The 56,088-nt window shown below is 60.7% G+C and carries 53 protein-coding genes and 3 pseudogenes (1 of these 56 only partly in view); 24 read left to right on the top strand and 32 right to left on the bottom strand.

Annotated features, from left to right (window positions below; genetic code table 11):
- The 7 genes from BHD07_RS13300 to BHD07_RS13270 all read right to left on the bottom strand — a co-directional run.
- Positions 1-768, bottom strand: the 5' portion of a protein-coding gene (locus BHD07_RS13300) for a Gfo/Idh/MocA family protein (protein ID WP_338280665.1). 228 nt of this gene lie to the left of the window's left edge; the window shows 768 of its 996 coding nt (coding positions 1-768); its start codon is at positions 766-768; its stop codon lies beyond the left edge, outside the window.
- Positions 765-1,646 carry a sugar phosphate isomerase/epimerase family protein gene (locus BHD07_RS13295; protein ID WP_338280663.1) on the bottom strand — a complete coding sequence of 294 codons (882 nt, stop codon included), beginning with the start codon at positions 1,644-1,646 and terminating at the stop codon, positions 765-767. The genes BHD07_RS13300 and BHD07_RS13295 overlap by 4 nt, the downstream gene beginning before the upstream one ends.
- A 22-nt stretch (positions 1,647-1,668) precedes the next feature.
- Entirely contained in the window at positions 1,669-2,502 is an 834-nt protein-coding gene (locus BHD07_RS13290; protein WP_338280661.1) for a carbohydrate ABC transporter permease, read from the bottom strand.
- Positions 2,499-3,422 carry a carbohydrate ABC transporter permease gene (locus BHD07_RS13285; RefSeq protein WP_018098108.1) on the bottom strand — a complete coding sequence of 308 codons (924 nt, stop codon included), beginning with the start codon at positions 3,420-3,422 and terminating at the stop codon, positions 2,499-2,501. The genes BHD07_RS13290 and BHD07_RS13285 overlap by 4 nt, the downstream gene beginning before the upstream one ends.
- A gap of 100 nt (positions 3,423-3,522) precedes the next feature.
- Complete coding sequence (locus BHD07_RS13280) at positions 3,523-4,725, bottom strand: ABC transporter substrate-binding protein (protein WP_338280658.1); 1,203 nt, start codon at positions 4,723-4,725, stop codon at positions 3,523-3,525.
- A 24-nt stretch (positions 4,726-4,749) separates the two neighbouring features.
- Positions 4,750-5,730: an alpha/beta hydrolase gene (locus tag BHD07_RS13275; RefSeq protein ID WP_324765173.1), complete on the bottom strand. Its 981-nt coding sequence runs from the start codon at positions 5,728-5,730 to the stop codon at positions 4,750-4,752.
- Entirely contained in the window at positions 5,727-6,323 is a 597-nt protein-coding gene (locus BHD07_RS13270) for a GntR family transcriptional regulator (RefSeq protein ID WP_324765415.1), read from the bottom strand. Before BHD07_RS13270 ends, BHD07_RS13275 begins: the two co-directional genes overlap by 4 nt.
- A gap of 186 nt (positions 6,324-6,509) precedes the next feature.
- Here BHD07_RS13270 and BHD07_RS13265 point away from each other — a divergent pair, with 186 nt between their 5' ends.
- Positions 6,510-7,589, top strand: a complete 1,080-nt coding sequence (locus tag BHD07_RS13265; RefSeq protein ID WP_324765171.1) for an ABC transporter ATP-binding protein — start codon at positions 6,510-6,512, stop codon at positions 7,587-7,589.
- Between the two features lie 612 nt (positions 7,590-8,201).
- Here BHD07_RS13265 and BHD07_RS13260 read toward each other — a convergent pair.
- From BHD07_RS13260 to BHD07_RS31910, 3 genes and pseudogenes are all read right to left on the bottom strand, one after another.
- Entirely contained in the window at positions 8,202-9,026 is an 825-nt protein-coding gene (locus BHD07_RS13260) for an oxidoreductase (protein WP_324765169.1), read from the bottom strand.
- Positions 9,027-9,093: 67 nt separating this feature from the next.
- A complete protein-coding gene (locus tag BHD07_RS13255; protein WP_275598390.1) occupies positions 9,094-9,897 on the bottom strand; it encodes an SDR family oxidoreductase in 804 nt (267 codons plus the stop codon).
- 45 nt (positions 9,898-9,942) lie between these two features.
- A pseudogene (locus BHD07_RS31910) lies at positions 9,943-10,361 on the bottom strand (GlcG/HbpS family heme-binding protein).
- Between the two features lie 112 nt (positions 10,362-10,473).
- On the opposite strand from BHD07_RS31910, the gene BHD07_RS13245 reads away from it, so the two are divergent.
- The 6 genes from BHD07_RS13245 (at position 10,474) to BHD07_RS13220 (ending at position 15,495) form a co-directional block, all read left to right on the top strand.
- Complete coding sequence (locus BHD07_RS13245) at positions 10,474-11,370, top strand: LysR family transcriptional regulator (protein ID WP_324765167.1); 897 nt, start codon at positions 10,474-10,476, stop codon at positions 11,368-11,370.
- Positions 11,371-11,467: 97 nt separating this feature from the next.
- A complete protein-coding gene (locus BHD07_RS13240) occupies positions 11,468-12,079 on the top strand; it encodes a GNAT family N-acetyltransferase (RefSeq protein WP_324765166.1) in 612 nt (203 codons plus the stop codon).
- A gap of 108 nt (positions 12,080-12,187) precedes the next feature.
- Positions 12,188-12,700 carry a GrpB family protein gene (locus BHD07_RS13235; protein ID WP_324765165.1) on the top strand — a complete coding sequence of 171 codons (513 nt, stop codon included), beginning with the start codon at positions 12,188-12,190 and terminating at the stop codon, positions 12,698-12,700.
- 248 nt (positions 12,701-12,948) lie between these two features.
- Complete coding sequence (locus BHD07_RS13230; protein WP_324765164.1) at positions 12,949-13,938, top strand: carbon-nitrogen hydrolase family protein; 990 nt, start codon at positions 12,949-12,951, stop codon at positions 13,936-13,938.
- Positions 13,939-14,383: 445 nt separating this feature from the next.
- Positions 14,384-14,920, top strand: coding sequence for a dihydrofolate reductase family protein (locus tag BHD07_RS13225; RefSeq protein ID WP_338280650.1), 537 nt, complete (start codon positions 14,384-14,386; stop codon positions 14,918-14,920).
- Complete coding sequence (locus tag BHD07_RS13220) at positions 14,917-15,495, top strand: TetR/AcrR family transcriptional regulator (RefSeq protein WP_338280648.1); 579 nt, start codon at positions 14,917-14,919, stop codon at positions 15,493-15,495. The genes BHD07_RS13225 and BHD07_RS13220 overlap by 4 nt, the downstream gene beginning before the upstream one ends.
- 140 nt (positions 15,496-15,635) lie before the next feature.
- Here BHD07_RS13220 and BHD07_RS13215 read toward each other — a convergent pair whose 3' ends face one another.
- Positions 15,636-16,574, bottom strand: coding sequence for a hypothetical protein (locus BHD07_RS13215; protein ID WP_324765161.1), 939 nt, complete (start codon positions 16,572-16,574; stop codon positions 15,636-15,638).
- 388 nt (positions 16,575-16,962) lie between these two features.
- The gene (locus BHD07_RS13210) at positions 16,963-17,844 is read right to left on the bottom strand and encodes a LysR family transcriptional regulator (RefSeq protein ID WP_324765160.1); all 882 of its coding nucleotides are present in this window, start codon (positions 17,842-17,844) and stop codon (positions 16,963-16,965) included.
- A 146-nt stretch (positions 17,845-17,990) separates the two neighbouring features.
- Here BHD07_RS13210 and BHD07_RS13205 point away from each other — a divergent pair, with 146 nt between their 5' ends.
- The 8 genes from BHD07_RS13205 to BHD07_RS13170 all read left to right on the top strand — a co-directional run bounded on the left by BHD07_RS13205 (position 17,991) and on the right by BHD07_RS13170 (position 26,219).
- Positions 17,991-19,499, top strand: coding sequence for an ABC transporter substrate-binding protein (locus BHD07_RS13205; protein ID WP_324765159.1), 1,509 nt, complete (start codon positions 17,991-17,993; stop codon positions 19,497-19,499).
- Positions 19,500-19,563: 64 nt separating this feature from the next.
- Positions 19,564-20,499: an ABC transporter permease gene (locus BHD07_RS13200; RefSeq protein WP_275598401.1), complete on the top strand. Its 936-nt coding sequence runs from the start codon at positions 19,564-19,566 to the stop codon at positions 20,497-20,499.
- A gap of 3 nt (positions 20,500-20,502) precedes the next feature.
- Complete coding sequence (locus tag BHD07_RS13195; protein ID WP_338280643.1) at positions 20,503-21,324, top strand: ABC transporter permease; 822 nt, start codon at positions 20,503-20,505, stop codon at positions 21,322-21,324.
- A 4-nt stretch (positions 21,325-21,328) separates the two neighbouring features.
- Positions 21,329-22,324, top strand: a complete 996-nt coding sequence (locus BHD07_RS13190; RefSeq protein WP_324765157.1) for an ABC transporter ATP-binding protein — start codon at positions 21,329-21,331, stop codon at positions 22,322-22,324.
- Positions 22,311-23,276, top strand: coding sequence for an ABC transporter ATP-binding protein (locus tag BHD07_RS13185; RefSeq protein WP_324765156.1), 966 nt, complete (start codon positions 22,311-22,313; stop codon positions 23,274-23,276). Before BHD07_RS13190 ends, BHD07_RS13185 begins: the two co-directional genes overlap by 14 nt.
- 23 nt (positions 23,277-23,299) lie before the next feature.
- The gene (locus tag BHD07_RS13180) at positions 23,300-24,217 is read left to right on the top strand and encodes a serine hydrolase (protein WP_338280640.1); all 918 of its coding nucleotides are present in this window, start codon (positions 23,300-23,302) and stop codon (positions 24,215-24,217) included.
- Between the two features lie 37 nt (positions 24,218-24,254).
- Entirely contained in the window at positions 24,255-25,121 is an 867-nt protein-coding gene (locus BHD07_RS13175; protein ID WP_324765154.1) for a D-amino-acid transaminase, read from the top strand.
- A gap of 342 nt (positions 25,122-25,463) precedes the next feature.
- Positions 25,464-26,219, top strand: coding sequence for an alpha/beta hydrolase family protein (locus BHD07_RS13170; protein ID WP_338280637.1), 756 nt, complete (start codon positions 25,464-25,466; stop codon positions 26,217-26,219).
- Positions 26,220-26,271: 52 nt separating this feature from the next.
- Here the strand turns inward: BHD07_RS13170 and BHD07_RS13165 are convergent, their stop codons facing one another.
- Together BHD07_RS13165 and BHD07_RS13160 are read right to left on the bottom strand one after the other, a co-directional pair.
- Positions 26,272-27,132 (bottom strand): NmrA family NAD(P)-binding protein, encoded by an 861-nt coding sequence (locus BHD07_RS13165; RefSeq protein ID WP_324765152.1) that lies wholly within the window; start codon positions 27,130-27,132, stop codon positions 26,272-26,274.
- A 907-nt stretch (positions 27,133-28,039) separates the two neighbouring features.
- Positions 28,040-28,351, bottom strand: coding sequence for an ArsR/SmtB family transcription factor (locus BHD07_RS13160; RefSeq protein WP_324765151.1), 312 nt, complete (start codon positions 28,349-28,351; stop codon positions 28,040-28,042).
- A gap of 49 nt (positions 28,352-28,400) precedes the next feature.
- On the opposite strand from BHD07_RS13160, the gene BHD07_RS13155 reads away from it, so the two are divergent.
- On the top strand, positions 28,401-29,219 hold the full coding sequence (locus BHD07_RS13155) for an alpha/beta fold hydrolase (protein ID WP_324765150.1): 819 nt from the start codon (positions 28,401-28,403) through the stop codon (positions 29,217-29,219).
- A 365-nt stretch (positions 29,220-29,584) separates the two neighbouring features.
- Positions 29,585-30,178, top strand: a complete 594-nt coding sequence (locus tag BHD07_RS13150; protein WP_324765149.1) for a tyrosine-type recombinase/integrase — start codon at positions 29,585-29,587, stop codon at positions 30,176-30,178.
- 300 nt (positions 30,179-30,478) lie between these two features.
- On the opposite strand, the gene BHD07_RS13145 is transcribed toward BHD07_RS13150, so the two are convergent.
- From BHD07_RS13145 to BHD07_RS13125, 5 genes are all read right to left on the bottom strand, one after another.
- A complete protein-coding gene (locus BHD07_RS13145) occupies positions 30,479-30,991 on the bottom strand; it encodes a hypothetical protein (protein ID WP_324765148.1) in 513 nt (170 codons plus the stop codon).
- Positions 30,988-32,463 (bottom strand): alkaline phosphatase family protein, encoded by a 1,476-nt coding sequence (locus tag BHD07_RS13140; RefSeq protein ID WP_338280633.1) that lies wholly within the window; start codon positions 32,461-32,463, stop codon positions 30,988-30,990. The genes BHD07_RS13145 and BHD07_RS13140 overlap by 4 nt, the downstream gene beginning before the upstream one ends.
- A 4-nt stretch (positions 32,464-32,467) precedes the next feature.
- The gene (locus BHD07_RS13135) at positions 32,468-33,331 is read right to left on the bottom strand and encodes a DUF6895 family protein (RefSeq protein ID WP_445190486.1); all 864 of its coding nucleotides are present in this window, start codon (positions 33,329-33,331) and stop codon (positions 32,468-32,470) included.
- Positions 33,324-33,785 (bottom strand): hypothetical protein, encoded by a 462-nt coding sequence (locus BHD07_RS13130; protein ID WP_324765145.1) that lies wholly within the window; start codon positions 33,783-33,785, stop codon positions 33,324-33,326. Before BHD07_RS13130 ends, BHD07_RS13135 begins: the two co-directional genes overlap by 8 nt.
- 431 nt (positions 33,786-34,216) lie before the next feature.
- Positions 34,217-38,434 carry a putative Ig domain-containing protein gene (locus BHD07_RS13125; RefSeq protein WP_338280629.1) on the bottom strand — a complete coding sequence of 1,406 codons (4,218 nt, stop codon included), beginning with the start codon at positions 38,432-38,434 and terminating at the stop codon, positions 34,217-34,219.
- Between the two features lie 243 nt (positions 38,435-38,677).
- Between BHD07_RS13125 and BHD07_RS13120 the strand changes: the two genes are divergently transcribed.
- The 4 genes from BHD07_RS13120 to BHD07_RS13105 all read left to right on the top strand — a co-directional run bounded on the left by BHD07_RS13120 (position 38,678) and on the right by BHD07_RS13105 (position 41,009).
- Positions 38,678-39,208, top strand: coding sequence for a phage tail protein (locus BHD07_RS13120; RefSeq protein ID WP_324765143.1), 531 nt, complete (start codon positions 38,678-38,680; stop codon positions 39,206-39,208).
- Between the two features lie 119 nt (positions 39,209-39,327).
- Positions 39,328-39,858, top strand: coding sequence for a phage tail protein (locus tag BHD07_RS13115; RefSeq protein ID WP_338280627.1), 531 nt, complete (start codon positions 39,328-39,330; stop codon positions 39,856-39,858).
- Between the two features lie 51 nt (positions 39,859-39,909).
- Positions 39,910-40,446, top strand: a complete 537-nt coding sequence (locus BHD07_RS13110; protein WP_028000388.1) for a phage tail protein — start codon at positions 39,910-39,912, stop codon at positions 40,444-40,446.
- Positions 40,447-40,514: 68 nt separating this feature from the next.
- A complete protein-coding gene (locus BHD07_RS13105) occupies positions 40,515-41,009 on the top strand; it encodes a GNAT family N-acetyltransferase (protein ID WP_033057494.1) in 495 nt (164 codons plus the stop codon).
- Here BHD07_RS13105 and BHD07_RS13100 read toward each other — a convergent pair.
- Both BHD07_RS13100 and BHD07_RS13095 read right to left on the bottom strand, forming a co-directional pair.
- Entirely contained in the window at positions 41,000-41,293 is a 294-nt protein-coding gene (locus tag BHD07_RS13100) for a DUF6916 family protein (RefSeq protein WP_324765140.1), read from the bottom strand. The two genes, BHD07_RS13105 and BHD07_RS13100, sit on opposite strands and share 10 nt — an antisense overlap.
- 820 nt (positions 41,294-42,113) lie before the next feature.
- Positions 42,114-42,761 (bottom strand): TetR/AcrR family transcriptional regulator, encoded by a 648-nt coding sequence (locus BHD07_RS13095; RefSeq protein WP_324765139.1) that lies wholly within the window; start codon positions 42,759-42,761, stop codon positions 42,114-42,116.
- A gap of 172 nt (positions 42,762-42,933) precedes the next feature.
- On the opposite strand from BHD07_RS13095, the gene BHD07_RS13090 reads away from it, so the two are divergent.
- Together BHD07_RS13090 and BHD07_RS13085 are read left to right on the top strand one after the other, a co-directional pair.
- Entirely contained in the window at positions 42,934-43,827 is an 894-nt protein-coding gene (locus BHD07_RS13090; protein ID WP_324765138.1) for an NAD(P)/FAD-dependent oxidoreductase, read from the top strand.
- 21 nt (positions 43,828-43,848) lie between these two features.
- On the top strand, positions 43,849-44,322 hold the full coding sequence (locus BHD07_RS13085; RefSeq protein ID WP_027154429.1) for a methyltransferase family protein: 474 nt from the start codon (positions 43,849-43,851) through the stop codon (positions 44,320-44,322).
- 551 nt (positions 44,323-44,873) lie between these two features.
- Here the strand turns inward: BHD07_RS13085 and BHD07_RS13080 are convergent.
- From BHD07_RS13080 to BHD07_RS13040, 9 genes and pseudogenes are all read right to left on the bottom strand, one after another.
- Positions 44,874-45,674, bottom strand: coding sequence for a gamma-glutamylcyclotransferase (locus BHD07_RS13080; RefSeq protein WP_338280616.1), 801 nt, complete (start codon positions 45,672-45,674; stop codon positions 44,874-44,876).
- 75 nt (positions 45,675-45,749) lie between these two features.
- Positions 45,750-46,207 (bottom strand): annotated as a pseudogene (locus BHD07_RS13075) (Rid family hydrolase).
- Positions 46,208-46,299: 92 nt separating this feature from the next.
- Positions 46,300-47,136, bottom strand: a complete 837-nt coding sequence (locus BHD07_RS13070; RefSeq protein ID WP_338280614.1) for an alpha/beta fold hydrolase — start codon at positions 47,134-47,136, stop codon at positions 46,300-46,302.
- A 174-nt stretch (positions 47,137-47,310) separates the two neighbouring features.
- Positions 47,311-48,909 carry an MFS transporter gene (locus BHD07_RS13065; protein WP_338280612.1) on the bottom strand — a complete coding sequence of 533 codons (1,599 nt, stop codon included), beginning with the start codon at positions 48,907-48,909 and terminating at the stop codon, positions 47,311-47,313.
- A complete protein-coding gene (locus BHD07_RS13060; protein ID WP_324765133.1) occupies positions 48,906-49,349 on the bottom strand; it encodes a DoxX family protein in 444 nt (147 codons plus the stop codon). Before BHD07_RS13060 ends, BHD07_RS13065 begins: the two co-directional genes overlap by 4 nt.
- A 174-nt stretch (positions 49,350-49,523) precedes the next feature.
- Positions 49,524-51,506: an amidohydrolase gene (locus BHD07_RS13055; protein WP_338280610.1), complete on the bottom strand. Its 1,983-nt coding sequence runs from the start codon at positions 51,504-51,506 to the stop codon at positions 49,524-49,526.
- Positions 51,503-51,793, bottom strand: coding sequence for a XapX domain-containing protein (locus tag BHD07_RS13050; protein ID WP_338280608.1), 291 nt, complete (start codon positions 51,791-51,793; stop codon positions 51,503-51,505). Before BHD07_RS13050 ends, BHD07_RS13055 begins: the two co-directional genes overlap by 4 nt.
- Positions 51,794-51,851: 58 nt before the next feature.
- Positions 51,852-52,541, bottom strand: a complete 690-nt coding sequence (locus BHD07_RS13045; RefSeq protein WP_324765130.1) for a hydrolase — start codon at positions 52,539-52,541, stop codon at positions 51,852-51,854.
- Between the two features lie 272 nt (positions 52,542-52,813).
- Positions 52,814-53,749, bottom strand: coding sequence for a VOC family protein (locus BHD07_RS13040; protein ID WP_324765129.1), 936 nt, complete (start codon positions 53,747-53,749; stop codon positions 52,814-52,816).
- A gap of 117 nt (positions 53,750-53,866) precedes the next feature.
- Here BHD07_RS13040 and BHD07_RS13035 point away from each other — a divergent pair, with 117 nt between their 5' ends.
- Positions 53,867-54,766, top strand: coding sequence for a LysR family transcriptional regulator (locus tag BHD07_RS13035; RefSeq protein ID WP_324765128.1), 900 nt, complete (start codon positions 53,867-53,869; stop codon positions 54,764-54,766).
- A 130-nt stretch (positions 54,767-54,896) separates the two neighbouring features.
- Here BHD07_RS13035 and BHD07_RS13030 read toward each other — a convergent pair.
- A pseudogene (locus tag BHD07_RS13030) lies at positions 54,897-55,079 on the bottom strand (four-carbon acid sugar kinase family protein); the annotation flags it as partial.
- Between the two features lie 162 nt (positions 55,080-55,241).
- Positions 55,242-55,946, bottom strand: a complete 705-nt coding sequence (locus BHD07_RS13025) for an aspartate/glutamate racemase family protein (protein ID WP_338280604.1) — start codon at positions 55,944-55,946, stop codon at positions 55,242-55,244.
- Between the last annotated feature and the right edge of the window lie 142 nt (positions 55,947-56,088).

Raw genomic sequence — 56,088 nt, 5'->3', positions numbered from 1 at the left:
CGGGTTGCGGTTCCAGCGTACGTCGATGACGTTGTCGACCTCGATGCGCTGGTGATCGCCCATAATTTCGATGCGTTCGACGGGCGCGCCGCGCGATTGCGCGGTGCCCATGGCGATCGTGCCGATGGCGCCGCATTCGAAATCGAAGTTCACATGGAAGAGCACCTTGCCCCTGCCCTTCTCGACCTTGCGCGCCGTCAGCTTGGTGACCGGGGAGACGAGGAAGGAGACGAGGTCCATGTAATGCACACAGTGATGCAGAAAGAAGCCGGTATAGTCGACATTGCCTGCGAAATAGCCGGGCGCGGTCATGTAGTAGCCGGTAAGGCCGTAGATTTCGCCGAAATGACCAGACCGCAGGATGTTGGCCGCGATCTTGTTGCCTGCTGAATAGCGCTTCATGAAGCCGAGAAGCAGCGGCTTGCCCGACTTTTCCGAGGCAGCGAGCAGTTCGCGTGCCCCGGCGGCGCTACCGGACGGTGGCTTTTCCATGAAGACGGGAAGGCCCCGCTCTAGCGCCATCTTGCCGAACAGGAGATGCTGGTCCGGCCCCACCGCCATGCCGACGGCGTCGATGTCGGAGCGGCGTATGAGCTCCTCCGCATCACTCGTCAGGTTTGAGACGCCGAACTGCCGCCCGGCCGAGGTCAGACGATTGCCGTCGATGTCGCAGAGCGCGCCGATCTGCACATCATGGCGAACGAGTTGCGGAAGCAGCATCTGAGTGGCGTGGACGCCGCAGCCAATCCAACCGATCTTGAGTGTCATCGACGATATTCCGTAAGCAGGATGTGGGACTTGATGAATGCGGCACTCGCGGCGAGACGTTCGCTCTCGTCCTCGTGCGGAGCACGCCACTGCGCAAAGGGAACGCCGAAGCGGTCGTCGTTGCGACGGAAGGGTTCGAGCGAGATAGGGCCGCCGTAACCGATATCATGGAGCGCGCGGAATACCTCGACCCAATCCGTCGCCCCTGTACCGGGAAAGCCGCGGTGGTTCTCGTTGGCCTGAAAATGCACGACGCGCTTTCCGCCGAGTCGGATCGCCTCGGCAATGGAGGCTTCCTCCATGTGCATGTGGAACGTGTCGAGCATGAGCTGGATGGCTGGATGATCGACAGCGTCGAGCAGTTCAATCGCCTGCTGCGTGGTGCAGAGCACGTCGCTTTCGAACCGGTTGAGCGGCTCGACCGCCAGTACGACGTTCAATCTGGCAGCATGATCGCCCGCTTCCTTCAGGCCCGCGACGCAGCGAGTCTTGCGGGAAAAGCGCTCCTCCTCGCTCACCGGCTGCGGCGGCCGACCGGCAAAGACGAGCGGGTTGCCCGTGAGCGGCCCGCCGACGATCGTGGCGCCGAGAGCTGCGGCGCAATCGGCCGCATATTTGAGGTAGTCGACGCCGGCGCGATGCGCGACCGGATCATCCGACGAAAGATTGCGCTGCAGGTTGACGCGGGCGGCGAGAACGACCTGGAGCTCGGCGGCCTCGAGCGCATGGCGCGCCTCCTTCAGGTCGAGCTCGCCCGGTTCAGGCACAAGAAGCTCGACGAAATCGTAGCCGAGCCTTTTCATCTCGGAAAACAGCGGGAAATGCTCCGACGTAAACGGCCGCGCATATTGCATGGAGATCAACCCGACGGGGTTCATTGTCTGTCCTCTTTCACTCGGTTCAGCCCTTCACCGCGCCTTGGGTCAGCCCGCCGATCAGGCGGCGCTGCACGAGAAGGAAAAGGATGGTGGCCGGCATCGCGCCGACGACGGCGCCCGCCGCAAGCAGGCCCCATTCGATCTGGTATTCTCCGATCAGCGTCTGGATCGCCACCGTGACCGGACGGACGTTCCTGCCGCCGAGCGTCAGCGCGTAGAGATATTCATTCCAGGCCGTGATGAAGATGTAGATGCCGGTGGAGATAATGCCTGGTATCGTGAGTGGCAGCACGACCCGGAGCAATGCCGTCAGCCGCGAGCAGCCGTCGATCATCGCCGCCTCGTCAAGGCTTTTCGGGATCGCGCCGACATAGCTCGTTAGCATCCAGACCGCGAAGGGAATGGCGACCGTTGCATTGGCGAGGATCAGGCCGAAATGGGTGTCGAGAATGCCAGCCTTCCGCATCAGCACGAAGAGCGGCAAGATCAGGAGCACGATCGGGAACATGTTGATGAGCAAGAACTGCAACATCAGAAGCTTGCGGCCCGCAAAGCGGAAGCGCGAGAAGGCGTAGGCGGCCGTCACCGCGACGGCAAGGCCGAGCACCACTGTGCCGCAGGCTATGATCAGGCTGTCGAGCATGTTGTCGAGGAAGGAGGTCTGCTGGAGCAGGCGCACATAGTTGTCGAGGCTCCAGCCGGCGGGCGAGACGGAAACGCCGGTCGCGTTCAGCGCCTCCGTCGGCGTCAGCGAAGTCAGCACCATCCAGACGAAGGGCCCCATGGCGAAGAGCACGATCAAGAGTACCGGCAGGTCGGTGGTGAGGATACGGCGGAACGTGGAGGGTTTGTTCATCGCTCAACCTCCCGCATGGTACGGGCAAGATAGACGGCGACGATCGCGCCGAGCAGGATCGTGAAAGTCACGGCGATCGTCGTGCCGTAGCCGAAATCGAGGTTCTGGCGGGCGCGGACGAAGGCGTAGAGCGGCAGGGTATGGGTTGCATAGCCCGGGCCGCCGCCGGTCATGACGAAGATGACGTCCATGGAATTGGCGACCCAAATGACGCGAAGCAGTCCCGCCGTCGCCAGCACCGGGGCGATACCAGGCAGCGTGATATGCACGAACTGGCGCCATGGAGAGGCGCCGTCGATGGACGCGGCCTCATAGTGGCTCCGTGGAATTCCCTGGAGGCCGGCAAGGATCATGACGGCGAAGAAGGGAAAGCCCTGCCAGGTGAGCGTCGCTATGATCGCATAAAGCGCTAGATTCGGATCGGCAAGCCACGGCACGGCGGACTGCACGACAGAGAGATAGATGAGGATATCGTTTAAGACGCCCGTATTGGGATCGTAGATCCAGCGCCACATCAACGCGATCACCACGCTCGGCAGGGCCCACGGAATGATGATGAGGGCGCGCGCAAGTCCCCGCCAGGGAAATTCCCGGTTGAGCAGCAGCGCAGTCAACAGGCCGAGCCCCATCTGAAGCGGCACTGTCAGGCCGATCCAGATGGCGGTATTGCCGAGTGCAGTCCAGAAGACGGGATCGGCGAAGAGCTTCACATAATTCCCGAACCCGACGAAACGGCTGGCGTTCGGCTTCCATAGGACAAGATCGTAGAGACTGGTGAAGACCGCCTGGGCCATGGGAAAGAAGACGATGAACAGCGTGACGACCACGGCCGGCGCCAGCAGCATGTATGGCATCAGCCGCACGCTCCAGGGCGTCGGAATGGCAGGCGTCGTCGGAGATGGAGCGGTTGTCGCGGTCATGCGGTCGTTCCCGGCAGTTGGCATTCGGAAGCCATCCGCCCTGAGGTTCGGGCGGGCGGATGGCAAGGGTGGAGCGTGCGCAGACTGCTCGCTCCGGGGGCTACTGCTGCGCGAATAGCGCCTCGAGCTGCTGCATCATCTGCTCGGAGGTGATCTGGCCGGTCAGCGCTTGCTGCATCGCCGTCTGCCAGGCCGTATTGACGAACTCCGACGTCGCCGTGTTCTGCGGCAGCACATGGGCGAACGGCAGTGACTGAACTGTCGCGTCCACGAAACGACGCTCATGCAGCGTCCAATTTTCTGCGCCGCTCTTCGTCACGGTCATCTGGCCGGTCGCCTTGTTGAAGGCCACGTTGTTGTCACCCTCGGCCAGGAAGGATATCCACTTCCACGCCGCATCCTTCACCTCCGACGAAGTGAAGATAGCCAAGGACTCATCGCCGTAGGACGTCCAGCGCCCACCGCCGCATTCCGGCACCGGCACGGCGGAAACCTTGTCGCCAAGCGCCTTGACCATGTCGTTGGAAGAGCCGATGTGATGGATCGTCATCGCCGTCGTGCCATTCTTGAAGGCACCGGTGATTTCCTGGAAGCCATCGTTCGGTGCCGATGGCGGAATGACCTTGTCCTTCTGGAAGAGATCGATCAGCCACTGGTTGGCGGCAATCGCCTCCGGCGTCGTTAGACCACCGGACTCGAGCTTGGCGCCCTGCGAGAGCACGAAGGCGCCCCACTGGTCCCATCCACCCTTTCCGCCGCGCAGGCCGAAGCCGTAGGTCTCAGGCGCCTTGGTGAGCTTTATTGCCGCGTCGCGGAACTCCTCGCAGGTCGCAGGCGGCTTTAGGCCCGCCTGCTCGAAGAGGTCGGCGCGATAATAGAGATAAAGCACGACGTACTGGATCGGTAGATAATACTGCTGGCCGTCCGGACCCTTGTTGAGTTCCAGCAGGTTGTCGAGCAGGTCCGCCTTGCCGGGCCAGGCATCGATGCGCTCGCCGATCGGCTCCAGCGCTCCCATTTCGATGAGACGCGGCTGCGCAAACAGCTTCACCATGGCAGCATCCGGGGCATTGCCCCCGACAAGCGCGGTGTAGAGATTATCGTAATAGCTGTTCCAAGGAACGTTTTCCGCCTCGATCTCGATGCCCGGATTGGCGGCCTCGAACTTGGCGACCAGATCATCCATCGGATTTTCGGGATTGTCGAAGTGATACCAGAAGCGGACAGTTTCCGCCGATGCAGTGCCTGCGAGAAGCGACGTCGCGAACGCAGCGCCGATTGCCAGTTTCTTCCAGTTTTTCATTGTCTCCTCCTCTGAAAACCCACGTCAGTTACCGGCAGCCATTCGTTTTGCCGCCGCCCCCGCGGCCACCAGCGCCTCCCGCGCGGCAGCCAGATCGAGGGTATTCTGTAGAAAGCCGTGCGTAACACCCGGCACGACCGTCAGAGTATCGCTGCGCCCGAGGCTCTTGAGGCGGGCGTGCAGCAGGATGCTGTCGGAAAGCAGCGGATCGACACCTGCGGCCATCAGGTGAAGTGGCGGCAGGGCCTTCAGTGTTTCGTCCGAAGCGACGAGCGGACAGGCCAAGGGGTCGGCTGACATATCTCGGTGGCCGACATACCAGTGCCAATAGCGTTGCATCTTTGCGGTCGTCAGACCCGGTCCATTCTCGAAATCGCAGTAGGATTGCGTACGAAAATTGCCAGCATAGATTCCATAGAAAAGCAGTGCGCCGGCCGCAGCGGTCTTCGCTGTGGCTTGCGCGTGAAGCATGGCGGCCAGCGCCAGGTTGGCACCCGCCGAGTCGCCTGCAAGGATGAGAGGGCCGTCACCGACGCCGAACGCGCCGGTGACGGCAAAGGCGGAGCGGAACGCTGCGACAATGTCCATCAGGCCCGCGGGATAAGGATATTCGGGCGACAGCCGATAGTCCGGCAGCAGCACTGGCAGGCTGCACTCAAGCGCGAGTACGCGCGCACAGCGCTCATGGGTCTCGGGGCTGCAAAACGCGAAACCGCCGCCATGCACGAAGAAGACCGCGCCCGGCCGATGATCTGGCGGCACGAGAACCTTCAGCCGCACGCGCGCAGAACCAAGGATTTCATCCGCGTCGACCCAGGCTTCGCCCACAGCAGCCATCTCGGGGAGATCGAGGTTCCAGCGGCGATTGCTCTGTGCAGTCAGCGCCCTCCCCTGCGCAGGAGGCAGCGTCGTCGGATCCGGTTGCTGGCCCGTTTCTCGCGCGACGCGGTCAAGGAGCGCGGCCATTTCGGGAGAAAGCCGGGACATGTGGGGAGACGCGTTCATTGGCTCGCATCCGGGAAAACGTCGGGACCGAGGTCCACGATGGTCGCGATGTGGTGCCGAAGTGCTTCACTCGCCCTTTCCACGGCCCCACTCTCCACCGCTTCAATGATCGGGCCGTGACGCTGCGCTGTTGCGACAAGATCGCGGGGACTGGTGCTGCGTGAAATCTTGAAGCGGTGATTATGCACCAGGCAGCGGTGCAAGATCGGGTCCAGCGCCGGGAGTTGAGCATCCTGAAAGATGCGACGATGGAAATCGCGGTCGAGAGAGGCGAGCTCAAGCTCGTCACCAACGGTCGCCGCCTGCAGCATCTCAGCGAACAAAGCCTTTAGATCGGCAACAAGGGTACGGCTCGGCATCTGCAGCGTACGCAGAATGCCGCTGCACTCGATCTGCTGGCGCACGCGGAACATCTCCACCGCTTCGGCTTCAGTGCATTCAGAAACCTGCGTGCCCCGATGTCCCTGCCGCCGCACAAGCCCCTCCTCCTGCAATTGCAGCAGCGCCTCGCGGACGGTCCCCTGGCTGCAGGAGAAATGGGCGGCAAGATCAAGTTCCGTCAGTGACGCGCCGGCAGGAAGCACTCCGAGCATGATGTCCCGCTTGAGCGCATTGAAGGCGGCCGCCGACTTCGCCGGTTTTGCGTCTCGCGAATGTGACTGGGCCGAAAAGTACTTCATGTGCGTCCGCGGAGTTGCCAACCATCTCGCCTACGATTATTGATATTGATATCGATAATGAAGGTCAAGCGTAAAAGCTGACCTTTGGAGGACCACACCGTGACGGCAATCAGCTTGGCGCAGATCCGGAAATCCTATGGCTCGCTACAGGTCATTCATGACATTGATATCGACATAGCAAGTGGTGAGTTCCTTGTTCTCGTAGGTCCTTCCGGCTGCGGCAAATCTACTCTACTGCGCATGATTGCGGGGCTTGAGGAGATTTCCGGAGGCAGACTCGATATTGGAGGAAAGCTGGTGAACGCGCTGCCGCCATCCCAGCGAGACATCGCGATGGTGTTCCAGGATTATGCCCTCTACCCGCATATGAGCGTGCGCGAGAACATGGCATTCGGACTCAAGATGCGCAGAGCCGACGAAGCAATGATCAGGCAGCGCGTGGCGCAGGCGGCCGAGATCCTTCAGATCCAACCATTTCTCGACCGGCGACCTGCCCAGCTATCGGGAGGTCAGCGCCAGCGCGTCGCAATGGGTCGCGCCATCGTGAGGGAGCCTTCCGCTTTCCTATTTGATGAACCGCTGTCGAACCTTGATGCAGCGCTGCGGGTAGAAATGCGGCTGGAGATCGCGAAACTCCATAACCGCATGAAGGCGACGACAGTCTACGTCACGCACGACCAGGTCGAGGCGATGACGCTTGCGGACCGCATTGTGGTGCTGAATGCCGGGCGCGTCGAGCAGGTGGGCCCGCCGCTGGAGCTGTACCGCCGTCCAGCCAGCCTCTTTGTCGCCCGCTTCATTGGCAGCCCGACGATGAACACTATCTCCGCGGAAGTCGTCACCCATGGCGATGAGGTCGCAGTTCGGCTAAAGGGCCGCACAATCAAGCTTGGGAACGAGACCGCACATGAACTGCGAGCCGCGACCGCAACCGTTGGAATCCGCCCCGAGGATCTTGTCGTCTGCGCTCCAGAAGAAGCATGGTTCGGCGGAAAACTTGCTGTGGCTGAGCGATTGGGCAGCCAGACTTATGGCTATCTGGAAACCGGCGACGCGCGTATGCTGACGGTAGAGTTTCCCCGCGAGAGTACCATCAGCGTCGGCGATCTGATCCACGTGCGCCCAAACCCAGACGCTCTTCATGTGTTCGATGGCTCTTCCGGTCGGCGGTTGAATTGACGAGCGCCGTAAAGGCGAGCCAGGATCCTATTGGGAGCTAAGAGAGCTCCCGGGTTCTGCGCGACCATTGTCCGACTGCGTGGCCTTCGCTCTGGAACCACTTGAGAAGGCACTGCACCTTACCTGAAGCGTCGTGCGTAGGCTCTGTCAAGCTTAAAGGCCGGAGGACGCCTTGCCGTATCAAGGCCTCATCGTCACAATCAAGAAAACGGGCCGACTGTTTCCAGGCTTGAACCCTGGCTCATCGAACGCCTGAGATGACGGCGCATAACGGCCTCTTAGCCCCCTCTCGACAGACTTCCGCTCACCACCCTCTCGCGACTGAGGGAACCGGAAAGATCGACCCGTTGCAGCCATCCGAATTTGCTCGCGCTACGGCGCAAATCGGCCCGAAGCACACTCTCACAGGCGAAGCGCGCATGGCCGCTTTGCGCCCCCATCCCGGCCTTTAAGTACGTCTTTGCCGGCTCCTTAAAAGCAGACATGTCCGGCGACCACGCTGCAGGTCGTGGGCGCCGGACAGGGAGCGATCGTCGTGCTTCAACAATGTGATTTGTGGTATGCACCACGTATCACTGCGCTAACGCGATTCAGGAAGGCATTCTCCTTCCATCAGAAGTCGGTCGACACCGAAACGCTCCGCCATTCCGCGAGGATGCGGGCATCCGCGGCGTGTTTCGCCTCGATGGCGGCGACGGTGTCGCTGCCCAGCGGTAGCCGCACCGGCGGGCTGGCCGTATCGACGAAAGCGACCAACACATCGGCGAGTTTGGACGGGTCGCCCGGCTGGCTATGGTTGAGCTCGAGCGCAGCCCGCCGAACCCTGCCAGCGGTGCCGTCATAGTCCGCTATCCGGGCGGGACTGGTTGACAGCGAGGAGGCGTCGAGGAAATCGGTTCGGAAATAACCCGGCTCGATCACCGTCACATGAATGCCGAGCGGAGCAAGCTCTGCGTGCAACGCTTCGGACAGTCCCTCGACTGCGAACTTAGTCGAGCTATACACGCCAAATCCTGCCGCGCCGCGATAGCCGCCGATCGAAGAGATGTTGAGGATGCGGCCTGACCGCGCTTCGCGCATATGAGGCAGGACCGCGCGGGTCACGTTCAGCAATCCGAACACATTGGTGCGATACACCGCTTCGATCTCCGCCGCGGTGGCCTCCTCCACTGCGCCCATCAACCCGAACCCGGCATTGTTCAAGAGGATGTCAATCCGGCCGAAACGCTCGGTCGCGGCAGCGGCGGCGGCAGCGGCCTGATCTTCGTTCGTGACGTCAAGGGAAACGGCAAGCAGATTGGGATGGCTGGCGAAGCGATCGGTGATCGCCTGTGCGCTGCGGGCGGTCGCGACGACGGCATCTCCCTTGGCCAGCGCCCGTTCGGCAATGAGGGCGCCGAAACCGCGCGACGCGCCCGTGATGAACCAGTTTTTCATGGTAAACTTCCTTGTGAAAGGGAGCGGCCCCGTTTGCCGGGCCGCCGCTCCGGGATTGAGGGGAGGATCAGATTTCCGCCGTCCAAGCCGTGGCTTGCGCTTCCTTCAGCATGTCCTCAACGAACTGCGGGCACACATTGCGGAACTTGCCCGTGTCCGCCGGCACGATCGCGATCATGCGGTCGATCATCTCCTGTGGATCGAGGTGCCCTTGCGGTGACGCCAGCAGCGCGTCGAAGGTGGCACGCAGCTCATCGCGCTTGGTGAAGTTCCTGTTGTCGTCCAGCCAGCGGAACGCCGTGTCTGCCATCGTCTCGTTGTAGCCGGTCAGATAGGCGCCGGGATTGATGGTCTGGACCTTGATGCCGAAGGGAGCGACCTCCTGGGCAATGGCTTCGGCGATAGACTCCAGCGCGTGCTTGGTCGACACATAGGTGCCCCAGCCGGCCGGGGTGAACAGACCACCCATCGATGAGGTGAAGACGATCTTCGCGCGCTTCTTCTGCTTCATCCATTTGGCGATGAAGCCCTGCGTGAGTTCGAGCGGCTTGAAGACGTTGGTTTCGTAGTTGCGGCGGACGAGGTCGATCGGGATCTCGCTGATCGGACCGCTCTCGCCGATGCCGGCGTTGTTCCAGAGGACATCGATGTCGAAGCGTTGGGCGAAGGCCACGTCGTAGGGATCGAGCAGATCGAGTTTCTCCACCCGGATATTGTCGAGGCCGAGTTCGGCCACCTTGTTCCGTAGCGCCGCAACCTGGGGAGCGATCTGCGCGGTGGCAATGATGTTGTGACCGGCCTTGGCCATGCCGATGGCGGCGGCTTCAGCGAAACCGGAGCCAGCGCCGGTGATGAGAATGGTTTTGATCATGGAATGGTCCTTTGTGAACCGTGAGGAAGAGGCAGAAGGCGGGTGTCAGCCAAGGTGCACGGTTACCGCGGCCTCGGCGATTTCGAGGTCTTGCGGTACTGCAACGCCGGGACACGCCAATCGCGCCGATCATCGCGCCATTGGCACCGTGGATCGGCAGACCGCCCGCAAAGGGGGCCAGGCCGCCGTTGCTGGCTTCCAGGTTGTGCGCTGGCGCTCCCGGCTTGCAATATTTCCACACGGCTTCGCTGCTGACGGCGAACAGCGCCGCAGTGGGGCTTTGCGCATGGCGAGATCAATCGATCCGAGGACCGCGGCGTCCATGCGGACGAACGCATTGAGTGCGCCCCGGCGTCCAGCACGGCGATCTTGGCTGCCACGCCGATCCGCTCGGCGCAGGCTCCGGCAGAGGCAATCGCGTGACGCGCCTGATCGGCCGTTATCGTTTCTGTGATGATGGTCATATCTGTTTCCCTTGTTCGCCAATCGCGATCGGCTGACGGGAGCAATTTGAGCCTTTTCAATTGAACTGATTAGATTGATAATTCTCAGATCAACCATGAATGAGGTTCAGTAATGCGAACGACCGATCTCGCGGAACTCGCGGCCTTCGATGCGGTGGCGAGGCATCGCAGCTTCCGAAAGGCAAGCGAAGAGCGAGGCGTGACGGCCTCCGCGATCAGCCATGCCGTGGCCAATCTCGAGGCTCGCATAGGCATTCGCCTGCTCAACCGCACCACCCGAAGCGTGTCATTGACCGACGCCGGTGCCATGCTGCTGGCGGACCTGTCCCCCGCGTTCAATAGCATTGGCTCGGCACTCGACGCCCTCAACCAGTACCGCGACACGCCCTTCGGCAAGGTCCGCATCAATGCGCCGAATTCGATCGCTCCCTTCGTGCTCGGACCAATCATAGGCACGCTGGTCGAACGGAATCCGAAACTGGTGTTGGAGGTCATCGCAACCGATCGCCTCGTCGACATCGTGCAGGAAGGGTTCGACGCTGGCATCCGTCTCGGCGAGAGCCTGCACGAGGGCATGACTGCTGTGAGGATCAATCGACGGCTGCGCTTCACCGTGGTCGGATCTCCAGCCTATTTCGCGCGCCGGCCGATGCCGACCACGCCGGACGACCTGAAGCAGCATGTCTGCATTCGGAACATGTTCGCGACGGGCGCGCACTATCCATGGTGGTTCAACCGCGATGGAAGCGACGTCGAGTTCGAGCCGACCGGGCCTATCGCTCTGCATGATCACGAATTGATGATCGAAGCGGCGCTCGCCGGGGTCGCACTCGCCTATGTCTGGGAGGATCGGGCGCGGCCCTATATTGCAAGCGGACGGCTGGTCAATTGCCTGGAGGCATGGATCGCCCCGGAGAACTGGCTCTACATCTATTATCCGACGCGCAAGCACATCTCAGCGGGGCTCCGGGCCGTCATCGACGCGCTGCGCGGCAGCGCGGGGATTTGACGTTCGGTGGCGGCCATTGAGTGCGTGATCGCCATCGGCAGCTTCGCGCCTTCATGTCGGTCATAGCCGAAGTCATCGCGCCTGGCGGAAAGCAGACATGGTTCTGAAAGCGGCGTCACGCCGCCTGTGCGCCATGAGCGGCCACGTCTTTCGGGTTGTCATCCATGGGGCTTTACGTAAGCTCCATTTTCCTGGATATCCTTCAGAACGACAGCGAAGCCATATGGACATTCAACCAGCAGCCCCCGAAGACGAGGAGGCGATAGTTCACCTTTGGCATCAGGGATGGCATGACGCTCATGCCGAACTGGTTCCTCCAGAGGCTCTGGTTTACCGGACCAAGAGTCACTTCCGCATCTGGTTGAAGGAAGCGCCAGATACTTTCTACGTTGCTCGATCAGGCGACAACCTGATTGGTTTCGTTTCCTTGATGGGGATCGAAGTCGTCAAACTCTACGTTGGCGTAGGCGCTCGGGGCACCGGCGTGGCGTCTGCCTTGTTGGGCTTCGCAGAACACGCTTTGCGGCAAGACGGGGTATCTCAGGCGGAGCTTTTTTGCACAGCGGGCAACATCCGAGCCGAACGTTTTTACATCCGACAGGGTTGGTGCCTCATCGACACATTCGACGATGCTCTCTGGGCACCGCCTGGCATCAGTCAGAAGTTCGTCGTCTCCACTCACCGCTATCGGAAAAGGTTGGCCGACTAGCAATGACGGCCAAGGACCGACAGCGGCCATGTCGCTGAGTGCCGATAGAAGACATGCACTGGCGGGATCGGCTAACATCGGTTGTTCGCCATATCGACGGATGCGCACATGCCGAGCTTAGTCGAACTCGTCCCTTACGATACGAATTGGTTGAAGGATTTTTCAGCGGCTGAAGCTTTGCTAAGAACAACGCTTGGCAAATGCGTCTTGGCTGTCGACCACATAGGCAGCACGGCTGTACCGGGCTTGGCCGCAAAGCCGATGCTCGACATTGATGTAACCCTATCCGGGTTGGCCGACATTCCCGACGCAAGCGCGAACCTCATCAAGGCTGGATTCGAACCGCGTGGCAATCGCTACGATGACAATGTTTGGGCTTTCCTTTTGAAACGCCCTGCGCCTCAGATCAGGGTCTACCTCTGCCCGCCCTCAAACCAGACCCACGAACAGTGGATGCTTTTCCGAAATCATCTTCGTCAACATGACGACGTGGCTGCTGCATACCTGGCCCTGAAAAACCAGCTTGCGGCGCAGTTTCCGTATGATGGGGATCGTTATACGTCGGGAAAGAGTGCCTTCATCTCCGAAATAGTCCGCGCGGCGCAAAGAGAGGCGCGGTGACCGGGGCCGACTACCGCCTTGGCTAGGAGCGCGCCAGAAGCGTTCTTCGCGAGTGATCAATGCTGATTGACGAATCAGTGCGGGGCGGCGCATCATTCGCTCGGCGTGGCCTACGCCTAACCTCCTAGACCTCCCCCAGCATGGTCTTGAACAGAGGCAAAGGGACTGACGTCTCGGGTCGGTTGTCTTGGTCCGATCGTTTCGGCGGGTTGCTGGGGAACTACGTCCGGAACGTGAAAGGCCTCACAATGACCCAAAACGGAAATTTCAAACGTCGTGTACGCGCTCGCGCGGCAAAGACAGGCGAATCTTACACCGCAGCTCTTCACCACATCCGCCAGCCGTCGGCCAAGCTTGCCATCCACGCAATACGGCTTGCTGTGGCGCAAACCTCTCTATTTGAAGATCCTCGCGACAAGTCTGCGCTTCGAGCGAGTGGGACGGAGTTGCGCGCCCTGATGATGGCCGCTCATAGAGCAGGCGCTCGTGTGATCCATTTCCCTGAAGGCGCGACATGCTCGCCCAACAAGCGGCTTATGTCAGAGAGCGGCCCCAAGGAGATCGGCCCATCAGACTGGGGGCGATATGACTGGGCCACTTTGCGTTCAGAATTGGCGGCCACCAGCGAGCTGGCGAGGAAATTGAAGCTATGGACGGTGCTTGGGTCCGTCCATCAGCTTACACCTCCTCATCGGCCGCATAATAGCCTCTACGTCATATCAGATTGCGGAAGACTGGTGACCCGCTACGACGAGCGCATGCTATCGAACACCAAAATTTCCTTCATGTATTCGCCTGGAAAACTTCCAGTGACATTCGAAGTGGATGGCGTGCGGTTCGGCTGCGCACTCGGGATGGAATCACACTATCCAGAGTTATTCACGGAGTATGAGCGGCTTGATGCAGATTGCGTTCTGTTCTCGACTACCGGCGAAAGCCCTTCCGCCGCCCCAGCTTTCGCCGCGGAGGTGTTAGGCCACGCTACCAGCAATACGTATTGGGTCAGCTACTCAGCTCACGCGCCGCAAAGCGTAGCTATTCCTGCTGGGATAGCATCGCCAGATGGCCGCTGGGCAGCCCAATGCGCGGCAGATGGCTCAACTTCGATCTCCGTCACCGATGTTACAATTGACCGGGAGCATCCGGCGCGGCCCTGGCGGCGAAGCGCTCGCGCCGACCTCTACGCTCCTCATCAGGTGGTCGGCGACGTGAGAAGCGACAGCCGCGACCAATTCTGATTAGAAATACGGTCAGGGGCAGCCCCTGGCCGCGACTTGATCCCTTCGGGCCGGCTGCCGACTTGGCCGGATCGCGCCTTCATGTCGGCCGTTCCGGCGCGGCTCCGGCGACCCTAAAACCTGCCATAAGCGGGCCGCGTTGCTTGGTCATCAAAGGTCCAATGATCGCCTTCAGAGCCTCCGACACGTATCCTTGCAGATCCTCTACTTCCTTCGTGCCGCCCTTGATGTTCACCTTCTTGGTGCGCCTTTCTCATCGAGGCCGAGGTGATACTCATCCCTCTTCTGCCTTTCGACGACCTTTCCGCCGCCCACCTTCGAGCGTCCGAGCGAACAAGCGTTGGTGAAGTCGACGGTCTGGTAGGTGATCTGCTCCGGTGCGCGCTGGGTATTGACAGTTCGCACAAGGAGATAAATTATACGTCGTATAATTTAGGGGCGCGAGATGATTACGGGTCATATTTTTATTGCAACCAGCCTGGACGGGTTCATCGCTCGCGATAACGGCGACATTGAATGGTTGCTTGAGCATGACGCTTCAGGCGAAGACCACGGCTACAATGATTTCATCAAGGACATCGACGCCATAATCATGGGCCGAGGCACCTTCGAAGCGGTGCGCGACATGAAACCGTGGTTCTATAGTCGCCCGGTGCTCGTCCTTTCAGCCACCCTGGCGGACCAGTCGGTTCCCGACGATCTTACAGGTAAGGTGCATTTCACGGGAAAGTCGCCACAGCAAGCCATGGCGATGCTCGAAACGGAAGGGTGTCGTCGTGTCTATGTCGATGGGGGACGTGTCATCCAATCCTTCCTTTTGGACGGATTGGTCAGCGATCTGGTGGTCACGCGCGTTCCCATACTGCTCGGTAGCGGCCGTCCCTTATTCGGCCCGCTCACGCGCGACATTCGTCTCGCTCATGTGAGCACCCGCGCGTTTTCTTCCGGGCTGGTACAATCGACCTACACTATTGCGCAATGACAAGGCGAAGCCGAGGCAGGCCGCGCGCCGATAACGAAAGCGTCTCGCCGGCAAAGATCCTTTCGGAGGCGCTGGCTCTGCTGGACATTGGGGGGGTTGAAAGTCTCACCATGCGCGCGGTCGCCCTGCGTGCGGGCGTCAATCCTATGACTATCTATCACCACTTCCAGGATCGGGACGGATTGATCCGAGCATTGGCGGACACCGTCTATGCCGATGTTGCTCCACCTTCGGGAGGAACCGTCCGATCTCGGATTGAGGGCTTGTTGCGGGCATATCGGTCGGAGGTGGTGCGCCATCCGGGTTTGACCCTTGCCATTTTCAACCGGCCAGCCGTGTTCCCTCAACACGCTAGACGGATCACCGATAACCTTGCGAGCCTCTTGGGCAACCTTGGCCTTTCGCCTTCGCAGGCCTTGGTATGGGTCCATATTCTGGTGGACTATACGCACGGCGCGGCGCTTGCCGTGGCGATGAACGGGACGAGCGGCAGCGCGCTGCAGGCAGACATCGATCCGGATTATGGAAACTACGAACGGGCCGTTTCTGAACTGCTGGACCGTCTTACCGAGTAGTGCTAGCGGCGGCTTACGAGGGCGCTAAGTACCAGGCAGCAATGACCGTGTCGCAGAAATCGGTCACGCAGGACCGAATTTGGCACCTAACTTTTGCGACGGAAATTCCTCAGAGTTCGCCGGCGATTTTGACGCGAAACTTAGGATTTCTGCGACATGCCTTGAAGCGCGGATAGAAAACGGGGGTACGTCGGGGCGAGCTTTCGCAAGATGGCGGCCGCCTCTGCATCACGCCCAACCGCCAATGGGTATTGCAGCGAGCCAATCAAAACGGCTTGGTCAGAGGCTATTTGGGCCGCGTCAGATCGACCGACGCGGGCAAGGCATCTTGCCGCATCGGCAAGCCGCCTTGCGCCCACGCGCACGGCGAAGTGGATCAGGTGCCCACGTAGATCGTCGCTGCACCCGTTCTCGATCATGCTTGCCAGCAGGTCGGCGGCCTCATCATTGCCAACGGTGCCCTCTGGCACGTGCTGCGCGTGTTCCATCGACAGCCACCGCATCGCAGCGGGCAGCGAAGCCCGGATTATGTCATTCTCCCCAACCTCACGCACACGGCGAAAATGGGTCCGCATGGTATAGGGCTCGCCATAGTCGAGGGTTTCCGCCCGCCACGCGGTTAAAAAATCATCCAGCGGCAGGGATGCGAAGGGATAGCCTTGCGGGTCGTGCATCCGCACCTGTCTGTTATCAACGGCAAGCACGACAACATAGTGGTCCGCTCCTATGGGACCATCCATGCCGGGCTGGTGCCGAAGATAGCCCATCTCCACCGGGCCAACCCAGACCGGGTCGTCGGAGAGCGCCGATTTGAGCCGGGCAAGCGCATCCTCCGCGCTGCCGCCCTTGGTGACGGCCGAAGTCCAGCCCATCGCGTCGAGGGCGTCGTTGAAACCGGCTTCGGGCGTCCATCCATAGGGATCGAAGAACGGCAGCGCGCCACCCACGAGCTGCATACCGAAGGGGCTGCTGGTCGCGAACTCGATGGCCGCTGTTGACGGCGCATCCCCTCCGAACATCATCGCGAACGAATTTGCGTAGCAGTATGGGCCAGAGCCGACATAGGGAACATGCTTCATGGATTTGCCTCCGATGTGAGCGCGAGAGGCAAGACAAGAGCGGCATTTTCCCAAAAATTGTCAACTGTGTCGCGAAAATGATCCAAGATAACAGCGACGTGCAAGGTTCGCTTTAAGCGCCCTGCCTCCCATCATAAACGGCAGAAATGGGGTCGCTTGCCGAACGGCAGCTATCGGCTGGGCATATTCCAGGACCGGACAGTCCGCAGTCGGCCCCCATTCCGCCTAGTGCGATCAACCTGAATGAGACCGCTAGTGGCGCAACGCGGAGTGAGTGCTCGTCCGCCTCTTGCCCAGGGACGACGGAGGCGCGCATGGCGGATCCAATCTGAAAATTTCGGGACGAATAGCCGTCTCCAGGCAGGCACGACGGCTATGCGGTGGAAAGTTATGCCCATTCACGGGCTGGTTTTCGAAGTGCACTCAGAAATCCCTGCACCGGCGCCCTGAGCGGCTCGCCCCGCCGGTGAAAGGCAATGACCGAGATCGGGGGAATGCCGATGATCTGACACCGCACGAGCCCACGGATTGCATACTCATGTGCAGTCATTGCATCAACGATACCGACACCGCCACAGGCGAGCACCAGGCTGCAGACATTAGCGCAAAAAGGCACCATGCAAACCGGATCGTAAGCTAGGCCCTGGGCGGCGAAGGCGCCCCGGATGGCTTCTCCCATCGGCGACCAGTCGGCATTGTAACAAATCAGGGGCTGCGCCGACAGTTCCGGGCAAGTCAGCGCCCGGGAGTGGGCGAGCGGATGGTCCGCCCGCATGACGGCCACCAGTGTAGTCTGGCCCACCTTGTATGCCTGAAATTCCGCCTTAGGCGGCAACGCCATCTGCAGCCCGACATCGGCATCACCCGTGCGAAGGTCGTCTTCCGGAGAGTGTACCCTGAGCACGATGCGCTTATTCCAATCCCGGTATCCGGCTTGAACCAGGGCCGGCCCGATAAAGGTTTCCACGAGAGCCGGCGTCGCCGATACCGCCACCGGTCGTGACGCAAGGTTGCGCAGGCTGGGCAGCTTGGAGCGAACCAGCGCGTGCGTGTTGAAGATCGTCATCGAGAGCGCGAAAAGCTCGTTCGCCTCCTGCGTCGGCTCTAGGCGGTTGCCGGTGCGGTGAAACAGCGCAAAACCGAGCCTGCTTTCGAGCCGTTTCAACTGCCCGCTGACGCTCGGCTGGGAAATACCCAGGAGCCTCGCGGTTTCGGTGGTGGTTCCAACCCGCATCAGCGTGCCGAAAAGCTCGATTTGTCTCAGATCCATTTATCAACCTGCTGATAGTCGCTACCACATTTATCATTATTCGGCTGCCCAGCCGTTGTCTAACATGATCCGTCATCCGATGTGGCTGCGCGACCGGCGGCAGCGGTTCAGGACATGTTCCACGACAGGTTTAGGAGAACCTCTTCATGCTTCCTCGAGCGAATTTGAAACGACTGCTTCTCGCCTCCGTGTTTGCGCTGGCGGGTATGGCTGCGCACGCTGAAACGCTGCGCGTCGCAATGGGCTACGATCCGGTCAGCCTCGATCCGATCGCTAGCAGCGACAATGGCTCGATATGGACGCAGCTCCTGATCTTCGACACGCTGATCCGCCCGGACAGGACAGGAAAGGGGCTGGAACCGGGACTGGCCGAAAGCTGGACCGTTTCGGACGACGGTCTGACACTGAACTTCAAACTCCGCGACGCGAAGTTCTCCAACGGTACGCCGGTGACTGCCGAGGATGTCAAATTCTCGATCCAGCGCGCCGCATCCGAGGCGTCCGGCTGGGGACGTTTCTATCGTCCGATCACCAGCTTCGAGATCGTCAATCCACGCGAGATCACCATGAAACTGGGGGAACCGTTCACGCCGGCATTCAACAATCTTGCCCTGTTCGCCGCGGCGATCCTGCCCAAGGGGCAGGTGGAAGCCAAGGGTGATGCGTTCTTCGAGGCGCCGGTCGGTTCCGGCCCGTACATGCTGAAGTCGCGCGTCCGCGGCTCGCGGGTCGAGCTGACGAAGAATCCGTATTACTGGCAGGAGGGCAAGCCTTTCGTGGACGAAGCGGTGCTCGAGGTCGTCACCGAGCCGTCAGCACGGGCCATCAAGCTGGAAGCCGGCGAGGTGGACGTCGCGCTCGATCCGCCGCTGAACCAGATCAAGAACCTCGACGGCAAGGATGGGATCTCCGTGGGTCAGACCACACCCTACCGGGCGGATTTCGTGCAGTTGAATACGACGCGCAAGCCCTTCGACGACGAACGGGTCCGGCAGGCCCTGAACTATGCGGTGGACAAGAATGCCCTGGTGCAGGGCGTTCTCTACGGTGCCGGCAAGCCCGCGGCATCGGCCATGCCGGTCATGGCCCATGCCGATCCGAATCTTCTGCCCTACGCCTATGACACGGCGAAGGCCAAGCAACTGCTGGCCGATGCGGGCTACGCGGAAGGGTTCGAAGCGCAGCTTATCGTCGATTCCGGCGCCGCGACCAGCCGCAATGCCGCCATAGCCTTGCAGGCGATGCTCCAGCAGGTCGAAGTGAAGCTGAAGGTGCAGATGCTGGAAGGCGGCACCCAATGGGAAACGACGAAGGACGGAAACTATGACATGTCGGTGTCCTACACCACCTCCGACACGATCGACCCCGACCAGATCATCGGCTTCGTCGCCGTCAACCCTGAGCGGGCGAACGCCTATCATACGCAGTGGAAGAACGAGCGTCTGAATGCCCTCTATGCCGAAGAGCGGAAGACCGTGGACGGCGAGCCGCGCGGCGCCATGTTCAGGGAAATGATCCAGATCCTGCATGACGGTGCGCCTTACATCTTCCTCTACCATCCGTCGTCGGCCTGGGCGGTGCGGGACTACGTCAAGGGTTTCGAGATCCTTCCGACCTCGAATTTCCGCCTCGAGGAAGTCAAGCTCGAAAAATGATGCGACCGCCTCCGCCCTGCGGGCGGAGGCTCCTCCAACTGTGGGCAGCCGGCGGTAAACTTCCGTGATACTTGCAATCTCAAAACGTCTGCTGATGCTGATCCCCGTGCTCCTCGGGATTACGATCATCAGCTTCCTGCTTCTGCAGGTCATGCCGGGCGATCCTGCCTCCCGCGCGATGGGAACACGGGCGAGCGCCGAGGAACTGCAGACAATGCGAGAACTCTGGGGGCTGGATAAGCCAATCTGGATGCAGTACCTCTATTTCCTGCGCGATTGCCTGACCGGCAGTTTCGGTGTCTCGATCTTCCACAAGCAGCCGATCATCAATCTGGTGGCGGAGCGCTTACCGTTCACGCTCGCCATCGTTGGCTATTCGACCGCAATCGCCGTCATCATCGCCTTGCCCTTTGCCATTCTGGCAGCGGCAAACCGCGGGCGCGTGATCGACAATGTCATCCGGCAGATCTTCGTCGTGGTGATTGCCATGCCCCCTTTCTGGCTCTGCTATGTGCTAATCATTTGGCTGGCGCTGCGCATGGGCTGGTTCGCGACAGGCGGCGTGGGCGACGGTTTCGTGGCCAATCTGGGCCGCCTGTTCCTGCCATCGCTCGTGGTCGGGCTTTCGACCGCAGCCCTGATACAGCAAAGCCTTCGCGCGGCGTTGATCGACACGATGAAGGCAGACTACATCGACACCGCGCGTGCCAAAGGCCTGCGCGCCCACGAGGTCTTTCTTCGCCATGTGCTGCCGAACAGCCTGATCTCGACGATCTCGATCATCGGCGTGCGGGTGAGCTGGATCGTGGGCGGGACGGTCGTGGTGGAGAAGATCTTCTCCGTCCCCGGTCTCGGCAGCCTGCTGATCGACGCGATCGTGTCGCGTGACCTGCCCATCATCCGAGGCCTGACGGTCTTCTTCGCCATTATGGTCGTGGTGGTCAACCTGATCACCGACATCTGCTACGCGCTGGCCGATCCGCGCGTCCGGCTGGGGTGACCGATGGCCTTCCTCCGCAAATTGCTTCGCACCCCCGCAGGTGCGACCGGCCTGCTCATGCTGGCGGTCACCGTCGCAGCGACGCTCCTGACCCCGATCCTGTCGCCTTACGATCCCTTTGCGCTGGATTTCGGCGGCGCGATGCAGCCGCCCTCCGCCGCGCACTGGTTCGGCACCGACAATTTTGGCCGTGACATCTTCACACGTGTTCTCGCGGGCGCGGTCTTCGACCTGCGACTGGCGCTGATCTGCGTGTTCGGACCAATGGTCATGGGCGTGGTGATCGGCCTAATCGCCGGCTTCTTCGGCGGGACCGCCGACGCGGTTCTGATGCGGCTGACGGATATAGTATGGGCATTCCCGTTCTATGTGCTCATCCTTGCCATCGTCGGCGTGCTGGGAGCAAGCGAGACCAATCTCTACATCGCCTTTTTCATTGTGAATTGGATCGGCTATGCCCGCATAGTCCGCGGAGAGACGCTGCTGGTTTCCCGCCTGGAATTCATCGAGGCGACGCGTGTGCTGCGCTTCAGCGAGCCCAAGGTGATGCTGCGCCATGTCCTGCCGAACGTCCTGACCCCCGCTTTGGTCTATTCCATGTCGGACGTGGTGCTGACTGTGCAGGCCGTGGCGGCTATGTCCTTCTTTGGACTGGGCGTGCAGCCGCCAGCGCCGGAATGGGGCCTGCTGATCGTCGAGAGCATAGACTACATGCGGGAAGCGCCGTGGATGACCATATTTCCCGGCCTCGCCATCGTCTGGGTCGGGGTTGCCTTCTCTCTACTTGGCGAAGGCCTCGCGACCGCGCTGAAGCCAAAGGGATGACGCCATGAGCCTCTTGTCCGTTCGCAACCTCGTGACCGAATTCCAGAGCCCTTCCGGGACGGCAAGAGCGGTCGATGGCTTCAGCTTTGACGTTCAGCCGGGCGAGATCTTCGGCATCGTCGGGGAATCCGGCTGCGGGAAGTCCGCCGTCTGCCGGTCCATCCTGCGCCTGTTCGGAGGGGCGCCCGCCCGGGTCGCCGGGGGCCGGATCCTGCTGGAAGGGGCGGGCGATCTTGCCGCCATGAACGAGCGCGGTCTTTCCCAGATCCGCGGACGCGATGTCGCGTTCATCTTTCAGGACCCGTTAACCGCGCTCAATCCGACGATGCGGATCGGCAAGCAGATCAGCGAAGTCATCCGCCGCCATCGCAAGGCATCCCGCGCCGAGGCGCGTGAGGCAGCCTTGCAGCTCTTGCGCGACGTGCACGTCACCTCTCCAGAGCGCAGACTTGAGTCCTATCCGCACGAATTGTCCGGCGGTTTGCGGCAGCGCGTCGTCATCGCCATGGCGCTCGCGCTGCGCCCGCGCCTCATCATCGCCGACGAGCCGACGACGGCCCTCGACGTGACGGTCCAGGATCAAATCCTGCGCCTGCTGAAGGAGCGACGGGACAGTCTCGGCACCTCGATCATCCTGATTACCCACGACCTGGGCGTGGTCTCGCAGATCTGCGATCGGATGGCGGTCATGTATGCGGGCCGCATGGTGGAGATCGGCGGGGTCCGCGAGGTCCTCGATGCGCCATCGCATCCCTATACCCGGGCGCTGCTTGCGGCTCTTCCGGGAAATGTCAGTCGCGACAGCGAACTGGTGCCGATCAACGGAGCGCCGCCCAGCCTGATCGACCCGCCGCCAGGCTGCCGCTTCTCGGCGCGCTGCGCATTCGGACGGCCGCAATGCATGACGGGCCCCGCGCCGGCGCTGCGCTCCCGTCTCGGCGCCGCCGAAGATCATCTCGATGCCTGCATCCTGAGCGAGGTTTCCGATGTCGCTGCTTGAGTTTAAGAAGGTCGAGCGTCGCTTTCCCCTGAAGCGCAGCCTTGTGGACGTGCTCGCAAACCGCGATCAGGTCTATCTTCATGCGGTGCGCGGCGTCGATCTGTCGGTGAAGCAGGGGGAAATCCTCGGCATCGTCGGCGAATCCGGTTGCGGCAAGAGTACCCTGGCGCGGATCGGCGTCGGGCTCCAGCCCAGCAATGGCGGACACGTCGTCTTCGATGGCAAGCCGCTTGACGGGCCGGATCGGGCCGGCCGCCTGCAAATGGTGTTTCAGGACCCCTATTCCTCGCTAAACCCACGCATGACTATCGGGGCACAGCTCGAAGAGGTCGTGGCCCATTACAGGCCCAATCTATCGCGCGCCGATCGGCGCTCCGAGGTCCGGCGCGTGCTGGATGATGTGAGCCTGGTTTCCGAGACGGCGGTGAAATTCCCCCACGCGCTCTCCGGCGGGCAGCGCCAGCGGGTATCCATCGCGCGTGCTCTGTGCGCCAATCCGCAGGTTCTCGTGGCGGACGAGCCGGTTTCGGCGCTGGACGCGTCCGTGCAGGCGCAGATCATCAACCTGTTGAAGGCGATCAATCGCGAAAAGGGACTGACCATCATCTTCATCTCGCACGACATGAATGTCGTGCGGTATTTCTGCGACCGTGTGGCGGTGATGTATCTCGGCGAGATCGTCGAATTGCAAGAGAGCACCTGCCTCTTTGGCGCTCCACGCCACCCCTACACGCAGGCGCTGATTGCCTCGGTGCCGGACGTTCGCAAGCCGCAGTCGCTGCGGCAGCCGATTGCCGGCGAAATACCCGATCCCTTTGCCGTTCTGCCCGGCTGCCGTTTCGTCCCGCGCTGCCCGCTTGCCGAGGCCGCCTGTCGCTTGCCTCAGCCGGAGCTGCCGCTCGACACGGGTGGCTTCGTCCGCTGCTGGAAAGCCGCCGGCGCCCCGACATAATCCCCTACAGAAAGATCCTCTCCATGTTCTTCAAATCCAACGCCGACTGGACCGGTCGCTGCGAAAGCATCAAGGCCCGCCTTCTCGAGCAATTCAGTGATCAGGGATTGACGCCCGACAATTTCGGCTTCGTCGCATTGCGGGAGAACGGTTTCGGCGAGGCGCCGGACGGCTTCAACTATCGCGGTAACTGGCGGTGCTATCCGTGCAGCCTGGTCAAGGCTTTCCACCTCGTCCATGTGCTGAGCGCCATTGACGCCGGCCGCGTCGAGGACCACGAGGAATTGTCCCGTGCGATGCGGGACATGATCCTCTGGTCGACCAATACCGGCACCAATTATGTGATCGACGTGGTCACCGGCACGACCGGCGACACGCTCCTGGAGGGTGAAAGCTTCGACGCATGGCGCGATAAACGCGAGGCGCTGAACCGCTTCTTCCGCGACCTGGGCTGGCCCGAATTCGAAGGCTGCAACATCAGCCAGAAGCTCATGGACGACGTTCGCTATGGTCGGGAGGCCCAATATTCCGGGCGATCCGGTGAGTATCTCAACGTTCTGACACCGCTTGCCGCTGCGCGGCTCTTTCATGAGATCTTTGCCGGCACGGTTCCGCTGTCCGATGTAGCTCGTACCCGGGCGCAGGATATTCTGCTGCGCGACCGCGAGAGCGCGGAGGCGAAGCAGCCGCGTTTTCAAGTTGCTGATTTTCTCGGAGCGGGGGCGCCGGCTGAGGCGCGCATCTGGAGCAAGGCGGGGCAGAATTCCTGGACGGGCGATCCGCGCGCATCCTATTACAAGCACGACCTCATTCGGATTGCCATGCCCGGTAACGCGTCGATCATCATCTGCCTTATGACCCAAGGAAAGCAGATCTGCGAAGTTTACCCGAAAGCCGTGCCAGAAATAGGTAAAGTATTCTATGACATCCTTCTTGCCTGACAGAACCGTCTGCATGCCTCAATCGCGAACCGCTGCAATGGATAGAGACCGGATCGTTTATCTAAACGGAGAATATCTGTCGGAGACCGAGGCGAAGGTTTCGATCTTCGACCGTGGCTTTCTGTTTGCCGATGCAGTCTACGAGGTAACATCGGTCATCGACGGCAAGCTGGTGGATTTCGAGGGACACGCCGCGCGGCTCGAGCGCTCGCTTGGGGAGTTGGTCATCCGAAACCCGTTTTCGCGGGATACGCTGCTGACCATCCACCGTGAGCTGGTGAGGCAGAACGAAATCGTCGAGGGTCTAGTTTACATGCAGATTTCCCGCGGGAATCCAGGCGACCGCGATTTCATCTTCCCGACCGATGACGTTCAGCCGACGGTCGTTCTCTTTACCCAATCCGTCCCCAATCTCGTGGACGCACCCAAGGCATCGGCTGGCATCAAGGTGATCTCGATCGCGGACCTGCGTTGGTCCCGCCGCGACATCAAGACGGTCCAACTGCTCTATCCCTCTATGGCTAAAATGATGGCGAAGAAGGCGGGAGCCGATGACGGCTGGTTCGTGCAGGATGGCTTCGTCACCGAGGGGACGGCGAACAACGCCTATATCGTCAAGAACGGCCAGATCGTCACCCGCGCATTATCCAGCGACATCCTGCACGGCATCACGCGTGCCACCTTGCTACATTATGCCCGGGAAGCACAGATCAACGTCATTGAGCGGAATTTTTCGATAGAGGAAGCGCAGCATGCGGACGAAGCCTTTGTCACGGGCGCCTCGACCTTTGTCATGCCCGTCGTAGAAATCGATGGCCGCAAGATCGGGAGCGGTACACCCGGGCCGGTCGGCAAGCGTTTGCGCGAGCTCTATATCGAGGAATGCCGTAGAAACGCGGTCTGATCAGCCATTGTGGATGACTCACCGGAGACAGGCAAAACCTGACGGTGCACTCTTCTCCAGGTTTCCGGCACCCTCCGAACCTTGCAGCGTCTGCTGGGGAAGCCTCAGGCAGATCGTGAAACGGCCGATCGCCTAGCTCCTTCTTCGCAAGGCAATACGCCTCCCGAAGCCGCGTGAGGCCCCTTTGCGCCCCTGCATTCCGGTCGTTGAGACTGATCTGGCGTCTTCCCGAAGCGGACGTCGCTCATGCTGAGCTCGGATGGCAACGATGCGCCAAGAGGAGACATTGACAGTAGGGCTTGCCACCGTATCCTTACCAGCAGTTGCAACGGAATTACTGCCATGTCTGAGGTGACAGAACACACCATCGATCGGGGCGATGGCGCTCGTGTCCAGCTATTCCAGGCGCGTGGGTCAGATCGACAGAGCGGAGCGATATTGTTCGTCCACGGTAATCAGGGAGGACTTCTTTTAGGTGGGAGAGAGGCGGTCGATGATGGATCGCTTGTCAGGTTTTCCTCTCGCCTCGGTGTAACAGCGGCCGCCGTATCGCAACCAGGCTTCGGTGCATCTGACGGTCCGGCGGACTTCTGTGGACCGGCCACCCAAAAAACGATTGTCGCGGCGGTGGATTTCCTCAAGCGGCAGCCGTTGGTCGATCCAAAGCGTATCGTCCTATATGGAAACAGCCGTGGGGCTATCGCCTCCGCCATGGCGGCAACTAAGGTGCAAGATCTTAAAGCGATCATCCTGACTGGGGGCGTCTATGACTTGAGAGATGCGCACAAGAACAGTTCGCGAGGCTTGCAGCAAGCCATCCAGACCGAAGCAGGTCTCTCAGACGAGGCATTTCTGGATCGGTCTGCACTCTATCATGCTCATAGCATCCGATCAGAAACCCTTCTTCTACACGGCAAATATGATGATCGTGCATCGATCGATCAGGCTCAGCGATTTTCCGAGGCTCTTGAACGTGCAGGGGTTCCTGTACGGTTTCACGCGCTTGACGGCGGCCATCGCCTTCCCCGTGAGCAAGTCACTCCCATTCTCCGGGAATTCCTTACACGCGTGTTTGCCCCGGTGGCGACTGTTCATTGATTGTCTTCCGCAATGGGCCGACAAGAGCCGAGACTTCAAGTCTCAGAAGCAGTTAGCAGGAGTTTCGAACGAGTCCGCCTATGTAGGTCTGGAGCGGGATCGATCCTCGAATTGAATTCTCGGGATATTCGGGACCATCGGCGGTAAGGGCCGTCATCCGTGCATAGGAGTGAGCCGCGGCGTCGGAGAAGCCTAAACTGCGATATGCGTCTTCCCATTTTTCGCGCGGGATCACGTCGACCCGAACGGCTCGGTTGAGCGCAGCGGCGAAAGCCGCGGCGACATCGTTGGGGGAACACCGTTTCGGCCCCTCGACAGGGTGTGTGCCGAACCGTTCGATAGGTTCCTGCAGGAGCCGAGCGGCTACCCGTCCCAAATCCTCCGGCGCGACCATCGGGAGCGTGAGGTCGGCAGGAAGCATCGTCGAAAGCACCCCGTCCTTTGTGACAGGCTCCACCATCGTGTCCCAGTTGCTGTAGTAGTAAGCTGCGCGAACGACACTTGCAGGAATCGGCTGGTTCCGCAGGCCCACTTCCAGTTCATAGAGAACGTTGAGATCGCCGAGTTCCTCGCCCGGCTGCGCCCCCATGGTTGATTCCGCCACTACCTTCTCCAACCCCGACCCATCAATCGCCGCGAGCAGGCAGCGCACGGTTTCGCGTTCCGCCCGATCCGTATCACTTGAGACGTCAGCGTTCGGGTTCAGTAGGAACGCGCGCTTCCCATGGCGGAAAATCTCACGGAGCGACCTCACGTCGTGGACGTCGGCGACGGCGACCTCTGCGCCTCTCTGTCGCCATGCATCCGCCTTCTCAGAGTCTCGCGTGATGACCGTGACTGCTTCGCCCTCATCGAGCAACGTCTTCGACACGGCGGAGCCGACGTGGCCCGTCCCGCCAACAATGATGTACATTTGCAATGTCTCCAGTCCTGATGTGGTAGGTAATCCCCTCGCCCCTTCAAGGGTTCCCTTTTCGCGGCAACTTCCTGTAGGGCGAACGGCAGAGGTGCACTGACTACCGAGGTCTCAAAAGGGCCGTCGTCGGACTTGCGCCGGCACCGGACATTGCTGCATCGCGGGCGATGGCGATATGATTTGGGCAGTACGGTGGGCCAGTTATCGGAGCTGACATGCGCAATGTTGACGTCGCAAAGCATTGGAACGACAACGCTGACCAGTGGACCCGAGACGTTCGTGCTGGTTTTGACGTTTACCGGGACCATTTCACGTTCCCGGCTTTCCTTGACGCGCTGCCGCCCATCAACGGACTCGGCGAGTTGGACACTGCATCGGAAATCCGCAAACGGTTCGGCGGTGGTAGCGCCGCCCGTGAAATGAAGTCACCCGCGGCAGCGGCCGCAGCTAGAGCCGCCAAGCCTCGGCCATTTGGGTGCGCATGCGCTCGGGGCGGCGGCATATGCCGTCAAGGCAGCAGTCTGGCGGCTCCGTATAGTCCGGAAGCGCTGAGACCGAGAGCAGGTGGCAACTCGCACAAATGACGGCTGACGTGCGAGCCGCACTTCGGTCGCTCCCTCCAGTTGGCGAGAACCAGTCGGGTCCTCTCGGGCCAGGCCTCCTCGCATCAGGTGAAATCGGCATGATCATCCGGCAGATCCAAGCCTATCTCATCGAAACGGGTGGACGCTGAGCAACGCCTAAATGTTGGGATTGGCCTGTAGCTCCAGACAATTGAACTTCCGGTTTTGTGAAGTTGCAAATTGACTTGGAGTGACAGAGGTCGGCGAGTGTCGCAAAAAGCCCGAAACCTATAACGTAGCGAGCTTTAGGATTTCTGCGACACCGGCAGATGGCAGAGCTATCACGTTGAGGAAAGCTCGCTGGCCAACCAGTCCAGATAGCCTCTGATCGCAGCCTCATCCCGCCTGCAATACGACCATTTCAGGTGCTTCCGCACCGTGATAAATCCCGCTTGCTTGAGAATTTCCAGATGCCGACTTGCCGTAGGCTGCGCAACGGCTAGGGCCTCGGCAATCAATGTCATGCAGACGCCGAACTCGACCGGATCGGCGGACCATTGGTGGCCGAAATGGTTTTGCGGTTCCGCCAACAGTCGCAGGACCGTTAGGCGCTGCTCGCTCGCCATGGCTTTGATTTGGGTTGATCTGTCCATGGCTCTTATCATATTGTCATTTAGCTAAGTTGCAATGTGAGTCGTCATCGTGCTGGACCTGCCCCATACCACGATCATTGAAGGAAACGCCGTTCATTGGGGTAAGATCGGGAACGGGCCGCCGCTGGTGGCGCTTCATGGGACACCCTTTTCCTCGCAGGTCTGGCGTAGAATCGTGCCGCAGCTCGCCGACCGCAGGACCATCTACTATTTCGATCTGGTCGGCTACGGGCTATCGGAGATGTGCGAGGGGCAAGACGTGTCTCTGGCTGTCCAGAACAAGACCCTCGCCGCTCTGTTCGCAGAATGGAACCTCGACCGTCCCGATGTGCTGGCTCATGACTTTGGTGGGGCAACGGCGCTGCGCGCCTATTACCTGAACGGTTTGCGTTATCGTTCCCTGACGATCTTCGACGCCGTTGCCCTTGCTCCTTGGGGGTCCGCTTTGGTCCAGCATGTGCGCAAGCATGAAGCTGCCTTCTCGGGGATGCCGGACTATATGCACCGGGCGATTCTACGAGCCTACTTGCAGACCGCCGCCTATAATCCGCTGTCAGAACAGGCATTGGAAATCTACAGCGCACCGTGGCTCGGGGCAGTAGGCCAGCCCGCGTTCTATCGCCAAATCGCGCAGATGGATCAGAAATACACCGACGAGGTCGAAGGACGTTACGGGCGGATGGAATGCCCGGTGACAGTCCTTTGGGGCCAAAATGACGAATGGATACCCTTCGAGAAAGGCGTGGCCCTGGCGACGGCGATCTCCGATGCCGAGTGCATCGCCATACCGGATTCCGGGCATCTTGTTCAGGAAGATCGGCCCGAGGTTATCGTAGCGGCTGTCCTGAAACGGCTCGCCCAAGGGTAGCACGGAATTTATCCGCAGAGCTTGCCGACATGTCGCAAAATTCCCGAAACCTGCGACACGGTTTGCTCGGTGCAGAATATCCGGTTTGTAGTTGCGCGATCAAGTCCAATGAATGTCTTGGAAGGGGTCGCTTGCCGAACGGCAGCTACCGGCTGGGCATATTCCAGGACCGGACAGTCCGCAGTCGGCCCCATTCACGACGTTCGACGTGGTATCCCCAAGCGTCGGCAACTGGCGCAACTTGCTCGTTCAGATGAGCAAGGCGAAGGGCTGCCTTCCACCCAAATAGTCGCTTCTCGAAGTACGCTCAACCTGCCTGAAGGTTGAGCGCTGCGGTGTGGGGGGTGGCTCTTGGGAGTGAGGCTATGTCTAGCTGGAACTCGGGCCGCATCATCGGTCAGAAGCCTCCATTGAAGCCAAAGGAGGTCTGGGCCATCCGAACCCGCCTCCAAATGTCGGGCGCGGTGCGTGACCTGGCGCTGTTCAACCTCGCGATCGACAGCAAATTGCGAGCTTGTGATCTCGTCGCGATCTCCGTTGCCGATGTTGCGATCTCCGGAAGGGTTCGCGAGCGGGCGATCATCATCCAACGGAAAACAGGCCGACCAGTGCAGTTCGAACTGACCGATCAAACGCGGGATGCTGTCGATGCCTGGATTGGACTTCGCCGGCTCGGTGAAAGGGATTATCTGTTCCCCAGCCGTGTGCACGCAAAGCCGCATCTTTCGACGCGGCAATATGGTCGGATCGTCGAGCGGTGGGTGTCGAGCATCGGACTTGATCCGAAGCGCTACGGCACGCACTCGATGAGGACGAAAGCGGCGCAGTTCTACAAGAAGACAGGGAACCTGCGCGCCGTCCCGCTCTTGCTCGGCCACAAAAAGCTGGAGAGCACCGTGCAATACCTCGGTATAGAGGTGGACGACGCCTTAGCCATTTCTGAGCAAGTGGAACTGTAGCACTCAAGGGCGGCGCTTCGCTTCGAAGCGCCGACCGCTCGTCTACTGAGGCGAAAGTTCGACCCGTTGCGGCCCTTGCCGCCGGACACTACGAACGGCCCCGAGCGGACTTCTATTAGCCGGTCGACGCTGCGGTGAAAGTCGCCAACTGAGCATCGTATGCACGCTTGTGTTCGGAGCCGCGCCTCGCCGCGAGAGACATAGGAGGAGAGGTTCGGCTTGGATCCTTCTCTGCTAAATGAACGTCGAAGACATTCTTGCTTACGCGAGCGGCCCCAGCCCAATTACCCCGCCGGCCCGCTATGGCTCGGTTGAAAATGGCTCTCCCCAGCGGCTAAGCCCCGGGTTCGCTTCATGCCGGACGGGGCAGCGTGCATTGGCCTGTCGTGCCTTCTTCTCCATGAAGCATCCGCAACAGTCACATATGCGAGCGTCGGCGGTAGCGAGCTTCACGGTCGCATGGAGCAGATCGTTCGGCGCAGCGACATAGTGGTCGCATGACCGGCAAGCCGCCAGGCGTCGTTCGTACGTCTCGATATTGACGACGGCAAAGCCGTCACGCGCCCAGCGCCAGAATGCGCCAATTGCCGCTGCCATAGCCTCCCGAGAGGAGGGACACGCGGTCTTCGCCGCCTCCGAGAAATGCGCCCTCAACTCGCCGAGCGAGCGACGCTGGTACATCGCCGCGCGGCCCTCTGGATCGGCGAAGGTGCCCAGCAACGCTTCTGCCGAGATTTCCTCCGCGGCTCCGAGCAGCCGCCGCAGCTCGCAAACGGCTTTCTCGACCTCTTGCCCATATGCGTTACCCTTCATAGGGCAGCCCTTCTGGCCTCGATCTTGTTCCGCACCTCCTCGAGATACTGGGCCGCCTGGGCGCGCGTCCTGATCGACCTCAAACGGTTCACGATCTCGGCTTCGGCGGCGGGCGGTGAGAGCGCTACGTCCCGACGCATGGCAACATAGATCTGGCCCGGCAGATTGCCTCCATCTGGCGGAGACCCAGGTGGCAGGGGTGGCCGCGCCACCGGTTTCGTTTGTGATGCTGCCGGCTCCGGCAAAGTCGTCGGCGCGTCCGTTCTCGGCGTCGAGAGCGACAGCAGCGAGGTAAGATTGTTGGCGCGAGCATCGCGTTCCGTGAGCGGAGGCAAGGCGAACAGAACCTCGACGGTTGCCGGGATTGAAGCGTGATCGTACTGCCGATGATCAATGATCCGCTCGGGGATCAGGGGTGACACGATCACGGCCGGGACGCGAGGGCCATACCGTTCGAAGGTGAAGCCATATCTGTTGAATTCGGAGCCGGACAGCGTGTCGTCCGGAGCCACGGCCGCTGGCGGCGGAACGTGATCGTAGAAGCCGCCGTGCTCGTCCCAGGTGATGATCAGCAGGCTACTGTCCCAAAACGGCGAATTGCGGATCGCTTCATAGGTCGCCTTGATCAGGGCTTCACCCGCGGTCACGCCGTCCAACGGATGTTGAGATGTACCACCCTCATAGGTGCCGTCGAGGAGGTTTCCGTAGCTCGGCTCGATCAAGGTGAAAAGCCACGGATAGCTGGAGCTCGCGAGCGCGTCGGCAAATTCGTCGAAGGAGGTAATGCCGGACTCTCCGACGTTCCTGACCGCCTTGGCAATAGGGAAGTGGTCACCGGCAAAGATGCGCCATCCAAAGTCGGACTTGCGGTCGAGGAGATCGAAGAGGGAGCCGTTCGGAAAGGTGAAGCCACCGACGTCCCATTCGATGATCTGGCTAAGCGGTGGACTATAGTCGAGCCCGCCAGATGAGGCCGCATAGGCGAAAAAACGATTGGGCCACGTCGGCCCCGGCATGGAAGCGCACCAATTGTCGCAAACGGCGAAGGCTCGCGCCAGAGCATTCAGTACCGGCAACTGGTCTGGCGAGAAGCACTTCATGATCTCGCCAAAGTCGTTCGGCGCGTCTCCCTCTCCGGCGGTATAGGAGACGGCATAATTGCTGACGAAGCCGGTGTTTTCGACTTTAGGATAGGAACCACCCGGCTGATAGCAGGCACCCTGCCCGCAAAGCTGCTCAACAACGTCGGGGAACTCGTGGGCCGGGTCCACGGGCATCGTCTCGTCCGCCGGCTGCGTGACGGTATAGGTCTGGCCCTGATAGCTGTTGGACTCCGTTCCGTTCAAGCCGTTGAGAGAGGTGGAATCGCCCGTCACCGCATCCATTCCGACAATGCCGGAAAAGCCCAGCATGTGATCGAGCGACCGATTCTCAAGAATGAGGACGAAGACGTTGGTGATTGCTGTTGTCATCTTTCTAGTCTCCGGAGAACGAGGCCGCTTCCGCAAGGGCCAGGAGAGTCATGAGTGTGGCATGATATCGATGCTCGAATGCTCCCCCTTCCCGTGGCACACTCCGGTCCGTCGGAATGCTGCCCTGTACCAAGGCCAACTCCGCCAATGACAGAGTGCCGCTTGAGAAAGCCGGTGTTCGTGCAAGTCCGGTCCATGCCATCGCGACGAGGAGCTCGACGGCGATGTCATAGTCGCCGCGTGCCAGACGTGCCTCGGCGCAAGGCGCGAGAACATCGGCCAGAAAGCGCTGCTGTTCGGCCGGCCAATACCCACTCCTCCTGCCGAAATGCGTGGCGAAGAAGACGAGATGCGTGAGCCTGTAGAGTGTCGACTGGCCCAGACCTTGTTGCCAGTTACTCATCAGCATACTGAGTTCGCGATGAACCGCAGGTCGGCAATCCTCAAGGCCCGCCATGTCGCGGGCGAAGGCGATATTGAGCGAGTTGCCGCTTGCGGCCAAGGCGCTGTGAAGAGCGGCTTGATCTGCGAACCGGCAGCCGGTCGTTCGCTCGAAAATCGGGAAAAGCATGAGCCATTCCGTTTTCGGCTCGTGGGCCGTCCAAGGATGGAGGGCAGCAAGGGCCGTCATGGCCGTCCCGAGACTTCTTGTGCTTCGGCCGACCCACGCACTTCGTTCGTTTTCCCTGACCGGTCCGGCCGCTAGCGCCCACAGCACGAGAGCCAGTTCCGCAAGTGGCTTAACTTGTTTGAAGGTCACGGGCGCCGATCCGGCCTTCGGCAAGAAACTTGGCCGGTGTAAATCGATCCAGGAGCGGAGCCGCCATTCGGCGGCTCCGCTCCTGCTTCGGCCGCCGCTCTCAGGCAACCTTCTGTTCCTTTGCCCTTTCTTCCTTCTTGGCCTGCTGCGCAATCAAGGCCGTTGCATTTCCCGCATTCATCCCGGTGCTGCACGATCCGGAATTCTCGGTCATCACGAAGGTCTCGGTCGTGACGGAAAAGTACAGCGTCGCACCGTTGTCTTCGCTCTCGAGCATGCACTGTTTCGAGGGAGCCTCCAGGGACCCTTCGGTGGCATAGTAGCCGGCATTCGGTCCATCGAGCACCTGGATCCCGCAGAACCAGTAATCCCGGCCCGTATAGAAGACACCGGTGTTAAAGCCGACCGCAAGCGGACCGGCACTCTGCCCAGGCGCAATAACGGTATTTGGTTGATTCCAAATTTGCGGCCCGTCGTCGCTATACTCATGCGAAAACGCGATAATGGCGTTTCCGCCGGTATTGTTTGTCACATAGATTTGCGCGCTGCTGTTATAAGACATGGATATCCTCCCTGAGGTGATGAAGAATGATAATCACACTGCATGGGTGCTTGTCGCACGCCTAAGCCAACCACAGTCCTCCCTGAGATTACTGCAGAGCAAGCGATGTTTACTGGCGATATCTAGATGTGATCGCATACGCAGTTCACGGGCCACGACATGGATGTCGACGACCGGAAATGGAGTTCGCGATTAAGGAGCATTAAATTCGCCCAGCACGCGGACAGTACCGCAAGTCGAGTAAATTCGCATCCCTACAAAACTATGGATTGCAGCGCTTTTCCTTGTTATTTTTGTTCGGAGAGTTTTCCAAAAGCGCAGGCCGGGTCTTCTCAATCTGACATGTCACGGGGCTCACAGCCCCAGTAGGCAAGAAGGCCGTTTGAGTTGCCGCTGTCTGCACGGCAAGGCGCCGGCCTGCCCCGGCGTTTTCAGTACTGCTTCGACACGTTGAGAAGCACACCGTGGTCTGTATCGCCTTCGATACCGAGCATGCCCCGATATTCGACGCGGATCGCGAAGTCCTGCAAGGTTTTAATGTTGGCGCCCACGCCGACGATGAAGCGGTCGCGATCGAGACCATCGATGAAACTGCGGTAAGTGGGACCGCTGAAGATATCGGCGTAGTTCATCGTGACCGCGCTGTCCCCCCCGAAGTCATGCTGGTACTCGAGACGGAGTTCCGGCGAGACGATGCCGAAGCTCGTCGGCTGGTCGTAACGCATCGTCACTCCCAGACTGCCTGTCGTTGTGGTGATGTCCTGTTCGCCATAACGGAGGGCCGTCGAGGGATCTCCCCTTTCGGTAAAGGCGTCGAGCGTGGCGCGTGCGACGTCGAGCCGGGCATAGGGCGAAAGGTGCAGAGCCTGGACGTCGAAAAGCCCGCCGGCCGAAACCGAGGCGAACCATTGCTTGCCATCCCGCTCTCCAAATGCGAAGTCCCCGGTCGATGTCACATATCTCTTGGAGTCGAATGACAGCCACTGATATCCAAGCAAGCCATCGATGAAGAAGTTCTCTGCGGGCAGGTAGCTGCCGTAGATCGCAGCGGTGTAGCTGTCCCCCTTGCTGCGGCTTCCGTTGTTGCCGACGTCGCTGTCGTCATGGCCATAGCCGAGGCCGACCCCGATCGCCAGATCGCGATTAAACCGGTAATCGACGCCGCCGCTCAAACCCGTCGTCTCGAACTCGAAGCCATCCCCGCCATCACGATCACCGACATTGATCGAACCGCCGGTCCAGATCGTCACCTTCGTTGCTTTTGGCTGCGCAGATCCACCGGCCGCCTCATCGGCGAGCGCGGCCTGGAACAGAGCGTTCCCCGGCGTCACCTGCCCTCCTCCGCATTCTTCGGGCCTGAGTGTAGTTCCACGACCACGGCAGGCATCCGCGAAGGAAAGGGCAATGCCCTGGAAGAAGCTGACGCCGTCCGCAGGTTCACCCCCTCGCCCGCCGGCTTCGTGCAGCGCCTCGAGCCGCTGATGGAAATTTGCGATCTGCGTCGTTGCAAAGCGGCGCGTCGCCGCCGTTTGCGCGTTCAATATGCCCATCACCTCGGCATCGAGCGTCGGATCGGGCCTGGCGGACACATCGAGATAGATTGCCGTCGGCTCGGACGTTGCGAAGGCATTGCTGAGCGTGAATGTCGCCGTTGCCGCGCCCTCGAATTCCGGGTCGGCGGTAAAGGTCAATTGCTGACCGGATAGCGACGCGCTTCCGGCATCCGGCGGTGACAGGGAAATCAACGAGGCGCCGGTGAACGGCCCTCCGCTGGCACCGGCCGCAAGATCGATGGTGACCGTACTGCCCATCACGACATCGATGCGCCGCGATAGCGGAATCGGACGCGGATTGACCTCGATCGTGACGGTCGCGGCCGACGAACTGCCCGCTGGCCCAAGCGCCCGGTAGGTGAGCGTATCCGTCCCGCCGAACGACGCCTCCGAGGTATAGACGATCGAATTGCCGCTCAAGGCGGCGCTGCCATTCGCCGGATCCTGGACGATCTCGATGGACGAGATCGCCCCCACGTCATTGGCGGTTACATCGATCGTCGCCGATTGACCTGCGACGGCGGTTGCCGAGTCGGGATTGGCAACCGGTACTGCATCGGCGACGGTTACGCTGTAGGCGGCCGACCCGGTGAAATTCTGCGCGTCCGTCGCAACGACAGTGAAGCTGTAGCTACCCGCCGTTGTCGGCGTTCCGGATATCTCCCCGCCAGCCGCCAGAGATAGCCCCGCGGGCAAGGCCCCGGCGCCGATGCTGAAGGTGTAGGGTGCAGTGCCGCCGCTCGCCGTCAGCGACTGGCTGTAGGAGTGGCCGGCGACGCCGTTCGCGATCGTCGCGGGTGTAATGGTGATGGTCGGACTGGAGACCGCGAGCGTATAGGATGCCGTCGTCGTCGACGGCGTGCCGCCGGTCGCGTCTGTTAGGGTCACGTCGAAGTTGAAGGACCCTGCGGACGTAGGGGTTCCCGAGAGCAGGCCGGAGGCGCTCAGGCTCACGCCTGCCGGCAGGGCGCCGCCGGTGACGCTGAAGCTATAGGGCGCGACACCGCCGCTCGCCGTCAGCGCCTGGCTATAGGCGACACCCGCAGTGGCCGCGGGCAGCGTCGTCGGCGAAATGCTGAGCCCGCCGGTGCCGACCGTCAGGCTGTAGGCTCTCGCCCCCGTTTGTCCATTCGCGTCGGTTGCCGTCACGGTAAGGCCGAATGTTCCCGACTCCGTCGGCACGCCTGAGAGCACGCCGGCCGAAGAGAGCGACAGCCCGGCCGGCAATGTCCCTGCCGTCGGCGCGAAACCGTAGGGTCCGACGCCGCCGGATGCCGACAATGTCGCGCTGTAAGCGGTGCCCGCGGTCGCATTCGGCAGCGTCGCAGGATCGATGGCGATCGTTGGCGCACCGACCTGCAGCACGTAGTTCGCGGTATCCGAGAACGGCCCACCGGTTCCGGATGAGCTGTCTTCGGCCGTCACCGAAATAGAAAAGGTACCTGTCTGGACCGGCGTGCCGCTAAGCGTCGCCGTCGCTGTGTCGAAGGACAGGCCGGTGGGCAGAGTGCCGGTCAGCGAGAATCTGTAGGGAGCGGTACCGCCGTTGGCGCCAAAGGTCTGGGTGAACGTCGTCGCATAAGCGAGGTTCAGGGTGCCCGAGGATGGCGAGATGGCGATCGTCGGGGCAGAAACTGTGAGGGTAAATGGCTGCGCCGCGCTGAACGGGCCGGTTCCCGTACTGCTGTCGGTGGCGGTCACGGTCAGGCCAAAGCTGCCGCTCTCGCTCGGCGTGCCGGAGACCGTGACGCTCGTGGTGGAGGTTCCCGTTACCGCCAGGCCGGCTGGCAAGCCGGTGACGCCAATGCTGTAGGGTGCCGCCCCACCGGAAGCGCTGAATGTCTGGCTGTAAGCCGTGCCGATCTGGGCGGTTAACGAGCCGCCGGCGGTGATCAAAAGGGTCGGGTCGGAAACCGTGATGCTGACCGTTGCCGGCGCCGAGGTTCCGGTGCCGTTGCTCGCTGTATAGGTAAAGCTGTCTGCTCCGCCATAGCCCGCTTCGGGCTGATAGGTGATGCTGGTCCCCGAGGCGATCGCCGTGCCGTGTAGAGGTGCCGTGGCGATGGACACGGATGTCGCCGTGCCCCCGGTTATGTTGAGGGTGATCGGGTTAGCGCCGCTGCCATAGGCAACGATCGCAAAGACCGGATTTGCTACGGGGATCGCATCGGCGATGGTAATCGCATAGGCGTTGGAAGCCGTGTACGGCCCCGTGCCCGTGCTGCTGTCCGTTGCCGTGACGGTGAAGTTGAACGTTCCCGGCGAGGTCGGCGTGCCGGTGATTTGTCCGTTGGCGGCGCCAAGCGCCAATCCGGTCGGCAGCGCTCCGCTCGTCAGCGCATAAGTATAGGGCGCGGCCCCCCCCGTGGCAGAATTGAGCGATCCGGAATAGGCGGTTCCTACGGTTCCGTCTGCAAGGGCCGTTGCCGGCAATGTCATCGCTGGCGGAGCGACCGTCAGCGTGTAGGCCTGCGCTCCGGAAACGGACCCGGCATCCGCCGCGGTCACCGTAAAGTTGAACGTTCCACCCGCCGTCGGCGTACCGGTTAAGATGCCGGCCGAGGACAGGCTCAGGCCAGAGGGAAGCGCTCCGGCAGTAACCGCGAAGGTATAGGGCGCCGTGCCGCCGCTGGCAGAAATCGTCTCGCTATAGGCACTGGCCACCGTCGCTGATGGGAGCGTCGGCGGGCTGATGGTGATCGTCGGGGCGGCGCCGATTGTGACGTTGACTTGAACGTCATTTCCGAGGCCGTCGTCGAAGACGAAGCTGTCGCTCGTCGCCGTGTCGCTGCCGCCGAAATGCGTATAGGTGACCGATTGCGTCGCTATCGTGTCTATCGTGACCGTGCCGTGAGAAGGAGGGGTCTTCAAGAGACCGATCCCAAAATCGTCCGGCCCGTCACACATGCTGGCATCGATGACGACCGAACCGCCATGGGTGACGCTGACATTGAACGGACCGCAGTTCGGCGATGGCGCAGCCGCGGCGGGCCCGTGAGCCAGAAAGACGATGAACCCCAAGACCAGAAGTGCCGTCCAGACGGCGACGATCATGCGGCGTCCGGTGGCCCGGTGCGGCAAGCCGGTGTGATGCATCTTTTCCCCCGCCAGCTATCTCAGCGTGCGCTTAAATAAATATTCACAACCGAAACATGTATTTGGAGCTATAATGACGTGCGTTGATTTGCGCAATAGCACTCCTGGATGAATCCGGAAGTGAGACGCCGCTTAAGAGTTTTTTACCAAGGCCGAGGAGCACGGCTTGAAAGAACGCATCCAACAGGAGAAGATGCACGCAATTAGACAACCTGGAATACATGACGGTTCGGAGGCATGACCATGGCCGAGGTTTTTCTGGGGCAGATCATGATGGCAGGATTCGAATTCGCGCCACGCGGCTTTGCACTGGCAAACGGCGGCTTGCTACCCATCAGCCAGAACAGCGCCCTCTTCTCGCTGTTTGGAACCGCCTATGGCGGCAATGGGACAACCAGTTTCGCATTGCCGAACCTGCAGGGGCGCACCCCCGTCGGCATCGGCACCTCCGCCGATTCGAGCTGGAATCCGACACCCTTTGTTCTGGGCGATTTCGGCGGATCCGAGAGCGTTACGCTCTCGCTCGACCAACTGCCGACGCATGCGCATCAGGCAAACGGCACATCCGCCAACGGCACCGGACGCAATCCGACGGACGATCTCTTCGGCACGAATTCCGCCGATATTTACGGCCCCGCGAGCGGGCCGCAAGTGATGCTTTCCGGCAATACGGTGGCTCCAACGGGCGGAGGGCAGCCCCACGCGAACATGCAGCCCTATGGCGTCATCAACTTCTGCGTCGCGATTGCCGGCATCTTTCCGTCGCGAGGCTAAAGCATTTTGCAGTCAGGTGGAATCACCTGTGGTCGCACAAATGCGGCGAAGACAAACAGGTAGAGCGGTGGCGCGAACGGATGGGAGCGCATTGCGCTCTGGCAACAGGAGAAGCGGTGATGAGTGAACCCTTCGTCGGAGAAATCCGTCTGTTCGGCTTCCCAAAGGTCCCCAATGGCTGGCTGCCTTGCGATGGATCCAAGTGGTCGATCTCGGTCTACGAGGACCTGTTTACGCTCATCGGAACCATTTACGGCGGCGACGGCGTGACAACCTTTGCCGTCCCCAATCTCGCCGGGCGCGTGCCCTTGCACTACGGTACTGGGCCGGGTCTGACCGAGCGAATGATCGGCGAGATCGGCGGCTCGGAAAACGTCACGCTGCTGCCAAGCCAGATACCTTCGCATGGGCACGCCATGAATGCGACGACATCGCCGGCAACCGAATCCTCGATCTCGACGTCGGTCGAGCTCGGCGCGCTTACGGGCGACACGCTCTACGTCACCGATACCAGCGGATCGTCTCCGTTCGTCACCTCGCCCGCCTCGACGGGCGCGGCCGGCTATACCTCTCCGCATGATAACACGATGCCGACGCTTGCCGCGCAATTCTGTATCGCCTGGGCCGGGATTTACCCAAGCCCGAGTTGACCGGGCGACGGTCCACCGCACCCCTGCCCTACTCCTTGCGAGGACACGATAATGACCACACCATTCATCGGCGAAATCCAGCTTTTCGGCTTTAATTTCGCGCCGCGCGGCTGGGCCTTCTGCAATGGCGCGTTGTTGCCGATTCAGCAGAACTCGGCACTGTTCAGCTTGCTCGGAACGGAGTACGGCGGCGACGGCCACACGACCTTCCAATTGCCGAACTTCGCCGCACGCGCCGCCTGCAGCCAGGGCACCGGCATCGGGCTGACCCCGCGTGTCGCAGGTGACACCTTCGGAGAGGCAGCCGTCACGCTGACCCTGACGCAGATGCCGTCCCACACACATGCCTTCACGGTCTATAACCAGAATGACCCGAGCAAACGGGCCGCCTCGCCAAGCACGGGTAATTCGCTCGCTTCGCCGACGTCGAGCTCGCCATTTGCGAGCGGCGCGGAACCGGACGCGCAATTCGCGCCCGCCATGATCGGGCCGGCGGGCGGCAGCCAGGCCCACGAGAACCAGCAGCCCTACCTTGCCGTCAACTTCAGCATCGCGCTTGCAGGCGAGTACCCTTCGTTTGGCGGATGACGATGGGCAGGGGCTTCCCTCTCCCGGATTTCCCAGCCAGCGACTGGGGGAAGGAAGCATTGGCGCAAATGGGGGTGCGCCCCGCCTCGTCTTCCGACATTCCTTTCCTGAGAGAGCTTTATCGAACGCTTAGGCTCGATGAACTGGCCGCGATTCCCTGGACTTCGGATGAACGGCAGGAGTTCCTGGACAGCCAGTTCGATCTCCAGCACCGCCATTATCTCGCCGCCTTCCCCAGGGCGGATTTTCTCCTGATTCAGGAAGGCCTTGCGCCGGCCGGTCGCCTTTATATCGATCGAAACATCGACACCTGGCACATTCTCGACATCAGCCTGCTGCCATCCTTCAGAAACCGGGGCATTGCCACGGCTCTCCTGACGAGGCTGCAGTCGAATGCCAGCGAGACGCGCGCATCCCGCATCTCGCTCCATGTCGCCCGTGACAATTCTGGGGGGCGGCGGCTCTATCGTCGCTTGGGTTTTATCGAGGACGGGGAAAGCGAGACGCACTTTCGCATGCGCTGGCGCATCGAGGGTTCAGGCGGGCGTGCGGATCAATTGTAGATCGCCTGATAGAGGATTCCGCTCCGGTCGCGAGCAATCGGCACAAGAAACACCTCGATCGATCCGAGCCGGGCATGTTTCAGCCGGTATGTCCGTTGGGGCAGCACGATGGGCGAGCCGCTGCGGAACAACAGGGAAAAGGGGGCGCGCCGGAGCCATGAAAGATTGTGACCCGGCAGCGGGCTAGCCTCGGCCAAAGTCAGCGCCAGCGACCCCGTGCCCATGTCGACATCAAATCCCTCTCCGACACACGGCGCAAAGTGATCCAAGCTCACGACATCCATGCGCAACCTCAACAGCAACTTTTGGACAGATGCCCTACAGATGACATATCATCAGCGTTCAGTACTCGCGTAAACTGTATATGTTGAAAAATTTCACCGGAGTGGTTGCAGTATCATTAACCGCGGCAAAAGCTGGACCCGCTAGGGTCTCAATCGAGAAAGGACGGGAGCAATCTGGCAGATCCGGAAAAGTCGCTCCTGCTGGTCGGTCTCTTTGGCCGCGCGCATGTATTTTGGCGCTATGTGGCCGGTCGCTCTTCTCGCGAAGACACCACATGAAGTAGCGCGGGAATTGCCATTTGATTGCGACCAGCTCGACAGTTAGCAGCAGGCGTTTTGGCCGCCAGCCTGCTCCCGCACTGATGAGCCGCGACCTGACACACGAGCGAGCTTTGCCGCTGCAAGCCGTCTGGCAACGCGGCTCAGCGCTGATCAGCGCGTCGATACGCGTTTTCGATCACCATGACTGGACCTCCAGTCAGTCCAAGCAGTTCCAGTCGCATCTGGGTTGTACGATTGTTGGTCGAGCGCCAACATACACAACTTGGCGTAAAGCGGTCACTCAGCGCCATCCCAAGGAACTTCCGCTGTCCACCCGTTGCGGACCCTCAAAAGCGGAGTCGTGATTGGCCGCTTTGCGCCCCATTTCCGCCATTCAGACCACCGTTGCAGTTTCCCGAAAGCTGGCGGTCTGCTAAGCCGGCACTAATGGGGTGGTAGTACGCCGCCTGTCACAGGTCCTGGAACACCGCGCAAGGCGTTGATGGCAATGCGGGCATCCAAAACATCAAGCATATACTCCTTCGCGGCCTCGTCTAGGCTATCCGCCTGCGTGGTCGCTGCCACCGTGCGCGGCGATGAACATGGCGACGGCCGACCGGCAATAGGATTCGATTTCGTTATCGTCCTCTGCTCTCGCCTCATCGAAGCGTGCGATTATTAGAAGATCGGATCCTTTGAAAAGCGCGGCAAACAAGCGGGCGGACCGGAGAGGATGGGGGACGTTCAGAACCGCCTTTGCGTGCAACTGACGCAAAAGGGCCTCGATTTGGGCGATCACATGGGCGGGGCCGGCTTCGTAATGGACCTTACTCAGGGACTTTTGATTCGGCGTGTCGGCCATGACCATGGCTTCGACACTGCGGACGTCCGGGCGCAACAGCGTGCGGAGCAGCGATGATCCCACAGCCATGAGCTGAGCTTCGGCCGAACCGTCGACACCTTCAAAAAGGGTCTCTGGTACAAACTGCTGGCAGCGGGCCGTGAAGGCAGCGCCGAACAGCGCCTCTTTGTTCTCGAAGTGCCTGTAGATACTGAGCTTGGATATCTTTGCCCGCTGGGCGACCTTGTCCAATGTCGTCCCCTGAAACCCCAGTTCAGCAAAGAGTTCGCCCGCTGCGTCCACAATTGTTTGGCCAAGCGCCTCGTTGGCGGGCCGGCCGCGCCGGCCCCGATTATTTTCGCTCACGACAATTCCAGTCCTTGACAGTATCGTTATTCATGAATTACGATACCATATAGTATCCGAAATAAGCAAGCCAAAGGTTGGATTTGCCCTGTCCTCCAAATTAAGTTTCCTGCGGCCGCTTTCGCGCCAAGGACAGCCCAGCCCCTCCACCCGTCAAACGGAGCGCATCACTATGGATAACGTCATCATCATCGGCGGCAGCTTTGCCGGCCTCGCCGCCGCCCTGCAGCTCGGCCGTGCCCGCCGCAAGGTCACCGTTCTCGATACCGGCCTGCCGCGCAACCGCTTCGCCAGCCACTCGCATGGTCTGCTCGGCCACGATCACAAGCCACCGCTGGACATCCTGGCCGAGGCGCGGCAGCAGCTGACGCGTTATCCCACGATCAGGCTGGTCAATGCCCGGGCCGACAGCGTCTCCGGCACCATCGACAATTTCTCCGTCCTCACTGGCGATGGCGAAAGCCATGGGGCGCGCCGCCTGATCCTGAGCTATGGCGTCGTCGACCAGATGCCTGCTGTTCCAGGCTTTGCCGAAAGCTGGGGCACATCCATCGTGCCCTGCCCCTATTGCGATGGCTTTGAAGTCGCCACTCAGCATTGGGGCCTTGTCTGGTCCGGCCCGCCGTCGCATAATTATGTCAGGCTGTACCAGGATTGGACCGACACGTTGACGGTCTTCGCAGATGGTCACGACATTGCACCCGATATCCGGGCCGATCTGGCGAGCCGCCACATACCTGTCGTTGATGGCCGGATCACCGAAATCGCCCGTCACAGGGGCCATAGTGCCACCGTCAAGCTCGATACCGCCCCCGATGTCGCAGTCGATATCTTGTTCGCGCATCCGCGCAACAAACCGTCCGCAAGCCTGTATGAATCACTGGGCCTCGCCACGGTCGATACACCCTTTGGCATCGCCCTCAAGGTCGACGAGCGTCGCGAAACCAGCATACCCGGCATTTATGCCGCCGGCGATCTTGCAAACCCAGCCATGGCCTCGGTCACCACGGCAATATCGCAGGGCGCGACGGCGGGTATCTCCGCCCAGCAGTCGATGCTGGTTTGAGATCACAGATTGGAGATGAGTATGGCCGTCGAACCGGACAGCGCGGGTGTGCGCTTCCCTCCGCCCTTCGTCTATCTGGGAGCGCTGCTGTTGGGGCTGGCGGCGGAGCGGTTCGTCACCCTGCGCTCGTTCGGCATCGACTGGCGGTTGCTTGTCGCGACGGGCGCGCTTCTGTTCGTTGCCGGCGCGGCGATGATGCTTGCGGCGGCGGGGCTGTTCCGGCGGCTGGGCACCAACGTTCCGCCGTCGCAGCCAACGACCCTCATCGCAACAACCGGTCCTTATCGGTGGACCCGCAATCCGATGTATCTCGGCATGGCGCTTATCTATGCCGGTCTTGCGATCGGCTTCGACGGGCCGATCGCCTTCGCATTGCTCCCGTTGGTGCTGATCGCGATCCAGACGCAGGTGATTGCCCGCGAGGAGCGCTATCTCGAAGCGAAGTTCGGCGACGACTACCGCCGCTACAAGGCCGAGGTTCGCCGCTGGCTCTGACTATTTGGTCACCGCTTGCCGCCACAAATGAGCCGTCGACGCACCGCACGCCGATGTCTGCTTTCGAGAAGCGGGAACCAAGAGCGGACAGACCGCCACCGGCCCGTTGCGGTCATTGCCCACGGGTCCCCAGCCACCTCGTGAGGATACTGCAGTATCCGCCGGAACCCCGTAGGATTGTCGCGGTCAGATCACGCAAGTAGCTGCGAAGACATCGCTTTTTCTACTGGGGAAATGCGGCTACGGAACTGAGGGAATGGGTCCCCAAACGGCTTGCCTGGGGGCTTTGGATTCTCACATGATTGCAATGACTTAGAGAATTCGTCTTTGTTTTCCTTGTCTTTACCCGTCGCGAGCGACCGTTGATGCCACCCTTGTGCCCTGGCTTTGGGCATCAGTCAACAGGACGGGCGAGCGGCAATTATTTCCGTTCTTGGACATCCTGAAGGTGATTACGCCGCCATTATACCGGCGGCAGTTATGCTCTCGATATCCATATCGATGCAAGTAGTGGCACTTGTGAAAGAGGACATTGGGTTGTGGGCAGCGCGTTAACGTCCGCCTATTGCGGCCTTGAAACCAGAGCCAAGTGCGAGCGATACCGCTCGATCCAGATCCGAAAGAGGAGAAAGCTGTCCCCCGTTCAAATTCTGAATCTTTGCTGCCACCAGCGCCTGAAGCCGCCATAAGTTGCGATCGTAGACGCGCCTGTCTGCGAGGTAGGAAACGGCGCGGTACAGATATTCTGCGCAGGATCCCGCCGGTCCGCATGCCTGGGCAATGAGCCCAGCGGCTTCGTCAAGCGCAATCTTCTCGGTCAACAGCGAGGTTTTTGGACTTGCCCAGAAGGTGAGCGCACGCCGGGGGCCCGAAGGAGTCCGAGCAGACACCCAGCGGATCATCTCGCAGACCTCCGCATAGCGGATCTCTCGTGCGAGAAGGCGGCGAATGTCCTGTTGCCTTTGGCTTCGGGACATCTTCAAAGCGACACCAGAGCAGCTTCCTCCAGGTCTAAGTGCTAGCATGAGGCCGGGCGCATCAGTGGTCGCCCTAAGGCGTTCAATCCGAAGCGAGAACGCCCTGTGCCATCCATGGACGACGGCAGCTTCGCGTGCAGAAGGCTCAAAACCAGGATTCCACATCAGGGATCCGTAGGCGAATACCCATATATCCTCGTCCGCGACCTCCTCCTCAACCCGCTTCATGAGCTCTTCGAGTTGCTGAGATGAAATCGGCGTCCAATTGGGCTCCGGGCCTTCATCTTCGACAACCTTGAGCGTTCTGGCAACAAGATCAGGCGTCAATTGCAGAGCAATTGGGGCACGTGTCTTGTTGGCAGGTCTTCTTTCCATCTTGGTCACCGTTCTGAGGAGATGGCCGCCGAAGCTCGGTCGTGTCCGGCGGTTAATGACGTGGACTTTGAGCAGTCAGTCAGCGGGACGATCGATAACGGCTCGGAATGTGATCTCAACGATCTGTTCCGGAAACGCCAATGCAGTGACGCCGATCAGATTGCTGGCGCACTGGGGTATGCCCGTTCCGTACATCTCCTTGCGGATCTTTGATCCGGCTTCAAAAGCGCTCGGAACATCCAGGACGTAAAGCGTCTCTTCAACGACATCGTCGAGAGTGGCGCCAAATTCCGCAAGCAGCTTCTTGGTATTGACGTAAGTCTGACGAATTTGCGCTTCCATCTGCGAGAAGTCGGAGGGACGCCGTTATCATCGAGCTCGGCTGGAGCAACGAGCTTGCCGTCATCACCGTGGCTCAACTGCCCGGAGATGTAGATGGTGTCCTTGACCTGCACGGCCTCGACGTAACCGAAGGCCTGCTCCCAGACAACGCCGTGGTTGGCGATCTTCTTTGCGGATTTGTTGGTGGGCATAGTCGTCTCCTTGGAGAGGGTCGTGATTAGGTCTTTCTCGGGCTGTTCGAGGCGGCGGATGTGCTAGAGGCCGCTCCCGCCGCAGGCTCTGATCAAGCCTGGACGAAGGCCAGCAGGTCGGCGTTGAGAACATCGGCATTGACGGTAAGCATGCCGTGCGAGAAGCCGGGATAGGTCTTGAGCGTACCATTCTTCAGAAGCTGGATCGACTTGAGTGCCGAATCGGCGATCGGCACAATCTGGTCGTCTTCGCCATGCAGCACGAGTGTCGGCACACTGATTGCCTTGAGGTCTTCCGTCTGATCGGTCTCGGAGAAGGCCTTGATGCCGTCGTAATGAGCCTTGGCGCTGCCCATCATGCCCTGCCGCCACCAATTCTGGATTACGCCTTCCTGAACGGTCGCGCCGTCGCGATTGAAGCCGTAGAATGGGCCAGCGGGAACGTCGCGGAAGAACTGCGCGCGGTTGGCGGTGAGTGCCGAGCGGAAACCGTCGAAGACTTCCATCGGCAGGCCTTCCGGATTGCTTTCGGTCTTCAGCATCAGCGGCGGAACGGCGGAAACCAAAACGGCCTTGGCAACGCGGCCTGCAGGCTCCCCGTGTTTGGCAACATAACGGGCAACTTCGCCGCCGCCGGTGGAGTGGCCGATATGGACGGCGTTCTTGAGATCAAGAGCTTCGGCGACCGCAAAGGCGTCGGCGGCATAATGGTCCATGTCGTGCCCCTCAGAGATCTGGGCGGAACGGCCGTGGCCGCGGCGGTCATGGGCGACGACCCGATAGCCGTGGCGGAGGAAGAACAGCATCTGCGCGTCCCAGTCGTCCGAGGACAGCGGCCAGCCGTGGTGGAAGACGATCGGCTGCGCGTCCTTCGGACCCCAGTCCTTGTAGAAGATTTCGACGCCGTCGTTAGTCGTGATGTATGCCATTGTAGTAGCTCCTTTGTTTTATAATGCAGCACGCGTTGAGCGTTCGGTGAGCTGCCGTTGTCTGACGCTTTCAATCTAGCGGAAGTCGCCCGATCAACAATTGCAGCAATAGTTTCGAGTTTATTGCGATTTTGGAAATTATCCGAAGGCGGAGGTCACCCCGCTGTTACCCCGTCAGGCAGTGCCCGGTCGGTTGATTGTCAGGAAGTGGCGAACGACAGGCTTTTCTGCTCCGGCATGGAAGGCGAGAACCTTGCCTTGCAGGTCGGCGTCGGCGTTCGATACCCGCTTGTGCTGACGAAGATGCTCGGCCCAGGACTCGACCATGAACCATTCGACGATCTTCTCAGGGTCGGCTGAGTCTTCGGTGACGCCCCAGCCATAGGCCCCATCGCGGCGACGTTCCTGGGAGAGCTGGTCGACCGCGTGCAGAAAGGCACTACGGTGATGCTTCTCCACCTGGTATTCGATCAGGATCAGAACCGGGCCGCGGTCCTGGGCGACCGGTTCGGCGGCAAGCGGCTCGGGCCAGTGGTTCGACGGCACCAGGTCGGCTTCGCCCGCCGGGAGTTTGATGCGGTGCATGACGAACCCTGCGACAAGCAGACCTGCCGCGCCAATGAGCAGGGTAGACTGGATGCCGACGGCCTCGCCGATTGCACCCCAGCCGAGGCTGCCCGCAGTCATCGCGCCGTTGAAGACGGTCAGGTAGACGGCGAGTCCGCGACCGCGAACCCAGTTTGGCAGCACCGACTGCGCTGTGCCGTTCAGCGTTGTCAGGGCGGTAATCCAGGCGGCGCCGAGGAAGAGGAGGACAGTGATGGCGACGATCTTCGGCGGTGCAAGTGCAAGCACAACCATGGCGACCGCGGTGATGATGGCGGCGCCGAGAAGCAGGCCGTCGGAGTTCAGGCGTTGACGCAGCTTTGGCATCACGAGTGCTCCCCCGATTGCACCAGCGCCGACCGCGCCAAGCAGGATCCCGTAGAAGCTGGCATCACCACCGAGCAGTTGCCGGGCAACCAGAGGAAGGAGCGCCCAAACCGCGCTGGCAAAGGCGAAGAAGATCGTCGCACGGAGGAGAACCACATGCAGCGGCCTGCTGGAACGGGTGTATCGAAGTCCTGCTCGGAAGGCACCGAAGAAGTTCTCCTGAAGCGCGTCGCTGGCGTTCTTGGCGCGCGGCCACCAAAGCAGAGCGGCGATGACCCCGATGTAGCTCGCAACGTCCGCCCCGTAGGTAATCCCTGCTCCAAAGGCGGCGAGAAGCAGACCGCCAGCGGCCGGTCCTATGGACCGGGCGATGTTGATGCCAAGCGAGTTAAGGGCGACAGCGCTTTTCACGTCTTCCCGCTTTACCAGTTCCGGCACGATCGCTTGCCAGGTCGGGCCCATCAGCGCCGCCCCAATGCCGCCTAGAAAGGTTAGGCCGATAAGTGCGCTGACCGAAAGCATGCCGATCTGCGAAAGGACCATCAGGGAGATGCTGACGGATGCCAGCAGGAGCTGGACGGCGATCAGGAACTTGCGGCGGTCGAGGATGTCGGTGAGAACGCCCGCAGGAATGGCGAGCAGGAAGATCGGCAGGGTTCCGGCGGCCTGGACCATGGCGACCGCGGCCGGCGATGCCGAAAGATCCGTCATCAGCCAGGAGCTTGCGACGTCGCGCATGAAGCTTCCGGTATTGCCAAGGACGGTGGCGATCCAGAGAACCGCAAACACAGGCTGTGCGAGTGGCGCGAAGGTTCCGCCGGATGCTTTTGCCGCGCTCATTTGCCTGCTCCCTTGGTGAGGTCGAATGCGGCGACGAAGAGGAATGCGCCAGCGAGGCCAAGATGTTCAAAGAAGGCGTTGGTCGCCATCATGCGGTCCATGCCGGGAGCCATCTCCCAGAAGCGGAGAGCGATGAAGGTGGCGAGAAGTGTGAAGCCAGCCAGCGCCAGGGCGCCTGCCCAACGCAGGAAGCCCGAGACCACCATGGCTGAAGCCGCGAGTTCGAACACGATGACGGCGACTGCGAAGAAGGCGGCTGGGTGGAGACCGAAGTGGTCCATTTCGGCCAGTGCGCCGTTGAAATCGAAGATCTTGGTGAGCGGACCCTGGATGTAGGCGGCGCAGAGCGCAAGCAGCGACACGGTTCGCGTGACCGGAGAGGCGACGATGCGTGCCAGACTGCTCCGGACTGGATTCGACATATGGGATTGGTGGGTCATATCTGCTCCTGCATGTTCGCCGATCTGATCGAGCGGCTGCGTTTGATGGAGCGATATTGGCTGGTTACCGTCTTACCAACAATTGCAGCAATCGTTTCGATTTACTTGCGGTTTTTGAAATTATCCGACGGGTCGCTCGGGCGGCGGCGTGGCCGCCCGAGCGCAAAGCTGAGTTTAGACCGCCCAGCAGGAGCAGCCGAGAGCGCCGAAGAATCCCTTGAGGTCGGCGATCGGAAGCTTGGATGTCCAAGCTCCAGCATGGTCATGGCCATGCACGCCGCAATCGTTGGCGCATCCGCAGGTCGAGATCGCCGTGCGGCGCAATGAGCGAGCGCCTGCGCCTTCCGGTTCGCCCCAGGCCGCGTAACCGCCGAACTTGCGTACGGGAGACCAGTCGGGCATCGCAGGCGGGATGTCGTTCTCGTCGAGCGTCTTGAAGTCGCCCGCGCCATAGACGATCTTGCCGCCGACCATGGTCAGTTCCGAGGTGAGGAACGAAATCTCGTCCTCGGCGCAGGAGAAGAAGTCCTTGTCCGGCACCACGAGGTCGGCAAACTGGCCCTTCTCGATACGGCCCTTCTTACCCTCTTCGTTCGAGAACCATGTGACCTTTTCGGTCCACATGCGCAGCGCCGTCTCGCGATCGAGGCAGTTGGCACGCGGGTAGAGCTGCATTCCGCCGACTGTCTTGCCGGTCACCATCCAGGAGAGCGAGACCCACGGATTGTAGGAGGCGACGCGGGTGGCATCGGTGCCGGCCGAAACGTTGACGCCCTTGTCGAGCATACGCTTGATCGGCGGCGTGGCTTCGGCAACCCCATGACCATAATGCTCGACGAAATATTCGCCCTGATAGGCCATGCGGTGCTGCGTGGCGATGCCGCCGCCAAGGGCCGCGATTCGGTCGATGGATCGATCAGAGATCGTCTCGGCGTGGTCGAAGAACCAGTTAAGGCCCTCGAGTGGAATATCCTTGTTGACCTTCTCGAAGACGTCGAGCGAGCGCGAGATGGTTTCGTCATAGGTGGCATGCATCCGCCATGGCCAGCGGTTTTCCGCCAGGACACGAACGACCTCTTCCAGTTCGCCTTCCATCTCCGGAGCCATCTCCGGACGCGGCTGGCGAAAATCTTCGAAGTCGGCGGCGGAGAAGACCAGCATCTCGCCAGCACCGTTATGGCGGAAGTAGTCGTTGCCCTGCTTGTATTTTACCGAGGACGTCCAGTTGAGGAAGTCTTCTTTCTCCTGCTTCGGCTTCTGCGTGAAGAGGTTATAGGCGAGGCGAACGGTGAGCTGATTCTCGTCGGACAGCTTCCGGATGACCTCGTAATCATCCGGATAGTTCTGGTTGCCGCCGCCCGCATCGATGACGCCCGTCACGCCGAGGCGATTGAGTTCGCGCATGAAGTGGCGGGTGGAATTGACCTGGTAGTCGAAAGGCAGCTTTGGACCCTTGGCAAGCGTCGAGTAGAGGATGCCGGCGTTCGGCTTGGCAAGCAGCATCCCCGTGGGGTTGCCGTTGGCATCACGGGTGATCTCGCCGCCCGGCGGGTTCGGCGTGTCGCGCGTGTACCCCACGGCGCGCAGCGCGGCACCGTTCAGCAGCGCCCTATCATAGAGATGCAGCAGGAAAACCGGCGTATCGGGCGCTACCGCATTGATCTCCTCGATCGTCGGCAGGCGCTTCTCGGCGAACTGGTTCTCGGTGAACCCGCCGACGACGCGCACCCATTGCGGTGCCGGAGTGATCGCCACCTGGCGCTTGAGCATGTCCATCGCGTCGGCCAGTGATCGAATGCCATCCCAGCGGAGTTCCATGTTATAGTTCAGGCCGCCACGGACGACATGGGTGTGGTTGTCGATCAGGCCCGGCAAAACGCGCTTGCCCTTGAGATCAACGATCTTTGTGGTGGATCCGGCGAGTGCCATGATTTCGCTATCGGAGCCAACTCCCAGAAACAGACCGTCCTTGATTGCGATTGCGGTTGCGTTCGGATTTGTGCGGTCGAGCGTGGTCACGCGGCCGTTGCGAAGGATCAGGTCGGGATGCATGTTATCTACTCCGGTCTGGTTGAGATCGGCGGCTTTCGCCGGGGAGAAGAGGTTAGAGAAGGCCAGACTGGACGCCCCGCCAAGAAAGGATCGACGCGTCGTCATGAACTTCGCTCCTCTATATCCGTCGTCGCCCTGCGGGTAACCTCGGTGCGGTCGGCGCCCTTGGGGAGGTGACCGAACATGTGCGGCCTGATCTGGTTCATCCACGAGACAGCCGCCGGTTCCTGCGCCAGCAGCGTCCTGGCGAAGGGAACAAGCTGCTCGCCGACCAAAATGCCGAGCAGGCCGACGAGGGCGATCACCGGCGGGGCAGGCGAGCGAACATTCAGTAGGCTGTAGACGATCCCGACGAGCAGACCGGCTCCGAGCGACATGAGATACATTTTCATGAAACACCTATCCGATTTGAAGCCGCTCCGACGGGCTGCCGGAGCGGCGGGGAGATCATTACTTTGCCGGGTTCGGGCCGATGCGCTTGCCATGCTTGACACGTTCTTCCGCGCCATGGACCATCGTGTAGGCATAGTCGATGCCCATGCCGTAGGCGCCCGAATGCTCCTTCACCAGCGTGGTGACCGCGTCGTATGTCTCCTTGCGTGCCCAGTCGCGCTGCCATTCGAGCAGGACCTGCTGCCAGGTGACCGGGATCACGCCCGCCTGCACCATGCGATCCATGGCGCGGTTGTGGGCCTCCAGCGAGGTGCCACCGGAGGCGTCGGCCACCATGTAGATCTCGTAGTCGGAAACGTCGTTGAGAGCGGAGAGGGCAAACGTCGTGTTGCAGACTTCTGTCCATAGACCGGAGACAACAATCTTCTTGCGGCCATTGGCTGCATTCTTCGCCAAGGCGTCGCGGACGTTCTGGTCGTCCCAGGAGTTCATCGATGTACGTTCAAGGATGTCGTTCTCGGGGAAAACTGCCAGCAGCTCGGGATACGTATTGCCTGAGAAGGACAGTGTCTCGACCGTGGTAATGGTGGTGGGGATATCGAAGATTTTGGCTGCCTTGGCGAGGCCGACGACGTTGTTCTTCAGCGTCTGCCGGTCGATCGACTGGACGCCGAAAGCCATCTGCGGCTGCTGATCGATGAAAATGAGCTGGCTGTTTGCCGGTGTCAGGACTTCGAGCTTGGACATGGTTCTCTTCCTCTAGGTTACGGTCCGCGAAGGGTGCCAAAATGTATAGCTGCTGTCGGGAGTTTCCTGGCCTGCTTGACCGTTTTGCCCACCGTCTTGGCTGCTGAAATCAAAGCTATCGCCGATTGCGCCAGCGTGGAATGGCAATAAAAATGTCGAATGAATTGCTGAAAGTGAAATAGTTCCTGGTGAAGTTCTGCGGCCGCATGGCAAGAAGGGCCGCAACCCTTCCGGATCGCGGCCCTTCCTCTGTCGTTAGGAAAGGAGTGCGGCTATGCAGTCAGGGGGACGAGGTTTGCCTCGATTTCGTCCCGGAACTGCTCGTATCGGCTCGGCAGCTTGAGTGCCTCCCCGAGATGGGCGGTGTCCTCGTCGCGATCAAATCCCGGCTCGTTGGTGGCGATCTCGAACAATACACCGCCCGGTGTGCGGAAGTAGATCGCCCAGAAGTAATCCCGGTCGATCACCGGCGTGACCTGATAGCCCGTATCCATCAGAGCCTTGCGCACTTCCAACTGCTTTTCCCGGTTTTCAACCGCGAAGGCGATATGGTGGACCGAACCCGCGCCCTGCCGGGCGAAGGGCGTCTTTGGGAGGAGCTGAAGATCGATTGTGTCGGCACCGTTTCCGTTTGGAATGACGAAGCGCGTCACATCGCCCACCTTCTCCGCTCGCTGGTAGCCCATGAAGCCCAGTAGTTCCTCGGTCGCAGCCGTGTCATGAAGGCTGAAGCGAGCTCCTGCAAAACCGCGAATGGCCACGTCGTCGGGAATGCCGCCGCCCAGCCAGGGTGCCGAGCGGCGATCGTCAGCCGACTCGATCAGCGCGAGGCTGTCGCCGTCCGGTCCCATGAACCGCAGCCGGCTGGCCCCGAAGACGGTTTCTGTTTCCAGTCCGTCGACACCCTGGGACGAGAGGCGGTCCCGCCAGAACTTGAGCGAACCCTTGGGCACGGAAAACTGCGTCTCGCCGACCTCGCCGACGCCCGGACGTCCGAGCATCATGTTCTGGAACGGGAAGTAGGTCATCACTGTCCCCGCAGATCCTGTCTCGTCCCCGTAGTAAAGGTGATAGACGCTGGGATCGTCGAAGTTCACGGTCTGCTTGACGCGGCGCAGGCCAAGCGTCTCGGTGAAAAAGCGGTTGTTCTGGCGCGCGTCCGACGCCATCGACGTCACGTGGTGCAGTCCCTTGATGTCCTTGATCATGTCAATGCCTTTCAATCAGCGCTTGTTTTTGTTGCGTGAACTGAATGTAGGCCGATTGATCAAGCGACAGAATTGCAATACTTCTTTTGACAGAATTGCAGAAAGTGAAATAATAAAATGAACGATTATAAGGCTCTTCGCACCTTCCTCCTTGCTGCGGAGAAGCGCAATTTCGCTCAGGTGGCTCGCGAACTCGACATGACGCCCGCGGCCGTAACCCGCGCCATCGCTGCGCTCGAGGCGGAACTGGGTCTGCAGCTTTTCGTTCGCACGACGCGGCAGGTGTCCCTGACCACCGACGGCGCGATCTTCGCGGCGCAGATCCAGCCGGCAGTGAAGACACTTGAAGATGCGCGCCGCGAGGTGATGAACGCCCATAAGGCCGAGGAGGGACGCCTCAGGATTAGCGCGCCGACCTGGTTCGGAAAGGTCGTGCTGCCGCCGATCCTGTCCGGCTTCAAGGAGAAGTATCCGAAGATGTGCTTCGAGATCTCCCTTTCGGACGGCCTGGTGAACATCGTCGACGACGACTATGACCTCGCAATCCGCATCTCATCCCAGCCATCCGACAAGTTCACGATCTGGAGAAAGATCCGTGTCGTGCCGCGCATCCTGGTTGCAGCGCCCGGCAGCCGCTTCGTCGACATGTCGCATCCTCATGAGCTGACGCCGGACGACTGCCTCGCCTATAGCGGGGAAAGCCGGCGGGAGAACTGGGTCCTGTCGGACGGTGGGTCAAGCATCGCGATTTCTGCTGGGCGGGCATTCAGTGCCAATAGTGGCGAGGTGCTGGCCGATATGGCCGCGGATGGAGCAGGCGTCGCCTTGCTTCCCGGTTTCAACATCGCGGAGCATATCCGTAGCGGACGTCTCGTCCACGTCTTCAAGGGATGGGCGCCGCCTGACCTCTGGCTGACCCTCTACTATCCGCCTTACCAAGCATTGCCGCCGCGTATCGCCTCGTTCTCGAAATTCTTCGAGGAGCAAGTCGCCTCTCACATGGTGATGCTGGATTAGGCTCACTTGCCAGGCCAATCCGAAAGCGGACAAGGTGGCAAAAGCGCTTTTTGCACGATCTAAAGCTGCTGGGCTTCCGGCCGCTATCGATATACCTTAACTAAAGCTGCCAGGCTGCTCTCGGCCCCCGAGCTGCAATAGTTCGGCTTTTCAGGGCAATCACACCGGCCTCGACGTCGGCAGATGCAGCGGTTTTCGGTACGCCGAGAAACTGCGCAGTGCGCAATCCTCCGTGACGGGCCATGCCCTTTGCAATAGTGTTTGCAATATCGCTTGCGCCGGTAAAATCGTCGGCGATCACTCCCAAAAGCACTTCTTTTCCTTTCTCCGCCGCGAACACACCCGAGGGCGGCTTGCAGCAAACTGCCTCTATCAGCCGAGCCGCGATGCCTGATGCCTTCTTTGGTACCAACTGCGCGATCGGATCGGGCGGCTTCGAGACTGCCCGAGACTGCTGAAAGCCGGCAGACGCTGCCTAACTTTCATCACTTTCCTGAACGCGTGAGCGCCCCTTCAATGCGGAGGACATGTGCAGGACACCAAGTTCAGGGCTGGTAAGTACCGGCACCGATGTCTCGCTCATCTCATTTAGAGCATTTGCCATTGATGCTTGAGCAAGAACAACCACGTCGACACTGCCGACAAGGGACTCGAGGCCTTCGCGTATCATCGCATCATGCGCCGCCCTGTCCCCGTTTCGTAATTTATCGAAGGCTCCTTCACAAAGACGACCGGTGACGGAAACGTCATGACCCATTCTTTGAGCATGGCGTTCAATTAGGCGGGTTGTAGGGTTCATTGTTGTAGGCAGAGTTGCAAGGACGCCAATTCGGTCCCCGCGCTGGATCGCCTCAATCGCCATCCCATCATCTATACGGAAGAGGGGGACGGGGCAGAGTGGCACTGCCGCATCCACTGCAGGGCCGAGCGAGGAACAGGTGACGAGGACCGCCGAAGCCCCCGCGTCCACCGCCGACCAAATGTGTGTCGCGAGCCGCCGCATGGTCTGACGTGACAGCGTGCCCTCACGGACAGTGTTCCCCAGCAGGCTCTCATCCAGCATGTTGAACGGGCGCCAACCGGTCAGATGGCGGCCAACGAGTTCGTTGAACGCGGGGATGATCCCGGGGACCGTATGGATCATGGCAAGCGCAGGGGACTCGTGAGTGCCTGTAGTCATGGCTTACATCTCTGTTCTTGATTGTGCACGCTCTTCAATTCGAGCCTGCAGCAGCGGGGGCGACATGAACCCGAGCGCGGCATCTGTCGTGCTCGACCGGAAGTCGATTCAAAACCACTGTCGTCTGACGATGCTCTGTAGC

Source organism: Sinorhizobium sp. KGO-5 (assembly GCF_036245905.1).
Lineage (GTDB): Bacteria > Pseudomonadota > Alphaproteobacteria > Rhizobiales > Rhizobiaceae > Sinorhizobium > Sinorhizobium meliloti_A.
The sequence above is the reverse complement of the archived record's forward strand: the minus strand, read 5'-3'. Positions and strand labels throughout refer to the sequence as shown.

What these genes read in the sequence shown, in the direction of transcription:
- BHD07_RS13105 (WP_033057494.1), top strand. Translation starts at nt 40,515, where the DNA reads ATGGGGGTGCGCCCCGCCTCGTCTTCCGACATTCCTTTCCTGAGAGAG.
- BHD07_RS13065 (WP_338280612.1), bottom strand. Translation starts at nt 48,909, where the DNA reads ATGAGCGCGGCAAAAGCATCCGGCGGAACCTTCGCGCCACTCGCACAG.
- BHD07_RS13025 (WP_338280604.1), bottom strand. Translation starts at nt 55,946, where the DNA reads ATGACTACAGGCACTCACGAGTCCCCTGCGCTTGCCATGATCCATACG.
- BHD07_RS13110 (WP_028000388.1), top strand. Translation starts at nt 39,910, where the DNA reads ATGACCACACCATTCATCGGCGAAATCCAGCTTTTCGGCTTTAATTTC.
- BHD07_RS13130 (WP_324765145.1), bottom strand. Translation starts at nt 33,785, where the DNA reads ATGTCTTATAACAGCAGCGCGCAAATCTATGTGACAAACAATACCGGC.
- BHD07_RS13280 (WP_338280658.1), bottom strand. Translation starts at nt 4,725, where the DNA reads ATGAAAAACTGGAAGAAACTGGCAATCGGCGCTGCGTTCGCGACGTCG.
- BHD07_RS13120 (WP_324765143.1), top strand. Translation starts at nt 38,678, where the DNA reads ATGGCCGAGGTTTTTCTGGGGCAGATCATGATGGCAGGATTCGAATTC.
- BHD07_RS13210 (WP_324765160.1), bottom strand. Translation starts at nt 17,844, where the DNA reads ATGGATCTGAGACAAATCGAGCTTTTCGGCACGCTGATGCGGGTTGGA.
- BHD07_RS13085 (WP_027154429.1), top strand. Translation starts at nt 43,849, where the DNA reads ATGGCCGTCGAACCGGACAGCGCGGGTGTGCGCTTCCCTCCGCCCTTC.
- BHD07_RS13220 (WP_338280648.1), top strand. Translation starts at nt 14,917, where the DNA reads ATGACAAGGCGAAGCCGAGGCAGGCCGCGCGCCGATAACGAAAGCGTC.
- BHD07_RS13145 (WP_324765148.1), bottom strand. Translation starts at nt 30,991, where the DNA reads ATGAAGGGTAACGCATATGGGCAAGAGGTCGAGAAAGCCGTTTGCGAG.
- BHD07_RS13180 (WP_338280640.1), top strand. Translation starts at nt 23,300, where the DNA reads ATGTTCTTCAAATCCAACGCCGACTGGACCGGTCGCTGCGAAAGCATC.
- BHD07_RS13260 (WP_324765169.1), bottom strand. Translation starts at nt 9,026, where the DNA reads ATGAAAAACTGGTTCATCACGGGCGCGTCGCGCGGTTTCGGCGCCCTC.
- BHD07_RS13225 (WP_338280650.1), top strand. Translation starts at nt 14,384, where the DNA reads ATGATTACGGGTCATATTTTTATTGCAACCAGCCTGGACGGGTTCATC.
- BHD07_RS13070 (WP_338280614.1), bottom strand. Translation starts at nt 47,136, where the DNA reads ATGGCATACATCACGACTAACGACGGCGTCGAAATCTTCTACAAGGAC.
- BHD07_RS13275 (WP_324765173.1), bottom strand. Translation starts at nt 5,730, where the DNA reads ATGAACGCGTCTCCCCACATGTCCCGGCTTTCTCCCGAAATGGCCGCG.
- BHD07_RS13115 (WP_338280627.1), top strand. Translation starts at nt 39,328, where the DNA reads ATGAGTGAACCCTTCGTCGGAGAAATCCGTCTGTTCGGCTTCCCAAAG.
- BHD07_RS13035 (WP_324765128.1), top strand. Translation starts at nt 53,867, where the DNA reads ATGAACGATTATAAGGCTCTTCGCACCTTCCTCCTTGCTGCGGAGAAG.
- BHD07_RS13295 (WP_338280663.1), bottom strand. Translation starts at nt 1,646, where the DNA reads ATGAACCCCGTCGGGTTGATCTCCATGCAATATGCGCGGCCGTTTACG.
- BHD07_RS13240 (WP_324765166.1), top strand. Translation starts at nt 11,468, where the DNA reads ATGGTTCTGAAAGCGGCGTCACGCCGCCTGTGCGCCATGAGCGGCCAC.
- BHD07_RS13195 (WP_338280643.1), top strand. Translation starts at nt 20,503, where the DNA reads ATGGCCTTCCTCCGCAAATTGCTTCGCACCCCCGCAGGTGCGACCGGC.
- BHD07_RS13215 (WP_324765161.1), bottom strand. Translation starts at nt 16,574, where the DNA reads ATGAAGCATGTTCCCTATGTCGGCTCTGGCCCATACTGCTACGCAAAT.
- BHD07_RS13285 (WP_018098108.1), bottom strand. Translation starts at nt 3,422, where the DNA reads ATGACCGCGACAACCGCTCCATCTCCGACGACGCCTGCCATTCCGACG.
- BHD07_RS13100 (WP_324765140.1), bottom strand. Translation starts at nt 41,293, where the DNA reads ATGGATGTCGTGAGCTTGGATCACTTTGCGCCGTGTGTCGGAGAGGGA.
- BHD07_RS13045 (WP_324765130.1), bottom strand. Translation starts at nt 52,541, where the DNA reads ATGTCCAAGCTCGAAGTCCTGACACCGGCAAACAGCCAGCTCATTTTC.
- BHD07_RS13050 (WP_338280608.1), bottom strand. Translation starts at nt 51,793, where the DNA reads ATGAAAATGTATCTCATGTCGCTCGGAGCCGGTCTGCTCGTCGGGATC.
- BHD07_RS13125 (WP_338280629.1), bottom strand. Translation starts at nt 38,434, where the DNA reads ATGCATCACACCGGCTTGCCGCACCGGGCCACCGGACGCCGCATGATC.
- BHD07_RS13170 (WP_338280637.1), top strand. Translation starts at nt 25,464, where the DNA reads ATGTCTGAGGTGACAGAACACACCATCGATCGGGGCGATGGCGCTCGT.
- BHD07_RS13040 (WP_324765129.1), bottom strand. Translation starts at nt 53,749, where the DNA reads ATGATCAAGGACATCAAGGGACTGCACCACGTGACGTCGATGGCGTCG.
- BHD07_RS13080 (WP_338280616.1), bottom strand. Translation starts at nt 45,674, where the DNA reads ATGGAAAGAAGACCTGCCAACAAGACACGTGCCCCAATTGCTCTGCAA.
- BHD07_RS13140 (WP_338280633.1), bottom strand. Translation starts at nt 32,463, where the DNA reads ATGACAACAGCAATCACCAACGTCTTCGTCCTCATTCTTGAGAATCGG.
- BHD07_RS13160 (WP_324765151.1), bottom strand. Translation starts at nt 28,351, where the DNA reads ATGGACAGATCAACCCAAATCAAAGCCATGGCGAGCGAGCAGCGCCTA.
- BHD07_RS13270 (WP_324765415.1), bottom strand. Translation starts at nt 6,323, where the DNA reads ATGCTCGGAGTGCTTCCTGCCGGCGCGTCACTGACGGAACTTGATCTT.
- BHD07_RS13090 (WP_324765138.1), top strand. Translation starts at nt 42,934, where the DNA reads ATGGATAACGTCATCATCATCGGCGGCAGCTTTGCCGGCCTCGCCGCC.
- BHD07_RS13175 (WP_324765154.1), top strand. Translation starts at nt 24,255, where the DNA reads ATGGATAGAGACCGGATCGTTTATCTAAACGGAGAATATCTGTCGGAG.
- BHD07_RS13255 (WP_275598390.1), bottom strand. Translation starts at nt 9,897, where the DNA reads ATGATCAAAACCATTCTCATCACCGGCGCTGGCTCCGGTTTCGCTGAA.
- BHD07_RS13185 (WP_324765156.1), top strand. Translation starts at nt 22,311, where the DNA reads ATGTCGCTGCTTGAGTTTAAGAAGGTCGAGCGTCGCTTTCCCCTGAAG.
- BHD07_RS13165 (WP_324765152.1), bottom strand. Translation starts at nt 27,132, where the DNA reads ATGTACATCATTGTTGGCGGGACGGGCCACGTCGGCTCCGCCGTGTCG.
- BHD07_RS13235 (WP_324765165.1), top strand. Translation starts at nt 12,188, where the DNA reads ATGCCGAGCTTAGTCGAACTCGTCCCTTACGATACGAATTGGTTGAAG.
- BHD07_RS13060 (WP_324765133.1), bottom strand. Translation starts at nt 49,349, where the DNA reads ATGACCCACCAATCCCATATGTCGAATCCAGTCCGGAGCAGTCTGGCA.
- BHD07_RS13150 (WP_324765149.1), top strand. Translation starts at nt 29,585, where the DNA reads ATGTCTAGCTGGAACTCGGGCCGCATCATCGGTCAGAAGCCTCCATTG.
- BHD07_RS13205 (WP_324765159.1), top strand. Translation starts at nt 17,991, where the DNA reads ATGCTTCCTCGAGCGAATTTGAAACGACTGCTTCTCGCCTCCGTGTTT.
- BHD07_RS13290 (WP_338280661.1), bottom strand. Translation starts at nt 2,502, where the DNA reads ATGAACAAACCCTCCACGTTCCGCCGTATCCTCACCACCGACCTGCCG.
- BHD07_RS13245 (WP_324765167.1), top strand. Translation starts at nt 10,474, where the DNA reads ATGCGAACGACCGATCTCGCGGAACTCGCGGCCTTCGATGCGGTGGCG.
- BHD07_RS13190 (WP_324765157.1), top strand. Translation starts at nt 21,329, where the DNA reads ATGAGCCTCTTGTCCGTTCGCAACCTCGTGACCGAATTCCAGAGCCCT.
- BHD07_RS13230 (WP_324765164.1), top strand. Translation starts at nt 12,949, where the DNA reads ATGACCCAAAACGGAAATTTCAAACGTCGTGTACGCGCTCGCGCGGCA.
- BHD07_RS13055 (WP_338280610.1), bottom strand. Translation starts at nt 51,506, where the DNA reads ATGACGACGCGTCGATCCTTTCTTGGCGGGGCGTCCAGTCTGGCCTTC.